The sequence below is a fragment of the Pseudomonas paracarnis genome, assembly GCF_904063055.1.
Lineage (GTDB): Bacteria > Pseudomonadota > Gammaproteobacteria > Pseudomonadales > Pseudomonadaceae > Aquipseudomonas > Aquipseudomonas paracarnis.
Genome location: NZ_CAJFCN010000013.1, coordinates 1 through 56,693 on the forward strand (window position 1 = coordinate 1; position 56,693 = coordinate 56,693).

The window sequence follows — 56,693 nt, forward strand, 5'->3', positions numbered from 1 at the left end:
AGGCGCGCATTCTACAGCAGCCTCATTTGCTGTCAAGTGGTTATTTTCAGAAGTTTTCGAAGATTTCTTCAACAACTTCAACCACTTGCGCTTGCGATCTCTCGTAAGCGGGAGGCGAATTCTACAGCGTTACACGCTGCTGTCAACACCTCTTTTTCAACTTCCTTTTGGCTTCGATGAACTGAAGCAACTTGCTGTCGAGAACTGCGTAACTCATTGTTTACCAAGGAGTTTTCCGTTTCGACTGCGCCGGAAGTGGGGCGAATTATAGACAGATATAATTCGCCGTCAACTCTTATTTTTGCTTTTCTATCAATAAGTTAGCTTCGGTTAAAAAACAGCCGGCATCCACTGCGCGTCTATATAGAAGGGAAGTTCAAATAACGCCCGCCTCCTTCAGTGCGGCCACATGAGCAGCTCCCAACCCCAGAACCCCCTGCAGCACCTCAAGCGTATGCTCCCCCAATAGAGGAGGCGCACTCCGGTACTCCACAGGCGTCTTGGATAAGCGTATCGGGCTCGCAACCTGGGGCACCGTCCCCGCCAATGCGTGAGGCAACTCAATCGCCAAACCCCGCGCCTGGACCTGAGGATCGGAGAACACCTGCGCCAGATCATTGATGGGCCCACACGGCACGCCCACTTGCTCCAGCTGCGACACCCACTCAGCGGTCGTCTTGAAGACCGTCGCCTGGCGAATCAAAGGAATCAGCTCCGCACGATTAGCTACCCGTGCGCGATTGGTGGCGAAACGCACGTCATCCGCCCATTGCGGTTGCCCAGCGACTTCAGCGAATTTACGGAACTGCCCGTCATTGCCTACGGTGAGGATGAAATCTCCATCGGCCGTAGGAAAATCCTGATAAGGCACGATATTAGGGTGAGCATTCCCCAGGCGCTTGGGCGGCGCCCCGGTTGTCAGGTAATTCATCGCCTGATTCGCCAGGCAAGCCACCTGCACATCCAGCAACGCCATGTCGATATGTTGCCCACCACCATCGTGGTCGCGATGAGCTAGCGCAGCCAGGATCGCGACGGTCGAATAAAGTCCGGTCAAGATGTCGGTCAAGGCTACGCCAACCTTTACCGGCCCGGCGCCTTCATCCCCTTCAGGCCGCCCGGTCAGGCTCATGAGCCCGCCCAGACCCTGGATCATGAAATCGTAGCCGGCACGCATCGCATAGGGGCCCGTCTGACCAAACCCCGTGATGGAACAGTAAATCAGCTCCGGGTTGACCTCTTTGAGGGATTCATAGTCCAGCCCATACGCTGCAAGGCCGCCCACCTTGAAGTTTTCGATCAGGATGTCCGACTTGGCGGCCAGATCACGCACCAGCTTCTGGCCTTCCGGCCGCGTAAAGTCGATGGTCACCGACTCTTTATTACGGTTGGCCGACAGGTAATACGCCGCCTCACTGGTATTTTCGCCATCCGCATCCTTAAGGAAGGGCGGCCCCCAAGCGCGCGTGTCATCGCCGCTGCTCGGCCTTTCGACCTTGATCACCTCAGCCCCAAGGTCTGCAAGAATCTGCCCGGACCAGGGGCCCGCGAGTACTCGCGACAAATCCAGCACTCGCAGATGCGAAAGCGCGCCCATGCCCATGCTCCTATTAATAGAACGCTTGAAGACCGGTTTGCGCGCGCCCCAGGATCAAGGCATGCACGTCATGGGTCCCTTCATAGGTGTTGACCACTTCCAGGTTGACCAAGTGGCGCGCCACTCCGAATTCGTCGGAGATACCGTTGCCGCCCAGCATGTCCCGGGCCATGCGCGCGATATCCAATGACTTGCCACACGAGTTACGCTTCATGATCGAAGTGATCTCAACCGCCGCCGTCCCCTCATCCTTCATCCGACCCAGGCGCAGGCAACCTTGCAGGGCCAAGGTAATCTCGGTCTGCATGTCTGCCAGCTTCTTCTGGATCAACTGAGTGGCAGCCAGTGGGCGACCAAACTGCTGGCGATCAAGTGTGTACTGGCGTGCGGTATGCCAGCAGAACTCAGCAGCCCCCAGCGCCCCCCAGGAAATCCCGTACCGTGCCGAATTAAGGCAGGTAAACGGCCCTTTCAAACCCCGTACATCCGGGAAGATATTTTCTTCGGGCACAAATACGTTATCCATCACGATTTCACCGGTGATGGAGGCCCGCAGCCCCACCTTGCCGTGGATAGCCGGAGCGCTCAGACCTTTCCAGCCTTTTTCCAGGACAAAGCCACGGATGTCCCCGGCATCATCTTTGCCCCACACCACAAACACATCCGCAATCGGACTGTTGGTGATCCACATCTTTGCGCCGGTCAGGCTGTAGCCGCCATCCACTTTGCGTGCACGAGTAATCATCGCACCTGGGTCGGAACCATGGTTGGGCTCGGTCAGCCCGAAGCAACCGATCCATTCACCAGAGGCCAGTTTGGGCAAGTACTTCTGTTTTTGCGCCTCGGTACCGAACTCATTGATCGGCACCATGACGAGGGAAGACTGCACACTCATCATCGAGCGATAGCCGGAGTCGACACGCTCCACCTCCCGAGCAATCAAACCGTAGCTGACATAGTTCAAGCCACTGCCACCGTACTGCTCAGGGATCATCGCCCCCAGCAAACCGGTCTCGCCCATCTCGCGGAAAATAGCAGGGTCTGTCTTTTCGTGGCGAAAGGCTTCGAGCACGCGGGGAGCCAGCTTGTCCTGAGCAAATTGCTCGGCGCTGTCACGCACCATGCGCTCTTCTTCGGTGAGCTGTTGATCCAGCAGCAGTGGATCGATCCAGTTGAAGCTTGCCTTGCCAGCCATGAATAAGTCCTCGCGGAAAAAATCAGAAGTCGTGGAACCAGACTAGGCGCGGTCAGCGCAGAGGGCAAACGAGGTTTTTGCATAGGCTTGTGCTAATTTCTCACTTCATAACACTAAAAAAGCCCAGAAATGCGCTTTATCTGTGAGGGCAACGTACATGCGCAGGAAAATCCCCAGTACCACCGCGCTCATCAGCTTTGAGGCAGCAGCCCGGCACGAGAGCTTCACCAAGGCAGCCTTGGAGCTTTCCATCACCCAAGGCGCGATTTGCCGACAGATCGCCAGCCTGGAGGAGTTTTTGAGTGTCGAGCTGTTTCGCCGCTCACGCCGTGGGGTGAAGCTGACGGAGGCGGGGCTGTCTTATAGCCGCAGGGTTGCAACGCAACTGGACGCCGTAGAGCGCGACACCTTGTCGGTGATGGGCCAGCAGGGCGCCAATGTGATCGAACTGGCGGTGGTACCTACCTTCGGCACGCAGTGGCTGATCCCACGCCTGAAAGACTTTCAACATCAGCACCCGGAAGTCACGGTGAACCTGACGAACCGCACACGCCCCTTCCTGTTCGCCGATACTGAGTTCGATGCGGCGATCTACTTCGGGGATGCCGATTGGTCGGGTACGCAATCCCACCGGTTAATGGGCGAAAACCCGGTACCGGTATGCAGCCCACGCTTACTCGGCGACCGCACGCATTTCACCCCTCAACAGATCGCCGAGCTGCCTCTGCTGCAGCAGACCACACGCCCCTATGCCTGGCGCCAATGGTTCAACGCCCAACAACTGAACATCCCTCGCGACATGACAGGCCCTCGATACGAGCTATTCTCGATGCTGTCTCAAGCGGCCATGCATGACATGGGCATCGCACTGATTCCTCCCTTCCTCATACAGCGGGAGCTGAAGGAGCAACAACTGGTAATCGCGAGCACCGAAGCACTGACCAGCGAAAAGGCTTATTACCTGATGATTCCTGACAAAAAGGTCGAATCCGCCTCACTGCATGCATTCAGGGACTGGCTGCTCGACCAGTCAAGACGCTACAACCCATGTAAATAAAGGACAAAGCGCAATTGCTGACTTTGTAGTCAAATAAATTAAGATCCTACAGATATACGTATATGTCGCATTTAAACAGACTGTACTTGTCAGCCAAAAATAAGGCTAAAAGCCATGTATCTCATGGCTCGTAGCGACTCTTACCGGCCAATGCACGACTATTCACACTGGCAATGGAAAAATGGAGCGAAAACGCCTGAACGCCTTTAATGACCTGTATTTAAAGAGGTTATTTCAGCTTGTTGCGACAATCAGTCACAGGGTGACTTGTAGTTAATTTTTCGTCACCCGTCATAATCCCTTGATGGCCGTAAAGTTCGCCTGCAAAATGCCGCGCCCCGCTGTCATTTCAGCGGGATCGTGCTGATCGGCCGCCCCAGTTGCGCCACTCGCGGTGCACTGGCCTTTTTACAAAAAGATCAAAAGCAAAAAGATCATGCAGGAGATTTGACGTGCACATTGGTGTTCCTCTCGAAACCCAGACCGGTGAAACGCGGGTGGCTGCCACCCCAGAAACCATCAAGAAGCTGATCGGCCAGGGCCATAAGGTCACTGTACAAAGCGGCGCAGGCATCAATGCCAGCATCGTCGACAGTGCCTATGAAACGGCAGGCGCCACCATTGGCAGTGCCAACGACGCGTTTGGCGCCGAGCTGATTCTCAAAGTGGTTGCCCCCAGCGACAGCGAACTTGCGCTGATCAAAAGTGGCACCGTGTTGGTGGGCATGCTCAACCCGTTCAGCAACGAAACCATCGCCAAGCTCGCCGAGCGCGGCATCACCGCCTTCGCCCTGGAAGCCGCGCCGCGCACTTCACGCGCTCAAAGCCTTGATGTGCTGTCTTCGCAAGCCAACATCGCCGGTTACAAGGCCGTGTTGCTCGCCGCTCATCACTACCCGCGTTTCATGCCGATGCTGATGACTGCTGCCGGCACCGTAAAAGCCGCGCGCGTACTGATCCTCGGCGCCGGTGTGGCGGGCCTGCAAGCCATCGCCACGGCCAAGCGCCTGGGCGCGGTGATCGAAGCGTCCGACGTACGCCCGGCGGTTAAGGAGCAGATCGAATCCCTGGGTGCCAAGTTTGTCGACGTACCGTACGAAACCGATGAAGAGCGTGAATGCGCCGTCGGTGTCGGTGGCTACGCGCGCCCGATGCCCAGCAGTTGGATGCAACGCCAGGCCCTGGCCGTGCACGAACGCGCCAAACAGGCCGATATCGTCATCACCACCGCCCTCATCCCGGGCCGCAAGGCGCCGACCCTGCTCAGCGCCGATACCGTGGCGCAGATGAAACCCGGCTCGGTGGTCATCGACCTCGCTGCAGCCCAAGGTGGCAACTGCCCGCTGACCGTGGCCGACCAGGTCGTGGTGGAAAACGGCGTGATCATCTGCGGCCCGACCAACCTGGCGGGCGCTGTCGCCGCCGATGCGTCGGCCTTGTATGCGCGCAACCTGCTGGACTTCCTGAAGCTGGTCTTCACCAAGGAAGGGCAGTTTGAAATCAACCTCGAAGACGACATCGTCGCCGCGTGCCTGATGTGCCGCGACGGCCAAGTCATCCGCAAAAACGCCTAAGCAGGGATTCAGACGATGGAAGAGCTTATCTCCCCCGGTATCTACAACCTGATCATCTTTGTGCTGGCGATTTATGTCGGTTATCACGTGGTCTGGAACGTAACACCTGCATTGCACACGCCGCTGATGGCCGTGACCAACGCCATTTCCGCGATTGTCATCGTCGGCGCCATGCTGGCTGCCGCGCTGACCGTCACCCCGTTGGGCAAGACTATGGGCACACTGGCCGTGGCCCTGGCGGCGGTAAATGTCTTCGGTGGCTTCCTGGTCACCCGCAGAATGCTTGAGATGTTCAAGAAGAAAGCCCCGAAAGTAAAAGAAGAGGCGCCCAAGTAATGAGCATGAATCTCGTGACGACGCTCTACCTGATCGCGTCGATCTGTTTCATCCAGGCCCTTAAAGGCCTCTCGCACCCGACCACTTCGCGGCGCGGCAACCTGTTCGGCATGCTCGGCATGGCGCTGGCGGTGCTCACCACCGTCGGCCTCATTTATAAGCTGGGGGCTGAACTGGCGACTGCCGGTATCGGCTACGTCATCGTTGGCCTATTGGTTGGCGGTACCGCCGGCTCGATCATGGCCAAGCGTGTTGAAATGACCAAGATGCCCGAGCTGGTCGCGTTCATGCACAGCATGATCGGCCTGGCCGCGGTGTTCATCGCCATTGCCGCCGTGGTCGAGCCGCAGTCCCTGGGCATCGTCAAGCACTTGGGCGATTCGATACCGGCCGGTAACCGCCTGGAACTGTTCCTCGGTGCCGCTATCGGTGCAATCACCTTCTCCGGCTCGGTGATCGCATTCGGCAAGCTGTCGGGCAAGTACAAGTTCCGCCTGTTCCAGGGCGCACCGGTACAGTTCGGCGGCCAACACAAACTGAACTTGGTACTCGGCCTGGCAACCCTGGGCCTGGGCCTGGCGTTCATGTTCACCGGCAATCTCAGCGCATTTGCACTGATGCTGGCCCTGGCCTTCGTGCTGGGTGTGCTGATCATCATCCCGATTGGCGGCGCCGACATGCCCGTGGTGGTGTCGATGCTCAATAGCTATTCCGGCTGGGCAGCGGCGGGCATCGGTTTCTCGCTGAACAACTCGATGCTGATCATCGCCGGCTCCCTGGTGGGCTCCAGCGGCGCGATCCTGTCGTACATCATGTGCAAGGCGATGAACCGCTCCTTCTTTAATGTGCTGTTGGGCGGTTTCGGCAACGCGCCGGATGCTGGCGCTGCGGCGGGCTCCAAAGAAGCACGCCCGGTGAAGTCCGGCTCCGCTGATGACGCCACCTTCCTGCTGACCAACGCCGACACCGTGATTATCGTCCCAGGCTACGGCCTTGCGGTCGCGCGGGCACAACACGCGCTCAAGGAGCTGACCGAGAAGCTGACCCACCACGGCGTCACCGTAAAGTACGCGATCCACCCGGTGGCGGGCCGTATGCCGGGGCACATGAACGTATTGCTGGCCGAGGCCGAAGTGCCTTACGACCAGGTGTTCGAGATGGAAGACATCAACTCCGAGTTCGGCCAGGCCGACGTGGTGCTGGTATTGGGCGCCAACGACGTGGTCAACCCGGCCGCCAAGAACGACCCGAACTCACCCATCGCCGGCATGCCGATTCTCGAGGCGTTCAAGGCCAAGACCATCATCGTCAACAAGCGCTCGATGGCCAGCGGCTACGCCGGCCTGGATAACGAGTTGTTCTACCTGGACAAGACCATGATGGTGTTCGGTGATGCCAAGAAGGTCATCGAAGACATGGTCAAGGCCGTCGAATAACACTGCGCCAGCGCAATACCTGAAACCCTGGCCTCACGTAGGCTGGGGTTTTTTTATGGTTCCCCCGCTCCGCGTGGGAACGCATCCAGGGATGCTCTGCGTCCCGCTTTGCACACACATGAAACCCGACCAAAGGCTCTAAATCGCGACCTGGCATTCGACCATGGTAGCGGGCCGAAACTTTTTGAAATCACTACACTGCCCACCTTGCTTTCCGTAGCCAGAGATAACAATTCATGTACCGTGATCGTATCCGCTTGCCTTCGTTGTTGAACAAGGTCATGAGCGCGGCAGACGCCGCTGCACTGATCGAGGACGGCATGACCGTCGGCATGAGCGGCTTCACCCGTGCCGGTGAAGCCAAGGCCGTCCCCCACGCCCTGGCCGAACGCGCCAAGACTTCGCCACTCAAAATCACGCTGATGACCGGCGCCAGCCTGGGCAATGACCTGGACAAGCAGTTGACCGAAGCCGGCGTACTGTCACGACGCATGCCCTTTCAAGTCGACAGCACTCTGCGCAAGGCGATCAATGCCGGCGAGGTGATGTTTATCGACCAGCACCTGTCGGAAACCGTCGAGCAACTGCGCAACAATCAGCTCAAATTGCCCGACATCGCCGTGATCGAAGCCGTCGCGATCACTGAGCAGGGCCATATCGTGCCCACTACTTCCGTAGGCAACTCGGCCAGCTTCGCGATCTTTGCCAAACAGGTGATCGTCGAGATCAACCTGGCGCACAACCCGAACCTGGAAGGGCTGCACGACATCTACATCCCGACCTACCGGCCGACGCGCACGCCGATCCCGCTGGTGAAAGTCGACGACCGTATCGGCAGCACCGCGATTCCGATCCCGCCCGAGAAAATCGTCGCCATCGTCATCACCAACCAGGCGGACTCCGCCTCCACGGTAACGCCGCCTGACAGCGACACCCAAGGCATCGCCAATCACCTGATCAACTTCCTCAAGCAAGAAGTCGATGCCGGGCGCATGACCAACAAGCTCGGCCCGCTGCAAGCCGGCATCGGCAATATTGCCAACGCGGTGATGTGCGGATTGATCGAGTCGCCGTTCGAAGACCTGACCATGTACTCGGAAGTGTTGCAGGATTCGACCTTCGACCTGATCGACGCCGGCAAGCTGAGCTTTGCCTCCGGCAGTTCGATTACCTTGTCGGAGCGACGCAATGCCGATGTGTTCGGCAACCTGGAGCACTACAAGGACAAATTGGTGCTGCGCCCGCAGGAAATTTCCAACCACCCTGAAGTGGTACGGCGCCTGGGCATCATCGGTATCAATACCGCGCTGGAGTTCGATATCTACGGCAACGTCAACTCCACCCACGTCTGCGGCACGCGGATGATGAACGGCATCGGCGGCTCCGGGGATTTCGCCCGCAATGCGCACCTGGCGATCTTCGTCACCAAGTCCATTGCCAAGGGCGGCGCAATTTCCAGCGTGGTACCGATGGTCAGCCATGTGGACCACACCGAGCATGACGTGGACATTCTCGTCACCGAAGTAGGCCTTGCCGACCTGCGGGGCCTGGCGCCACGGGAGCGCGCTCGGGTGATCATCGATAACTGCGTGCACCCAGCCTACCGCGATGCCCTCAACACTTACTTCGATGCCGCCTGCGCCATCGGTGGGCATACGCCGCACATCTTGCGCGAAGCACTGAGTTGGCACATTAACCTGGAAGAAACCGGGCACATGCTCAAGGCTTGATGAATACAGATCCGGGCTGATGCAAATACAGTTTCATCAGCTCGGTGAACCCACCCGCACTTATGGAAAAAACTGTACTGCTGTACTGGTCATTTCCTACCGAAATATCCCATACACCAACTCAAAAATGCCTATTTCGCACCTTTTAAGTGCGCACAGGTACAGTTGCCCCAATTTCGTACCGTACAGCCTCGCTAAACAGTTAACTGGCCTCTCACAATACAGGTGAACTGTATCTAGAGAGTCTTGCCTCGGAGGAGGATCATTGGCATCAGTTAAACCACTACCTAATCCCGCCACAAGCGGAAGGATGTCATCATGGAACGTACACTCAGTTCCGAACTGTTCTTTGAAGAAAAAGCTGTAAACACCCAGGCTTCACTGCCTTTGCGCGTTCTCGCCAACCTGATGTTGTGGCAGCGCCGCATCTCCAGCCGCCACCAGTTGGCTCGCCTGGATTCGCGTCTGCTGGCTGACGCCGGTATCAGCGAAGCTCAACGCTACGAAGAGCTGAGCAAGCCGTTCTGGCGCTAAGTGGCGCCCGCTGGCCCTGACCTGACGGGTCCACTGCCAGCACCCTGATTTGTCAAAGCAAAGCCCGCACCGGGTAACCGGAGGCGGGCTTTGTTGTATCTGCGATAGCGCATTGGATAGGCTCGATTCAAGCACACAGATACAGTTTCAAATTTATAAAATATGACAGGTACAGTTTAATTACAGGCTTCCGAATAGTCCTGCACACGCCTAATATCGGTTCACCACGTGGCGAACCCTGTAGAGCGTGCGTCTGATGCTCGACAGTCCCAGTCCGTTTCATTGTGGCCGTTTCGCGCCACCTTATTATTCGTCTACAGGAGTTACCCCATGTCCCGTCTTCGCCTGCTGTGCACTGCCGCTGTGCTGACTCTGGCTGCCAATGCCAACGCGAGCAGCCTGATCATGACGACTGACTCGATCGTCGGCGCTCTGAAGGCAACCTCCGATGCCACGTCTGATGCCACCTCATCCCTGCGCGACAACAAGGTCGTACAAGCGGCCCGTGACGACGCCGCCAGCTTTGTCGCCAGCCAAGGCGCCATCCGTGGCGTGAAACTGGAAAGCGCCCTGGCCCAGATCCGCCAACAAGCGCCGCAGTTGAATACCGCTACCGATACGCAGCTGGCACAGGCCATCCTGGCTATCTGACCCACGGCAACCAGACGGGAGCGCCTGCCGCTCCCGGATGGCTCGGCGCTGGCTCTCGCCCGGCCGTTGCGCTAGCCTTGGCGCTCGCTTTCAGTTGTCGAGTCCCATGGCTTTTTCATACCGTTTATTGAGTGTTCCTGTACTGTTTTGCGCCTGCTGGTCACCCATGGCTTCAGCGTTGGATGTGTCCACCCAGAGCACGGTTGTCAGCGTGTATGCCACCAGCAAAGTGACCTCTGCGCCGTTCGACAATAAGTTGGTCCTGGCCGCTCGGGATGATGCTGCCGCTTTCATTGCCACTGACGGCCAATGGCGGGGCGCACGCCTGGAGTCCGCGCTGGACTATCTGCGCCGCACCCAGCCAAAACTTCATGCAAGCGACCTTGAACTGGCGCAAGCAATTCTCGTCCAATAATCATCGTTGTATTTCTATCTTTGTCATTGGAGTCACCCCATGCGTAGCCCGCTGATCGTCGCCGCCCTCGGCCTGCTGTTTTTGGCCGATGTCGCCCAGGCGCAAACCTTGAAGGCCACCAGCAACATCGTCGTGCGTGCCTCGGCGCGCACCATTGATTTCACCTCGGACACCACCACCTCCATCCGCGACTCCAAGATCGTGCGCGAAGCCCACGATGACGCCGCCAGTTTCGTCGCCACCAATGGCGAGATCCGTGGCGCCCAGCTGGAAGCCGCGTTCGATACCCTTCGCACCCGCGTGCCAGAAGCCCGTGATGCCAGCGACCAGACCCTCGCAGAAGCTATCCTCGCTCTGTGAGGCGCCTCAAAACCTGGCTCCTGGCCGGGGCCGTGCTGCTGTGCGCGAGTACGGCCCAGGCCGGCCTGCAACTGCGGCTCAAGACCGAAGGCTTGAGCCCGGCCGAACAGCAGGCCAGCCAGGCATTGCTGGATGAAGCGCTGCGCTCCTTGCCGCCGCGCTTTGTCGAGCAATTGGACCGACGTATTGATGTCGGCTGGACCGACAAGATGCCTGACAACGCCTACGGCCAGGCGTCCCTGGTGTCCGAGTTGGACCTCAACCAGAACCTGCTCGCCAGCCTGACTGACGGCAGCGCCGCCACCCAGAAAACCAATCGCCCCCACGGTACTGTGCGCCGGGAAATGCTCGCCACGGTGCTGCATGAACTGACCCACATCTATGACCGTGCGCGCCTGTGGTCCCAGGACGAGCGCACGCTGATCCAGCGCTGCAGCCGTCAGAACAACATTACCGGCTTGATCGGCTTGCCCGACCAGTGCCGTGGCCAGAACGACCGCCGCTTTACCCTCAGTGACGACCCACGCCTGTTGGATCTTGCCGGCTGGCCACAATATGTGGGTCGGCGCGGAGAGCGTGAGCAGCACAACCATCAGGTGGTGCGCAGCCCGGACATCTACGAAACCACCAGCCCGCTGGAGTTCGTGGCGGTCAACATGGAGTATTTCCTCCTGGACCCCAGCTACGCCTGTCGCCGCCCCGCGCTGTTCCGTTATTACAAGGATCACTTCGGCTGGGCCCCGCCTGAACAGGACACCTGCGCCAGTACCTATGCCTTCCTGAACGCGGGCAACGATTTCGCCAAGACGCCCCTGGGCCAGATCGATCCGGAGCGCGTGTATGAAATCGACTATCTGCTGGCCGAAGCCAACCAGAACCTGGTGAGCCGTTGGGGCCATAGCATGTTGCGCCTGGTGATTTGTGCGCCGGGCCGCCCGCGTGGCCCGGATTGCCGGCTAGATCTGGACCGGCACCTGGTCTTGTCTTACCGCGCCTTCGTCGGGGATGTCCAGCTGTCGAGCTGGGATGGCCTGGTGGGCAAATACCCGTCGCGGCTGTTCGTACTGCCGCTGGCCCAGGTCATCGATGAGTACACCAAGACCGAACTGCGTGGCCTGGCGTCGGTGCCGCTGAAGCTCAGCCGCCAGGAAATCAACGACACCGTCGAACATGCGGCGCAGATGCACTGGAGCTATGACGGCAACTACTTCTTTATCTCCAACAATTGTGCGGTCGAAAGCCTGAAACTGTTGCGCAGCGGCAGCGCCAACCCGCAATTGACCGGCCTGGACAACATCACCCCCAACGGTTTGCTGGAAGTGCTCAGCGCCCGCGGCCTGGCCGATACCAGCGTATTGAATGACAAGCGCGAGGCACTGCGGCTGGGGTATCACTTCGACTCGTTCCGCGAGCGCTACCAGGCCATGTTCGATGTGCTGCGCAAGCAACTGCCGATCAAGCAGACCCAGGTCGAAGACTGGTTGTCCCTGGATGCGCAAGCGCGTCGCCAATGGTTCAGCCAGGCCGACCTGCGCACCAGCGCCGCGCTGTTGCTGCTGGAGCAGGCCAGCTATCGCAAACAACTGATGCTCGCCCAGGATGAGGTCAAACAACGCTACCTCAATGCCCGCGAGCTGAAATACGGCGGCATGGAGAAAGCCAACAACACGCTGCAGCAAATTCTCGCCAACAGCGGCTTCCTGAGTCGCCCGGCCGAGTTGCTGGACAGCGGGGGTTATGGCCTGCCGCAACCTTCGGAAGCCAAGCGCCTTGAATCAGAAAGCGCCGAACGCCAGAAACAGTTGCAGTCGTTGACCGGCGAGCTGGATAAGGAGGTGAGGGCGCTGCTCGACCCATCCCGCGCCGCCGAGATCGCCGCGTGTGAAGCCAACCTCAAGCAGGTGGGTGAGCATTTGCGAGCCTTGCACAAAGCCGCCGGCGGCCTGGAACTACCCTGATAGTCTGGCAGCGACCACTATCCAAATGTGGGAGCTGGCTTGCCTGCGATGGCGGTGTCACAGCCATAAGAGATGTTGGCTGATACACCGCCATCGCAGGCAAGCCAGCTCCCACGTTTTGTTCTGCACCAACCTGAAGAATGATGCCTGCCCTTCATCAGCTGTTTTCTCAGCGAAAGCTGGCTGAAAGCTTCCCCGTCTAGGATCGCCCTCACTGCCGGCAACAGACCGGCTGTTAACAACAACAATGGTGATTCCCGATGTCCGCTCGTACCCGCCTGTTCGCTCCGACTCCACCCGTACGCCTCGTGCCTTTCGTTCTGCGCTGACCGCCACTCGGTTCGCCATTCCCTAGCCGCGCTACGCCTGGAGTATTCCTATGCTGACTTTCCTTGGCTTTGCCATGGTCATCACGTTCATGTTCCTGATCATGACCAAGCGCCTGTCCGCGCTGATCGCCTTGATCATCGTGCCGATCCTGTTCGCGCTGTTCGGCGGTTTCGCACCGAAGATCGGCCCGATGATGCTCGAAGGCATCACCAAGCTTGCGCCGACCGGCGTGATGCTGATGTTCGCCATCCTCTATTTTGCCTTGATGATCGACTCCGGCCTGTTCGACCCGGCCGTGCGCAAGATCCTCAAGATGGTCAAGGGCGACCCGCTCAAGGTGTCGGTCGGCACCGCCGTACTGGCCCTGGTGGTATCTCTGGACGGTGACGGGGCTACCACCTACATGATCTGCGTCGCGGCCATGCTGCCGCTGTACCAGCGCATCGGCATGAGCCCAAGGATCATGGCCGGCCTGATCATTCTCGCCGGTGGCGTGATGAACATGACCCCCTGGGGCGGCCCGACGGCGCGCGCCGCCAGTGCGCTGCATGTAGACCCGTCGGACATCTTCGTACCGATGATCCCGGCCATGGCCGCCGGTGTCGTGGCGATCCTGGTGATTGCCTACATGTACGGCAAGCGCGAACGTGCGCGCCTGGGTGAATTGCACCTGCAGGGCGACGAGATCGACCACAGCGAAATCAGCGTGTCGCAATTCCCCGACGCCCGCCGTCCGAAATTGATCTGGTTCAACGGCGCCCTGACCCTGGCGTTGATGTGCACCCTGATTGCCGGCCTGTTGCCGCTGCCAGTGCTGTTCATGGTGGCGTTCAGTATCGCCATGATCGTCAACTACCCGTGCCTGCAGCAGCAGAAAGACCGCGTCGCGGCTCACGCCGGTAGCGTATTGGCGGTGGTGGGCTTGATCTTCGCCGCCGGTATCTTCACGGGCATCCTGTCGGGCACCGGCATGGTCGACGCCATGTCCAAGAGCCTGTTGGCAGTCATCCCCGAAGCCATGGGCCCTTACCTGGCGGTGATCACCGCGCTGGTGAGCATGCCGTTCACCTTCTTCATGTCCAACGATGCGTTCTACTACGGCGTACTGCCGGTACTGGCCGAAGCTGCCAGCCATTACGGCATCACCGCGGTGGAAATGGCGCGGGCGTCGATCGTCGGGCAGCCCGTGCATTTGCTCAGCCCACTGGTACCCTCGACGTACTTGCTGGTTGCCCTGGCGGGTATCGAATTCGGCGATCACCAGCGCTTCACGCTCAAGTGGGCAGTGCTGGTGTGCCTGTGCATAATGTTCGCCGCACTGCTGATGGGGATTTTTCCGCTGTTCAGCACTCTATAATCGTACCGACTCACTCACCGCGCGGCGCTACAGCTTGCGCGGTTAACACTTGCTCAAAGGAATACACATGGAATGGCTGACCAATCCGGAAATCTGGATTGCCTTCTTCACCCTGACGGCTCTCGAGATCGTCCTGGGCATCGATAACATCATCATGATTTCGATCCTGGTCAGCCGCATGCCCAAGCATATGCAGGCGCGCACCCGGATCTTCGGCCTGGCACTGGCCATGGTCACGCGCATCCTGTTGCTGCTGTCGATCACCTGGGTCATGCAACTGACCGCCGACCTGTTCGTCGTGTTTGGCCAAGGCATCTCCGGTCGTGACCTGATCCTGTTCTTCGGTGGCCTGTTCCTGCTGTGGAAAAGCTCCCAGGAGATGTACCACGCGCTGGAAGGTGAAGATGAAACCCACGACGAGCCCAAAGGCGCCGGTGGCAAGTTCATCTACACCATTATCCAGATCGCCATCATCGACATCGTGTTCTCCCTGGACTCGGTGATTACCGCCGTCGGCATGGTTTCCCACGTGCCGGTGATGGTTGCCGCCATCGTCGTTGCGGTATTGGTGATGATGCTGGCTGCCGGCACCATCAGCGAGTTCATCGACAAGCACCCGTCGCTGAAAATGCTGGCGCTGTCGTTCCTGCTGGTCGTGGGTACCGTACTGATCGCTGAATCCTTCGACGTACACGTGCCAAAAGGCTACGTCTACTTCGCCATGGCGTTCTCGCTGGCGGTGGAAGCGGTGAACATCAAGATGCGTACCGCCATCGCGAAAAAGAAGAAACAGCAGGACCCAGTGAAACTGCGCAAGGACATTCCGGGTCAGTAAATTTGACCCGCGAGTGATCGTTCCCACGCTCCGCGTGGGAATGCCCTCTCGGACGCTCCGCGTCCGCAAAGTGACGCAGAGCGTCACAGGATGCGTTCCCACGCCGAGCGTGGGGAACGATCTTCATGACAGTTTTGTTTCAATCCCAAGTTTAGCTATGCGATGCTGGCGCAGAGCCCATTCGCCAACTACAGCTTAGGTACAAGACGTAGAGCGGCACGCGGTAACTTTCCTTCGCTCCTGCTGGAGCGCACCCACACGGGGGGCCGAGCATGCTGACCTTGCTCAATCTGCTTTCCGCCGTGACCCTGCTTATCTGGGGCACGCATATCGTCCGAACCGGCATCCTGCGGGTCTACGGTTCCAATTTGCGCCAAGTCATCGGGCAGAACATGTCCAAGCGCTGGCTGGCATTTGTCGCCGGTATCCTGGTGACGGCCATGGTGCAAAGCAGTAACGCCACCGCGATGCTGGTGACTTCGTTCGTCGGCCAAGGGCTGATGAGCCTCACGCCGGCCTTGGCCACCATGCTTGGCGCCGACGTCGGTACGGCCTTGATGGCGCGGGTGCTGACGTTCGATTTGTCCTGGCTGTCGCCGCTGCTGATCTTCCTCGGGGTGATTTTCTTCCTGTCGCGCAAGCAGACGCGGGCAGGACAGTTAGGCCGGGTGGGGATCGGCCTGGGCCTGATCATCCTCGCGCTGCAATTGATCGTCGAAGCCGCCGGGCCCATTACCCATGCCCAGGGCGTGAAAGTCATCTTCGCTTCGCTGACCGGCGATATCTTGCTGGACGCCCTGGTGGGCGCGCTGTTCGCCATGATTTCCTACTCCAGCCTCGCTGCGGTGCTGCTCACGGCCACCCTGGCCGGTGCCGGCGTGATCGGCTTGCACGTGGCCATCGGCCTGGTAATCGGCGCCAACATCGGCAGCGGGGTGCTGGCGTTTCTCAGTACCAGCATGCAAAACACTGCCGGTCGCCAAGTGGCCCTGGGCAGCCTGTTGTACAAATTGATCGGTCTGTTGCTGATCATTCCGGTGCTTGACCCGCTCGTGGGCTGGATGGACGGCCTGGACTACAGCGTTCAGGGCATGGTCATCACCTTCCACCTGCTCTACAACGTCAGCCGTTGCCTGATCCTGTTGCCCACCATCGGGCCCATGGCACGCCTGTGCGAATGGCTGCTGCCGGAACGCCCCGAAACCAATGGCAAGGCCAAGCCACGCCATCTGGACCTGGCCTCATTGAATACCCCAAGCCTGGCCCTGGCGAACGCCGCCCGCGAAACCCTGCGCCTGGGTGACTTGATCGACAATATGCTCACTTCGATGCAGGAAGTGCTGCGCGGCAACCAAACCGCCGTTACCCAAGAAATGCGCAGCCTGAGCGATGACGTCGAAGCGCTCTACAGCGCGATCAAACTCTACCTGGCGCAAATGCCCCGTGAAGACCTGAGTGAACAGGACAACCGCCGCTGGGCCGAGATCATCGAGCTGTCGATCAACTTGAAATTGGCCGGTGACCTGATCGAACGCATGCTGCGCAAGGTCCAGCAACAGAAGACCTCGCAACGCCGGCAATTTTCCGAAGTGGGCCTGGAGGAACTCAGTGGCCTGCACAGCCAGTTGATCGCCAACCTGCGCCTGGGCCTGTCGGTGTTTCTCAGCGGCGACCCGGAAAGCGCCCGTCAATTACTGCGAGAAAAGCGCCGCTTCCGTGCCCAGGAACGCCGCCTGGCCCACGCCCATGTCAGCCGCTTGCAGCGCAAGATCGTGCAGAGCCTGGAAACCAGCTCCCTGCATCTGGAACTGATTGCCGACATGAAACGCTTGAACTCGTTGTTTTGCAGCAGTGCTTATGTAGTGTTGGAAACGTCCGACACCGGCGCGCTCTCTGCCGAAAGTATTGCCGACATCACCCATTCGCCCTGAACGTACGCCCGCGAGCGAAGTCAGTTAACAATGGACCTCATTCGCCAGGAAGCTTGTTATGCGTCGCCTGTTACTCGCCTGCCTGCTCTTGGGCTCGGTACACACCTTTGCCTTTGACCGCCTGCAAGTCGAGGGCTACACCTTGCCCAACGGCCTGCAACTGCTGCTCAAACCGGGTACCGAGCGTGGGCACGTGGCTATTCGCCTGGTGGTTGGGGTGGGCCTGGACGACTTCGGTTGCGAAGAAAAAGAACTGCCGCACTTGTTCGAGCACTTGCTGTTCAGCGGCATCGATGGCGGCGGCGAAGGCGACCTCGAAGACCGCATGCAAGCCCTGGGCGGCGAGTGGAACGCCTACACCAGCAACGCCGACACTACTTTCGTGATCGAGGCGCCCGCGCAGAACCAACGCAAAGTACTGGACCTGCTGCTGGCAATCCTCACGCGCACGCAACTGACCGACGCTCATATCAACGCCGCCAAACAGGTGGTGGAGCGAGAAGACGGCGGCCATTATTCACACTTGCAACGCCTGCTGGATCGCCAAGACCTCGGTCACAGCGCCAGTAACCAATTGGCCGTGGAGTTGGGCCTCAAGTGCGCCGAACGCGCCGAGGTCAGCCACCTCACCCGCGACCAGTTGGAGAAGCTGCGCAAAGAATGGTACGCGCCGAACAACATGACCCTGATCGTCGTCGGCGATCTCGACAAACTGCTGCCCGCCTACCTGGAACGCACCTATGGTCAACTCGACCCAGTGGAGCCGAGCGAACATCGCCCCCTCCCGGAAATCCAGCATACCGCCGCCAGCCACCGCGACCTGATCCGCGGCTGGGTGGGCGATGGCGCCAAGCTGCACTGGCTGTTCCCAGAGCCTGTGCTGGACGACCAGCATGATGAAACCTACAACCTGCTCAAGGACTACCTCGACTGGGCGCTGTACCGGCAACTGCGCCTCAAGCACGGTTTGTCCTACGGCCCGTGGGTAGAACGCGAAGTGCTCGGCGGCGTTGGGTTCCTCAGCCTGAATGCCGACCTTGAGCGAGAAAACCTCCCTGAAGCCGAGCAGGTCTTGCAAGACCTCAAGGCCCAACTGCTCAAGGATGGCCTCGACCCAACAGTATTCACACGCCTGCAACAAGCCGCCATTGCCCGCCAAGCCTGGGCAGTGCAGGGCAACAGCGCACTGGCCGACTATTACTGGAGTGCGGCCGGCGACTACTCCAATGGACGTTTCAGCGACCCGGTCAAACGCATCAAGGCCGTGAGCCTGGCGCAAACCAACCAGGCCATGCGCGAAGCGTTCCAGCAGCCGGGCTACTGGCGCATCGAAAAACCGCTGTTGAGTTATGACGCCTTGACCTGGATCGGTGCGGGCGTACTGGGCCTGATCATCCTTGGTTTGATCGGCCTGAGGCTTTATCGCAAACCTGTTGAGTAATGAGGCACAGAATATCGGGCCAAGGCGTTATTCTGTCTGAGATTTTTCCCACAACCAGTGAACCGCCCATGCCGAACTTGCCGCCCCTCATCCAGCGCGTTATAGAACTGATCAAGCGCTACCCAGGGGTGATTGCACTCGGCGGTTTCATCTCGGGGGTGGGCAGCTTCATCCTGGTAGACCGCCAGCAGGGCATGGCCAGCTGGATCGCGGTGATCATGCTGGTGAGCTGGTTGTGGCTGATGCTGGAGAACAGCTTTACGCAACTGTTCACCAAAGTCTTCAATCGCGAGATCCCTGAACCGCTGCTGCGCTACGCCACCCAGATGATCCACCAGGAAAGTCTGTTTTTCGTCCTGCCCTTCTTTTTCGTCACCACCGCCTGGAACAGCGGCCAATCGTTGTTCACTGGCCTGCTCGGCGCAGCGGCGCTGGTGTCGATCATCGACCCGCTGTATTACAAATGGCTGGCGCCCAAACGCTCGCTATTCCTGGCCCTGCACACCCTGACCCTATTCGCCGCGTTGCTGACCGCGCTGCCGATCATCATGCACCTGACCACCGCCCAGAGTTACAAACTGGCGTTGGGCGTGGCCATGGTCCTGTCGATCCCGAGCCTGGCCGTCAGCCTGCCGCTGCGTAGCCTCAAGGGCTGGGCGATGCTGCTGGGGGTAACGGCCGCCATCGGCTGCGCCGGCTGGTTCCTGCGCAGCTGGGTACCGCCCGCCACCCTGTGGATGACCGAAGTCGCCATCAGCACCCAACTGCAAGACCGCACGCCGGGCGACGACCTCAAGCAAGTCACCGCCGCCCAATTGCGCAGCGGTGGGCTGTATGCGTACACCGCCATCAACGCACCACGCGGGCTGGATGAGCGGATTTACCATGTGTGGAAATTCAACGGCCAGGAAGTCGACCGCATTGCCCTGGACATCCATGGTGGGCGCAAGGAAGGCTATCGCGCCTGGACCCACAAGCAGAACTTCCCGGGTGACGCCGTGGGGCGCTGGCAGGTGCAGGTGCTCACCGAAGACGGGCAAGTCATCGGCGTTCTGCGCTTCAAGGTGATAGACACAGCACAAGCGGACAACCCAAAGTAAGCCGGATCGTGCTATTACGTAGCAATTGTGGATAGCCAAACAAGCTCGGAGCTTATGACCACTCGCACTACGGCCGGCGCGGCCCATCTAGATACGTCCAGCACCCCGCCTTCGCTACGGATTACCGGCGACTGGACGCTGGCCCACTACGCCCACCTGAAGAAGCTGTCGGCCGCACTCGACGGCCAATACGACGCCGGCGCCCGCATTGACCTCAACGGCCTCGGCGCGCTGGATACCGCCGGCGCCTCGCTGCTGGTAGAGCTGCTGGGCCCTGCACGCATCGAACACTCTGCCGAACAGACCGATTGCACCCTGGCAGCCGCCGACCGTGCACTGCTCAAGACCGTCTACCGCTCCCTGAATGACTTTTGCGTACCGATCAAAGAGCCGGAAGAGGCCGCCGGCATTCAAGTGTTGGCTCGCATCGGCCGTGCAGTAGACACGGTCTGGCAAGACGCAATGAAGCTGTTGGGCTTTATCGGCCTGATCCTCGAAACCTTCGCCCGCGGCATTTGGCGGCCCAAACGCTGGCGCCTGACGCCCATGGTCGCCCACATCGAACAGACCGGCCTGGATGCGGCGCCTATCGTCGCTCTGCTGACCTTTCTGGTCGGCGCCGTCGTGGCCTTCCTCGGCGCCACTGTGCTCAAGAGCTTCGGCGCGACGATCTTTACCGTGGACCTGGTGGCGTTCTCCTTCCTGCGTGAATTCGGCGTATTGCTCACCGCAATCCTCATCGCCGGCCGTACCGCCAGTGCGTTCACCGCGCAAATCGGCTCCATGAAAGCCAACGAAGAAATCGACGCCATCCGCACATTGGGCCTGGACCCTATGGAACTGTTGGTATTGCCCCGCGTGCTGGCGCTGCTGGTGGCGTTGCCGATGCTGACCTTCCTGGCGATGCTCTCGGGGATCGTCGGCGGTGGTGTGGTGTGTGCGGTGGCCCTGGATATTTCGCCGGCGATGTTTCTTTCGCTGCTGCAATCGGACATTGGCGTGCAGCACTTTCTGGTGGGCATGGTGAAGGCGCCGATCTTTGCGTTTTTGATCGCGGCCATTGGTTGCCTGGAAGGTTTTAAAGTCAGCGGCAGTGCCGAGTCGGTCGGCGCGCACACCACGTCCAGCGTGGTGCAATCGATCTTTGTGGTGATCGTGCTGGATGCGGTCGCGGCGATGTTCTTCATGGAGATGGGCTGGTGAGTCGTCTACACCGTGCGCCCACTGAGGCGGTGATTGAAGTACGTGGCCTGTGCAACCGTTTCGGCAGCCAAAGCGTGCATGAGAACCTCGACCTGGATTTGTACAAGGGCGAGATCCTGGCGGTGGTGGGGGGCTCTGGCAGCGGTAAATCCGTGTTGTTGCGCAGCATCGTTGGCCTGCGGCGCCCCAGCGAGGGCGAAGTGCGGGTGTTCGGCAAAAACCTGCCGAGCCTGCCTGAACATGAACGCTCACTGGTAGAACGCCGCTTTGGCGTACTGTTCCAGAAGGGCGCGCTGTTTTCCTCGCTGACGGTGACCGAGAACGTGGCTCTGCCATTGATCGAGCACGCCGGCCTCAGCCGCGCCGATGCCGAGCACCTGGCGGCGGTCAAGCTGGCCCTGGCGGGGTTGCCGCTGTCGGCGGCCGACAAATACCCGGCCTCGTTATCCGGCGGCATGATCAAGCGCGCAGCTCTGGCCCGCGCACTGGCCTTGGACCCGGACATCCTGTTCCTGGACGAACCCACCGCCGGTCTCGACCCGATTGGCGCGGCGCAGTTCGACCAACTGATCCTCACCCTGCGCGATGCGCTGGGCTTGAGTGTGTTCCTGGTCACCCACGACCTCGACACGCTGTACACCATCACCGACCGTGTGGCGGTGCTGGCGCAGAAGAAAGTGCTGGTGGCCGACGCCATCGATGTCGTTTCGGAAACGGACGACGCCTGGATTCACGAATATTTCCACGGCCCCCGGGGCCGCGCGGCATTGGATGCCGCTCAATCGCTCAACGAGGTATGACATGGAAACCCGAGCCCATCATGTGATGATCGGACTGTTCAGCGTAATTGTGGTGGTCGGCGCGATGCTGTTTGGCCTGTGGCTGGCCAAGTCCAGCGTCGATACCGCCTTCCAGGATTACGAAGTGATCTTCAACGAAGCGGTCAGCGGCCTGTCCCAGGGCAGTGCGGTGCAGTACAGCGGCATCAAGGTGGGCGACGTGATCAGCCTGCGCCTGGACCCCAAAGACCCGCGCCGCGTCCTGGCGCGCATCCGCCTGGCCGGGCAAACGCCAATCAAGGAAGACACCCAGGCCAAACTGGCCCTGACCGGTATCACCGGCACCTCGATCATCCAGCTCAGTGGCGGCACCCCGCAGAGCCCGGAGCTCAAGGGCAAGGACGGCAACCTGCCGGAAATCATCGCGTCGCCATCGCCTATCGCACGCCTGCTCAATAACAGCAACGACCTGATGACCAGCGTCAACCTGCTGCTGCACAACGCCAACCACCTGTTCTCGCGGGAAAACGTCGAACGCCTGAGCAACACCCTGGACAACCTGCAACAAACCACCGGCGCCATTGCCGAGCAACGCGGCGACATCAAGGTGGTGATGCAGCAATTGATGCAAGTGAGCAAACAGGCGGGCGCGGCGCTGGAGCAAACCACCGTGCTGATGCGCAGCGCCAATGGTTTGCTCAGTGAACAAGGTAAGCAAGCCTTCGGCAGCGCCGAGCAGGCGATGAAATCCCTGGAGCAAAGCACCGCCACCATCAATACCTTGCTGACCAATAACCAGGACTCGGTGAACAGCGGCATGCAGGGCCTCAACGAACTGGCGCCAGCCGTGCGCGAGTTGCGTGAAACCCTCGGCTCGCTGCGCGCCATCTCCCGCCGTCTGGAAGCCAACCCCAGCGGTTACCTGCTGGGCAGCGACAAGAACAAGGAGTTCACGCCATGAAGCGTGCGTATCACATGATCGTCCCCATGGCCCTGGCACTGGTCAGCGCGTGCTCGATCCTACCCAAGCCGGACCCTTCGGACGTGTACCGCCTGGCGTCCACCCAGCCGGCCAGCCAAGGCACGCCGGTGAGTTGGTCGCTGCGCGTGACCAAGCCGCAGACCAGCGAGTTTCTCGATAGCCCGCGCATCGCCGTGGTGCCAGATGGCAACTTGATCAGCAACTACGCGAACTCGCGCTGGAGTGACCCGGCGCCGGTGCTGCTGCGTAATCGCCTGCTGGATGGCTTCCAGCGCGACGGGCGCGTGACATTGTTGAGCACTGACGAGACCAACCTGCAAGCCGACTATGAACTGGGCGGGCAGTTGCAGGCGTTTCAGAGCGAGTATCGGGGCAAGACGGTGGAGGTGGTGATTCGCCTCGACGCGCGATTGGTGCGTGGGCGTGATCAAAGGATTATCGCCAGCCGTCGGTTTGAAGTGAGGCAGCCGGTGAGTGACACCCAGGTGCCAGCGGTGGTGGCTGCTTTTAGCCAGGCTGGGGATCAGTTGAATAAGCAGGTGGTGGATTGGGTAGTCAGTCAGGGCAATACAGCACTGAAACCTTGAGGACCTCATCGCAGGCAAGCCAGCTCCCACAGTTTGATTTGTGAACACAGTCAAATGTGGGAGCTGGCTTGCCTGCGATAACGATTGTGGCCTTAACCAAAAAACCAGTAGCACACCGAAATAGCCGCGACCACACCAGCAAACTCCGCGAACAACGCACATCCCACCGCATGCCGAGCCCGCTGGATCCCCACCGAACCAAAGTACACCGCCAACACATAGAAAGTGGTTTCCGTACTGCCCTGAATCGTCGCCGCCACCAAGGCCGGGAAGCTGTCCACACCCTGGGTCTGCATGGTCTCGATCAGCATCGCCCGCGCCGCGCTGCCGGAGAACGGCTTGACCATCGCGGTCGGCAGCGCGTCGACAAAGCGCGTATCCAGGCCCGTCCAGGCCACCACATGGCGAATCCCTTCCAGGCCGAACTCCAAGGCGCCCGAGGCACGCAACACGCCAACCGCACACAGCATCGCCACCAGATAGGGCAACAGGTTCTTGGCCACGTCGAAGCCTTCCTTGGCGCCTTCGACAAAGGCCTCGTACACCTTGACCTTGCGCAACGCGCCGATCACCAGGAACAGCATGATCAAGCCAAACAGCGTGAGGTTGCCCAGGATCGACGACAAACCGGCCAGCGCTGTGGCAGACAGGGTCGCCAGCAGCGCCATGAAGCCGCCCAGTACCAGCGCGCCGGGGATCAGATAGGCCAGCACCACCGGGTCCCACAAACGCAGGCGCTGCATCACCGCCACCGACAGCAGGCCCACCAGCGTCGAGGCGCTGGTGGCCAGCAGGATCGGCAGGAACACCAGCGTCGGGTCCGCAGCGCCTTGCTGGGCGCGGTACATGAAGATGGTTACCGGCAACAGCGTCAGCGAGGACGCGTTGAGCACCAGGAACAGGATCTGAGCGTTGGTCGCCGTATTGGGGATGGGGTTGAGCTCTTGCAGCGCCTTCATGGCTTTCAGGCCGATGGGCGTGGCGGCGTTGTCCAGGCCCAGGCCGTTGGCGGCAAAGTTGAGGGTGATCAAACCGATCGCGGGGTGCCCGGCGGGCACTTCGGGCATCAGGCGGCGAAACAGCGGGCCGAGGGCCTTGGCCAGCCAATCGACGATCCCGGCTTTTTCGGCGATCCGCAGAAAGCCCAGCCATAACGTCAGGGTACCGAACAGCAGCACCATGACTTCCACCGATAATTTGGCCATGGCGAAAATGCTTTCGACCATCGCCGCGAAGATCCCGGCGTTACCGCCCACCAGCCATTGCGCCAGCGCTGACACCATTGCCACGACAAAGAAGCCAAGCCACAGGCCATTGAGCATCAGATAAATCCCCCGAAAGATGGGGCGAATGATAACGGGGCTGGCAGAAACGACAAACCCCGGAATTCTCCGGGGTTTGTTTTCGATCAATCTGCAATCAGCTACGGGTGGCTTGTGCCGTAGGCAGGGCTTCCTTGCTGCGCCAGTGCGGCAAGGAATTCCAATAGCGCTCGCCCTTGGCGTCGTCGTACATGCCTTCCCAACGGGAGATAACCAGTACGGCCAAGGCGTTGCCGATCACATTCAGGGCGGTACGCGCCATGTCCATCACACGGTCGACACCGGCGATAAACGCCAAGCCTTCCAGTGGGATGCCCACGCTGCCCAGCGTCGCCAGCAACACCACGAAGGACACGCCCGGCACGCCGGCGATGCCTTTGGAGGTCACCATCAGGGTCAGTACCAACATCAATTGCTGGCCGATCGACAGGTCGATGCCATACAGCTGGGCAATGAAGATTGCTGCGATGCTCTGGTACAGGGTCGAACCGTCGAGGTTGAACGAATAACCGGTCGGCACCACGAAGCTGCAGATCGCTTTCGGCGCGCCGTAGGCTTCCATCTTTTCGATCACACGCGGCAGCACGGTTTCGGAGCTGGCGGTGGAGTAAGCCAATACCAACTCATCTTTGAAGATGCGGATCAGCTTGAGGATCGAGAAGCCGAACAGGCGGGCGATCAAACCCAGGACCGCGAAGGCGAAGAACAGGATCGCGACGTAAACCAGGATCACCAGCTTGGCCAGCGGCAGCAGCGAGGCGAAGCCGAAGTTGGCGACCGTCACCGCGATCAGCGCGAATACACCGATAGGGGCGTACTTCATGATCATGTGGGTGACTTTGAACATGCTCTCGGACACGCCCTGGAACATGGTCACCAGCGGCTCGCGCAGCTCAGGCTTGAGGCTCGACAGCCCCAGGCCGAACAGCACCGAGAAGAAGATGATCGGCAGCATCTCGCCACGGGCAACAGCGGCGAAGATGTTCGAGGGGATCAGGTTGAGGATGGTTTCGATGAACGCATGTTCATGCTGCACTTCGGCGGCAGTCGCCTGGTACTTGGAGATATCCACGGTACCCAGGGTACTCATGTCGATGCCAGCGCCTGGGTGGAACAGGTTGGCGAGCAACAGGCCCACCACGATGGCGATGGTGGTGACGATTTCGAAGTAGAGGATGGTTTTGACGCCGATACGACCGAGCTTTTTCGCGTCGCCTACACCGGCGATACCGACGATCAGCGAAGAAATCACAATCGGGATCACGATCATCTTGATCAGGCGGATAAAGATATCGCCCGCCGGCTGCAACACATTGCTGATCCACCAGGCCTTTTCAGCACTGAAATGGTTGAGTACTGCACCGATTGCAATGCCCAGTACCAAACCGATGAGGATCTGCCAGGCGAGGCTTAGCTTTGCCTTCTTCATGTCATTACCCTTGCTTCAAGTGGACTTACGGCAAATGCGCCAGCTGCAACGCTCGAAAGCGAAAAAGTGTGTGCATCTGCCTCCATGGAAGGTCACCGCAGCGTGGCCGAAATGGCTTACTGGCAGGCGAAAAAAGGCGCAACTATTCCCATGCAAGGGAGCGACGTCTAATGCCGTAAACGCCTACCCCATGCCGAATCGGCATGGCTTTTTTTGAAATAATTTGTCCAAACGGTCAGTTCGTATCTGCCATTCCGGCGGGTGAATATGCCGTTGAGCGGCTAAATCAGGCTCGCGCAGAGATACTGGACGACTCGGATTGATTGGCAGAAATGTCTGAGAAATCCATCACCTAGCGCCAGAAAGATCCTATAGCGCCGATGAAAAATTCTCGATAGATGGTCACACCGACATACCCGGTAATGGTTGGCCAGAGGCAAAAAGCAAAACGGCGGCTATGAGCGGCATGAAACGCGGGGATGAGAGTCGTAAGCCCGCCGCAAGTTCAGCAAGCTTGAGGTCTTGTGAACTTGCGTCGCAGCTTTTCGCCTGACCCGGCCCTTGCGCAGGTACTCCCTGTACCCGTAGGTCACGCCGATCCTGATCGATCAGAGCAACCCGGCCCCCTGGTCATGCATCACTCAAGGAGCGATGCAAACAGAAAGAAGCACAAGGGCTTCCTTCTATGGACGCCAGCTCCGTCAGACGGAACCTAGTACCAATTCGGATCTTTCTTGAGCTGCTCCATCAGCAGCTTTTGCATACCCTCGTCCGGCTTACCGAGAAAACGGTAATCGGCGTGCCGTGTCGGCGACTTGTCCGCTGGCAAACCAGCCGGGACTTCCACCAACATGGCGTAGGCATCTTCCTTGTCGAGGCTGAAGGCGACGATCAGGCGCTTGTTCAGGCAGGCGTCTGCGGTTTCGCAGAGCGGCCCGACCAAATACTTGTCGCCATCTTCCTCAACGGCATTCATTTGCTCGGCCGTGCCCGACAGGTTCATCACCCATTCGGGCAGGCGTTCCTCTTTCTTCACCACGTCTTGCCAGGTTTCACGGTACTGCGGATCCGCGCTGAGCAATTCGTTAGCCCGGGATTGGCCGTCATTGGCGGCCAAGGCAAGGCCACTGCCGCCCAACAGCAGGGCAGCAGCAAGGGCTTTAAAAGGCAGGCTGACCATATTCAACCTCGGCCTTTGCGACCAAAGAAGAACGAAGCGATAAACATCACCAGGAAGACCACAAACAGGATCTTGGCGATGCCGGTGGCGGTGCCCGCGATACCACCGAAGCCCAGGACTGCGGCCACAATGGCGATGATCAGAAATGTGATTGCCCAACTCAACATGGTGATTCTCCTTATGCTTCTATAGGGGTAACAGCGGTGATGCCGTGCAGTCGCTCAACATAAGCGACGTTTTTTGCCTAGAACACCCAACGGTCATGGGCCGGCAGTTCGTCCAGAGTGGAACCCTGATCTACCAGGCTCAATTGCGGGGCAGTCACATCGGCGCTGGCGCTGCCAATGGAACGGAAATGGGTCTGGGTCATGACGGGACGTTCAAATTGCGGGGCTGGCTGCGCACGCTCCTGCCAATGCTGCAACTGCTGGCCGGCAATCAACGTGACCATCAACGCCAGGCTGGCGAACAGGCCCTGCTGCAAGCGCAGCGGCGATACACGCAATTGGCTGAAGCTTTGGCGAGTCATACAGCATTACTCCCGCATTCTGATTATTCGTTCATGACGCTCTTGGGGGAGATATTGCAGAGTGCATGCCAGCTTTATTGCAAAATAAAACCTAATAAAATCAATAGGTTATACTTGATCGATGGAATCATCGCCTAGCATCCTGCACGATGCCTCGGTATAGGCCGTGCGAAATGCACGATGCCCAGTAGACGGAACCAGACACTTGGCGCGCACATCGAAGGGTCGAAGAGCAATAAGGCCTTAAAATGTCCGCAAACCACGTCTGTAGGAAGGCGCGCAGATAGCTGCACGAAGAAGCCTTTTATGAATCAGAATAAACCATGCAACTTGCCCGATTATTCCGGGACTAAACACCATCACATTTATAGTTAAGGAGTGCGGGACAGATGGATTCAGCCAAGGAACTTCAAGGCCGCATTCTTTTAGTGGATGACGAATCCGCGATCCTGCGCACCTTCCGCTATTGCCTGGAAGATGAGGGCTACACCGTCGCCACCGCGAACAGCGCCGCGCAGGCCGATGCCCTGATGCAGCGTCAGGTGTTCGACCTGTGCTTCCTCGACCTGCGGCTGGGCGAGGACAATGGCCTGGACGTGCTGGCCCAGATGCGCGTGCAGGCTCCGTGGATGCGCGTGGTGATTGTGACCGCCCATTCGGCTGTGGATACCGCCGTGGACGCCATCCAGGCTGGCGCCGCCGACTACCTGGTCAAACCTTGCAGCCCAGACCAACTGCGCCTGGCTACCGCCAAGCAACTGGAAGTGCGTCAGCTCTCAGCGCGGTTGGAAGCACTGGAAGGCGAAGTGCGCCAGCCCAAAGACGGCCTCGACTCCCATAGTCCGGCCATGATGGTGGTGTTGGAAACCGCGCGGCAGGTGGCCGGAACGGACGCCAACATCTTGATCCTCGGCGAGTCCGGCACCGGTAAAGGTGAGTTGGCCCGGGCGATACACGGCTGGAGCAAACGCTCGAAGAAGTCCTGCGTGACCATCAACTGCCCCTCACTGACCGCCGAACTAATGGAAAGCGAACTGTTCGGCCACAGCCGCGGCGCGTTCACCGGCGCCAGTGAAAGCACCTTGGGCCGAGTGAATCAGGCGGACGGCGGCACGCTTTTTCTCGACGAGATCGGCGATTTCCCCCTCACGTTGCAACCCAAGTTGCTGCGGTTTATCCAGGACAAAGAGTATGAGCGCGTGGGCGACCCGGTCACTCGCCGCGCCGACGTGCGCATCCTCGCAGCCACCAACCTGAACCTGGAAGACATGGTGCGCGATGGCCGGTTCCGTGAAGACTTGCTCTACCGCCTGAATGTCATCACCTTGCACTTACCGCCGCTGCGCGAACGCAGTGAAGACATCCTGACCCTGGCTGACCGCTTCCTTGCCCGCTTCGTCAAGGAATACGCACGCCCGGCACGCGGCTTCAGTGATAATGCCCGCGAAGCGCTACTCAACTATCGCTGGCCCGGCAACATCCGCGAACTGCGTAACGTGGTGGAACGCGCCAGCATCATCTGCCCTCAGGAAAAGGTGGAGATCAGCCACCTGGGGATGGCCGAGCAACCGGCCAACAATGCACCGCGTATCGGAGCGGCTTTGAGCCTGGACGAGCTGGAAAAAGCTCATATCGGCGCCGTACTTGCGACCAGCGACACGCTGGACCAAGCGGCCCGCACACTCGGCATCGATGCGTCGACGCTGTACCGCAAACGCAAGCAGTACAACCTTTGAACAGGACTTTATGAAGCTCGCGATGAAACTGCGCACCCGGTTATTCCTGAGCATCTCAGCGTTGATTACCGTGGCTTTGCTGGGGTTGATCCTGGGCTTGGTCAGCGTCATGCAAATGGCCAAGACCCAGGAATCGTTGATCCGCAGTAATTTCATCACCCTGGACCTGGGGCTCAAGTTGCGTCAGAGCCTGGGCGACCAGTTGATCATGATGCTGGAGAAGCGTCCCGACCCAGACGCCCTGCAAGCCTCAAAGCAGCATTATTTCGATCTGTTGGACCAGGGCATCGCCCATGAACAGGTCGACGGCAAAAACCATGGTTTCAGCCAGGCACGCTCGGATTACCAGAATCTGCTCAATGCGTTTGACCAATCCCAACAGGCATCACCGCCTGCGGGCAGCAAGGAAAAGCTCACCGAAACCTTCAACATACTGCGCAACGGCTTGATTGCCGAACACAAGCGGGCGCTGGAAAATATCAGTACCAGTGAGCATAAATCCCGTGAGCGCGCGTTGTTGATAGCGGGCCTGCTCGGGCTGGTGGGGCTCGCGGTGCTGATCATCGGTTTCGTCACGGCCCATGGCATCGCCCGGCGTTTCGGTGGTCCCATCGAGGCCCTGGCCAAGGCCGCCGACAAGATCGGGCAGGGCGACTTTGAAGTCACGCTGCCGATCTCCTCCGCAGCGGAAATGAACCTGCTGACCCGCCGCTTCGGCATCATGGCCGAAGCGTTGCGCCAACATCAGGCCACTAACATCGATGAGCTGCTGGCCGGCCAACAGCGCCTGCAAGCGGTGCTCGACAGTATCGATGACGGCCTGTTGATGATTGATCGCCAAGGCTGCCTGGAGCACCTCAACCCTGTGGCGCAGCGCCAATTGGGCTGGGATGAGGAGCGGCTGGGTCAAGGGCTTGGCGAAGCCATGGGTCGCGCGGAAATGGATGAACAGCTGCAACTGGTGCTACGCGGCGGCAACCTGGAGCGGGCCCCGGATGATCTGGAGGTGGAAGTCGAGGGTGAGTTACGCCTGCTGACCTACAGCCTGACCCCGGTTAGCCATACACAGGGTCACATTCTCGGGGCCGTGATGGTGCTGCATGATGTGACAGAACAGCGCGCCTTCGAACGGGTGCGCAGCGAGTTCGTGTTGCGCGCCTCCCATGAGCTGCGCACCCCGGTTACCGGCATGCACATGGCCTTCGGCTTGTTCCGTGAGCGGGCCAAGTTCCCACCGGACTCCCGCGAGGCGGACCTGCTGGATACGGTCAATGAAGAGATGCAGCGCCTGATGCAGTTGATCAATGACCTGCTCAACTTCTCGCGTTACCAGAACGGCCTGCAAAAACTCACCCTGGGGACGTGCGATGTCACCGACTTGCTGGAGCACGCACGGGCCCGATTTGCTGAGCCTGCGAACGCCCAGCACATTGAGTTGCTGGTAGAAGCTCAACCTGAATTGCCACGGCTGTATGCCGACCAAGTGCAACTGGAGCGGGTGCTCGACAACCTGCTGGGCAATGCCCTGCGCCACACCGCCGAAGGCGGGCAGATTCGTCTGCAGGCACGACGGCATGGTGAGCGGGTGATTATCAGCGTCGAGGATAACGGCGAAGGCATTGCCTACGGCCAGCAAGGGCGGATCTTCGAACCCTTTGTACAGGTGGGCCGCAAGAAGGGCGGTGCGGGCCTGGGCTTGGCACTGTGCAAGGAAATCGTGCAATTGCACGGCGGCCGCATGGGTGTGTACTCGCGGCCGGGGCAGGGTACGCAGTTCTATATGGCATTACCCCTGTAGGAGAGAGCTTGCTCGCTCCTACCTGTACACCATCAGCGGTGATTCAAGGCCCGCAGGATTGCGGCACTTTCAGCATCCGGAGTGCCATCAAACAGCGATGGCCGGAAGCGCATCTGGAACGCGGCGATGACGTGCCGCGTGGCCACATCCAACTCGCCAGTCTGCGGCGTCTGGTAGCCCAGGCGCGCCAGCTCTTCCTGGAACCAGGTAATGCTTGGTAACTGCGCGGCGTACTGCACCTGGAACCGGGCCACTGCCTGGGCATCCGGCCACACGGCCAGACCTTCTGCCGCCAAGCGTTTCCAAGGGAACAACGGGCCTGGGTCCAGCTTGCGCAGTGGGGCGATGTCGCTGTGCCCGATGATGTTCTTGGGGTCGATGCCATTGCGCTTGCTGATGTCCTTGAGCAGCACGATCAGCGACTGCACCTGCGCTTCGGAATACGGGTACCACACACGCCCCGTGGGAGTATCACTGAACCCTGGGTTGACGATCTCGATGCCGATGGAGCTGGAATTGAGCCAGGTGCGCCCCATCCACTCGCTTTCCCCCGCGTGCCAGGCGCGCTGGCTTTCATCCACCAGCTTGTAGATGGTGCCGGAGGCGTCGTCGCCGATCAGGTAATGGCTGCTGACCTGGCCATGGGTCAACAGCGCCAGGGAACGTTCAAGGTTGGTCGAGGTGTAATGCACCACAACGAACTGCACGCGGTTGTCGTGGTTAACCGAAGGATGGCTGGTGTTCAGGCGCGGGCCACTGGCGCAGCCGGCGAGCAGAAGAAACGCTAAAGCGATATACAAGGATTTCATGGCGAGAGGCATTACACTGAAAGACGATAATGCAACAGTGTAACGTACGGCTCACGGCCAAGCGGTCAAATTACAAAATGGAACATCTTTTATGCCGCCTGCACCTGATTACGTCCCGCAGCTTTTGCCCTGTAGAGCGCTTCATCGGCACGCTTGAGCGCCAGGTCACTGCGCTCGCCGGGTTGAAACTGCGCCACGCCCATGGACACCGTGATCGTTACCGGCTCACCCTTGAAGTGGAACGGGCACGCTGCAATAGCCTCACGCAATACTTCACCTACGGCCAAGGCATCCGCCAAGGCCGAGTCGGGCATTAGCAGCACAAACTCTTCACCCCCGAAACGCGCGATGAAGTCCGTCGGCCGCAGGCGCTTGCTCAGCACATTGGCGATGATCTTCAAGACTTTGTCCCCTGCCAGGTGACCGTAGCCGTCGTTGATGCGTTTGAAGTGGTCCAGGTCGAGCATGGCCAGCGACAGGCTGTTACCGCGCTGATGCCAGGCGTTGACTTCGTAATCGAGGCGTTCGCTCCACGCCGCACGGTTGGGCAACCCGGTGAGCGGATCGAGCAAGGCCTTCTGGCGTTGTACCTCCAGGTGCTCGCGGTAGCCCTGGGCCTCCTGCTCCATATGGGCCACGCGTTCAGCCAGACCTTTGAGGCGTGCGGCCACTTCCTGTTCGCGCAGGTCACGCTGTTGCTGGTGTTCATCCATGGTGCCGAGCAAGCCTTCAAGATGGCTTTCGAGCACCTGCTTGAGGCTGTCCAGGTCGGCAGCGTCCTGCACGCTGCTTTGCAGGCCGTCGACCTGCTCGCGAATCTGCGTGTCCAACTCCCGCGCGGCCAGGCTGCTGTCGGCGTGGCCCTCGCTGGCGACCTGCAGATGACCCTGGAATGCCTCGAGACGCTCGTTGAGCTGCTTGAGATAAGCCTCGAACTCATGCTGGCCACTGTCGGTGACCGCCAGCATCAGCACGGCCAGGTCATCCAGGATCGGGAGCAGTTCGTACCAATTCAAACCATGGGCGAGACGTTCACGCATCGCCTCGGCCTGGGGCTGGTGACGTTCAGGCAGGGAAAGGTCTTCCAGCAGGCCGAGCAAAGTGCCTTCAATGTGCTTGGCCACCGAACTATAGGACGGTTCAGGCGAATCAGGCAGGGCGTAGGTGCCGTCCGGTTGCAGTTCGTCGGGCTCGGGACCTTCCAGCACAGGGGGCAGCGACAGGCTGCCGATGGTGGTTTCATCCGGCGTTTCGACTGGAACCGGCGGCGGTTCGATAAAGGCGGCGAGTGCGCTTTCTTGAGCAGGCTCCGCAACCGGAGGCGCCTGCACGTCGGGTTCAGATAATTGCGCAGGCGCCGCAATCGACGGCAGCTCTGGAGCGTCGAATAACGGCGTGTCGCTGGCGACCTCTTGCCCTCCGGCCGCTGCAACAGGCGCAGGCTTCAAGGCCACGGGCGTAGGTGACAGCGGTGCAAAGGCACGCAAGGCTTGGGTCAATTCTTCCGATTGCGCAGGTTCTTCCGGTTCGGGCGCGGGTGTGGGCGCTGCAGGCTTTGGCGGTGCCAATTGCGCTGCCGGCAGTGGCTCCGCGTCAACCGGGAGCGCTTCACTGGCGGCCTCTTTACTACCGAACAGGCGTTGCAACAGACCCGGGCCTGGGCGTGCGGGTTCGCCTTCAGGCTCCAGATTATTCAGCGCCTGCCCCTGCAGGCTGCTCAGCTCACTGAGCAGCAGCGGTATCTCCCGCGCTTGCGCCACGCGACCATCGAGTTGCTTGGCGAAGGTTTTCAGCGGACGAGCCACCTCGCGGGGCAGCGGCAGCTTTTGCAACTGGGTGACCAAGGCGGTGAGCGCGGCGCTGATCTGGTCGACGCGGGTTTCGCGGCGCTGCTCCGAATCCAGCACGGCCTTTTCCAGGCGTGGCAGTAAAGCGGCGAGGGCAGCATCCATGTCGTCCGTGCGCACGACATCGCGCATTTCCTTCATGCATTGGTCGACAGCTCGGTCGGTGCCTTCGGCGGCCAGCGTGCTGCGCACCAGCCCGCGGCGCAGCAAATCGAGGCGGGCAGCCCAGCGGCGTTCGAGTTTGTCTTGTTGCTCGATGCTCTGGAGGTATTTCTCTTTCCAGCGCTGGGCGTCGTCGCTCATGCAAGGGGTCCGCGAGGGCCTGGGCTCAACGCGGGTAATGCATCAGCCGTGAGCGAAACCGGCAGACGAATCTCTACCGCGACCGGCAGGTGATCGGAAATGGGCTGCGCCAGCACTTGCACACTTTCCAGTGTGAGGCTTGGGCTGAGCAGGATATGGTCAAGACAGCGCTGCGGGCGCCAGCTGGGAAACGTGGCTTCGACTTGCGGCGCCAGTAACCCCAGGTCGCGCAGCGGAGAATTCTGCAGCAGGTCGTTGGCATGGGTGTTCATGTCACCCATGAGCACCTGGTGCTTGTAGTTGCCAATCAATTCACGCACGTAGGCCAGTTGCAGGTTGCGCGTACGCCCCCCTAGGGCCAGGTGCATCATCACCACCACCAAGGCTTCCGGGCCTTCGCCAAAACGCACAAGGATCGCCCCGCGCCCTTTGGGGCCTGGCAAGGGGTGATCTTCAATAGCCGTGGGTTTGAGGCGGCTGAGTACGCCATTGCTGTGCTGCGCCAGGCGCCCCAGGTTGCGGTTGAGTTGCTGATACCAGTACGGGAAGGCGCCCAGCTGAGCCAGGTGTTCCACCTGGTTGATATAGCCGGAGCGCAGGCTGCCGCCGTCGGCTTCCTGCAGCGCGACCAAGTCGAAGTCGCTGAGCAGGTCGCCGATTTTCTGCAGGTTACCGGTACGCCCCTTGTGGGGCAGCAGGTGCTGCCAGCCACGCGTGAGGTAATGCCGATACTTCTCGGTACTGTTGCCCACCTGGATATTGAAACTGAGCAGGCGCAAGCGGCTATCTGCCGGCAGGCCTGTGGACTCCAGGTGATGCTCGTTGACCTGCGGTTCATGCAGGCCAACGACACGCTCGGTACCCCAGCGGCGCATGGCGAGCCCCTTACTTGGCAGCGCGTTCTTTGGCAATCAGTTGGTCAGCAACGTTGAGGGTCGCTTCAGGACCACCGGTGCTGCCCAGGTCGAAACGGTATTTGCCGTTGACGATCAGCGTGGGAACGCCTTGCACGCCGTACTTCTGCGCGAGTTCCTTGGCCTGTTTGATCTGGCCCTGGATAGCGAAAGAGTTGAAGGTCGCCAGGAACTTGTCCTTGTCGACACCTTGAGTAGCAACGAAGTCAGCCATTTCGTCCGGTTTGGTCAGGCGCTTGCCCTGTTTCTGGATCGCTTCGAAGACGGCGTTGTGGACCTTGTGCTCAACACCCATGGCTTCCAGGGTCAGGAACAGTTGGCCGTGGGCGTCCCATGGGCCACCGAACATGGCGGGAATGCGACGAAAGTTAACGTCCTTGGGCAGCTTTTCAGCCCATGGGTTGATAGTCGGCTCGAACGCGTAGCAATGCGGGCAACCGTACCAGAACAGCTCCACCACCTCGATCTTGCCGGGTACCGCAACCGGAACCGGATTAGACAGCTCAACATAGGTTTTACCGGCTTCAAGCGGCACATCGGCAGCTTGTGCGGTCATGCCGAAGAGGCTGGCAGTGACGAGAGCGGCGCTGAGGATCAGATTACGCATGCTTTACTCCTGGACAAATAAAGTCGCCTCACGCGACCTTTGTTGTGACAGGTCTACGCGGACATGAGTTCGTTAGTGTAACGGCAGCGGCCACAAAAAAGGGCGGCCTGAGCCACCCTTTTTATGCTTGCATCGCGGGATTAATCGAGCGTTAACGCCCAGCCCCGTCAGTGCAGGCCCTGGATATAACTGGAGAGGGCTGCGATGTCTTCGTCGCTCAGCTTGCGAGCGATGGTGCGCATAGTCATGGCGTCCCCATCGTTGGCCCGGCCGGCTTCTTCTTTGCGGAAGTCGGTCAACTGCTTGGCGATGTAGGTGGCGTGCTGGCCGCTCAGGTGCGGGAAGCCTGCGGCAGCGTTGCCTGCGCCATTGGGCGAGTGGCAACCGGTGCAGGCAGGCAAGCCTTTTTCCAGGTTACCGCCACGGAACAACTGCTCTCCGCGGGCGACCAGTTTAGGATCGGCAGCTCCCACGCTGCCCTTCTGGCTGGCAAAATACGCCGCGAGGTCCGCCAGGTCCTGATCGTTGAGATTGGTCAGCAGGCCGGTCATTTCCAGCACCGTGCGCTTGCCGTCCTTGATGTCGTGCATCTGCTTGCTCAGGTAACGTTCACCCTGGCCGGCCAGTTTGGGGAAGTTCGGCGCCGGGCTGTTACCATCCGGCCCGTGGCAGGCACCACACACGGCGGCCTTCGCTTGACCGGCAGTGGCATCACCTTTGACGGGGCCCTCTGCAGCGACGGCAGCGCCTGTGATGCCCAAGGTCAACAGCAGACTCACGATCAGTTTGTTCATCAGCTAATCCAACTACGGCTAAGGGTTTAAGAGTTATCTACCGGGTTTACTCACCACCAAATCAATGACGGCCTGGTAATCCTCAGTACTGCAGTCCATGCACAAACCACGCGGCGGCATTGCCTTGAAACCCTGGGTCACGCACTGCGTCAGCCTGACCATGCAAACTCGGTTGATCCTGTGTAGCCTGAGCGCCGTAAAGCGGAATCAGGGCAGCAGAAGCGAGCAACCGTCGGTCCATACATCGACCTATTCAGGGTTTGAGAGCGTTTTGCGTTCTAATGCGCAATAAAGGTCTTTCGCTCCCGTGAACCTCATCCTTCGCTGGGACAAAGCACACACAAAATCTGCGGCATTATATACTGGCGCTACTGAAACGGAAACGACACCGCTTGCCGCACCCTTTCTCGGCACCGCCCACATCGGAAATCTCATGCAACTCAAGAACCCCATCCTCGGCCTGTGCCAACAGTCCACCTTCATGCTCAGCGCCGCCAAAGTGGACCAATGCCCCGATGACGAGGGCTTTGAAGTCGCCTTTGCCGGCCGTTCCAACGCCGGTAAATCCAGCGCACTGAACACCCTGACTCACGCCAGCCTGGCGCGCACCTCGAAAACCCCGGGCCGCACGCAACTACTCAATTTCTTCAAGCTAGACGATGATCGGCGTCTGGTCGACCTGCCGGGCTACGGTTATGCAAAAGTACCTATCCCGCTGAAGCTGCACTGGCAGCGTCACCTTGAGGCTTACCTGGGTGGTCGCGAGAGTTTGAAGGGTTTGATTCTGATGATGGATATCCGTCATCCAATGACCGACTTCGACTTGCTGATGCTCGACTGGGCTGTCGCCAGCGGCATGCCGATGCACATTTTGCTGACCAAGGCCGACAAGCTCACCTACGGCGCAGCCAAGAACACCCTGCTCAAAGTGCAGTCCGAAATCCGTAAGGGCTGGGGCGATACCATCACGATTCAACTGTTCTCCGCCCCCAAGCGCATGGGCCTGGAAGAAGCCTACACCGTACTGGCCGGCTGGATGGAATTGGCGGACAAGGGCGCAGAAATCGCCGAATAACTTTTCTGCGGGCAAAAAAAACCCCGGACTTCTTTTGGGGAGGGGAAGTTCGGGGTTCAAGTTCCGGACCGCTAGGGCGGGGTCCGGAATTATCTGCCAACACTTAACACAACATAGGAGCATTGAAGGGCTTCACCACCCATTCAGTAACTCTGAGTGGCAGTTCACAGGTTAAGTTCCGACAGGCTCAAAAAACTATTGGAAATAACTGACCCCCGTTTGCGCTCTAAACCGCTTCGCCACCACTCGCGATGATGGCAAAGCCGCAGAATCAGTGCGCCTCGTCCCAGTTATCGCCTACGCCTACGTCCACCACCAAAGGCACGTCCAACTGCGCCGCCGCGCTCATATGCTCGCGAATCTTCTCGCTGACCTGCGCGACCAAGTCTTCACGCACCTCCAGCACCAATTCGTCGTGCACTTGAAGGATAACCTTGGCATCCAGGCCCGACTCGGTCAGCCAGTTATCCACCTGCACCATGGCTTTCTTGATGATGTCCGCTGCCGTGCCCTGCATCGGCGCGTTGATCGCCGTGCGCTCGGCCGCCGCGCGCTCTTGGGGCTTGTTGGAGTTGATATCCGGCAAGTACAGCCGTCGTCCGAAGAACGTTTCGACATACCCCTGATCCGCCGCCTGGGCGCGGGTGCGCTCCATGTATTCGCGCACCCCTGGGTAGCGGGCGAAGTACACATCGATGTAAGCCTTGGCGGTCTTGGTATCGACGCCGATGTCCTTACCCAGCTTCTGGGCGCCCATGCCGTAAATCAGGCCGAAGTTGATCGCCTTGGCGCTGCGGCGCTGGTTGGACGTGACCTCATTCAACTCGACCTTGAACACTTCGGCCGCCGTGGCCGTATGCACGTCCAGGTCATTGCGGAAGGCGTTCATCAAGCCTTCGTCCTTGGACAAATGCGCCATGATCCGCAGCTCGATCTGCGAATAGTCCGCCGCTAGTAGCTTGTAACCCTTGGGCGCGACAAACGCCTGGCGAATGCGCCGTCCCTCGGCGGTGCGCACCGGGATGTTCTGCAGGTTCGGATCGCTGGAGGACAAGCGCCCGGTCGCCGCGACGGCCTGATGGTAGGACGTATGAATACGCCCGGTACGCGGGTTGATCTGTTCCGGCAGGCGGTCGGTATAGGTACTTTTGAGCTTGCTCATGCTGCGGTACTGCATGAGTACCTTGGGCAGCGGGAAATCATCCTCGGCCAGTTTGGCCAGTACTTCCTCAGCCGTGGATGCCTGGCCCTTGCCGGTTTTCTTCAGCACCGGCATGCCGAGCTTCTCGTACAGGATCGCCCCGAGCTGCTTGGGCGAACCCAGGTTGAATTCTTCACCGGCGATCTCGTACGCCTGGCGCTCCAGCTCGACCATCTTGTTACCCAGCTCGATGCTCTGGATGCCGAGCAGGTCCTTGTCTACCAGTGCGCCCTGGCGCTCGATGCGTGCCAGCACCGGCACCAGCGGGATCTCGATGTCCGTCAGCACACTGGCCAGGGTCGGGATCGCGGCCAGTTGCGCGTACAAGTGTTGATGCAGGCGCAAGGTCACGTCGGCATCTTCGGCCGCGTAGGGGCCGGCTTGCTCAAGGGCGATCTGGTCGAACGTGAGTTGCTTTGCACCTTTGCCGGCGATGTCCTGGAAGCTGACCGTGTCGTGGTCCAGGTACTTCTTCGCCAGACTGTCCATATCGTGCCGCGTCGCGGTGGAATTGAGCACGTAGGATTCAAGCATGGTGTCGAAGGCGATGCCGCGCACGGTAATGCCCTGGGCAGGGTCGCCGCCAATGGCGCAGTTGGCCAGGATGTTCATATCGAACTTGGCGTGCTGGCCCACCTTGAGTTTGGTCGGGTCTTCCAGCAGCGGTTTCAGGGCCAGCAGCACGGTGTCGCGGTCCAATTGATCCGGCGCGCCGATATAGGAATGGGTCAGCGGGATGTAGGCGGCTTCATGGGGCTGCACAGCAAACGAGACCCCGACCAATTGCGCCTGCTGGGCGTCGATGCCGGTGGTTTCGGTGTCGAAAGCAAACAACGGCGCATCGTGGAGTTTTTTCAGCCACACGTCGAAGGTGGCTTGGTCCAGAATGGTGGTGTAAACCGCCTCTACCGGTACCGATATAACAGCCTCGACCGGCATTTCGGCGGCAGGCGCAACTTCGCTCGCCGATTTGAGCTCGACACGCTTGGCATCGCGCTGGATCTCGTCGTACCAGCTTTTGAACTCAAGCAGCGTGTACAGCTCCAGCAGCTTTTCGCGATCCGGTTCGATCAGGTGCAAATCATCCAACCCGATATCCAGCGGCACATCGATCTTGATCGTCGCCAACTGATAAGACAGGAATGCCATCTCCTTATGCTCTTCCAGCTTGGCCGGCAGGGTCTTGGCCCCACGGATAGGCAGGGTCGGCACAATATCCAGCTGCTCATAAAGCTCTTTGAGGCCGCCATTGACCCCTACCAGCAAGCCGGAGGCGGTCTTGGGGCCAATGCCCGGAACGCCGGGAATGTTGTCGGACGAATCCCCCATCAACGCCAGATAGTCGATGATCTGCTCCGGAGCGACACCGAATTTCTCCTTAACGCCCTCGATGTCCATCGAGCTACCGGTCATGGTGTTGACCAAGGTAATGTGGCCGTCCACCAACTGCGCCATGTCTTTGTCACCGGTCGAGATCACCACCGGGCGGCTGGCGGCCGCGCTGCTGCGGGCCAGAGTGCCGATCACGTCATCGGCCTCAACGCCCTCGACGCACAGCAACGGGAAGCCAAGAGCGATCACGCTTTGATGCAGCGGCTCGATCTGCAGGCGCATGTCATCGGGCATGCTCGGGCGGTTGGCTTTGTATTCGGCGTACATCTCATCGCGAAACGTCCCACCCTTGGCGTCGAAAACCACGGCAAATGGGCTGTCCGGGTACTGCTTGCGCAGGCTTTTGAGCATGTTCAACACGCCCTTGACCGCACCGGTGGGCAGGCCTTTGGAGGTGGTCAGCGGTGGCAGCGCGTGGAAGGCGCGGTACAGATAAGAAGAACCGTCCACCAGGACGAGGGGCGCTTGGCTCATGAGCAGGATCAACCTTTTCGGCGGGTCAGGCGCTAGAATAGCCGGACCAATGAAAACAAAGGGACAAGGTTATCATGCGTACATTCAATCGCCTGCTGTTGACCGGTTTGATTGCACTCGCTCCGATGGCTGCCACGGCGGCAGACAGTGCCCCTGGAGGTGATCCGGAAGTTACCATTCGCACGGAAGGCGACAAAACCATCCAGGAATACCGCCAAAACGGCTTTCTGTACGCAATCAAAGTCACCCCGAAGGGCGCACCACCGTACTTTCTGGTACGTGCGGACGGCACCGACGCGAACTTCATCCGCTCTGACCAGCCGGATATGCTGATCCCGTCATGGAAGATCTTCGAATGGAAATGATTTCTTATTTTTAACCGGCGCTGCCCACCGCAGCGCCCGTAACGGCAGTTTTAACCATGTCTGTGTTCACCCCCCTGGCTCGGCCCGAGCTGGAAACCTTTCTCGCCCCTTACGGGCTCGGCCGCCTGCTTGATTTCCAGGGGATTGCCGCCGGCAGCGAAAACACCAATTTCTTTATCAGCCTGGAACAGGGTGAATTCGTCCTGACCCTGGTTGAGCGTGGCCCGGTGGCAGAAATGCCGTTCTTCATCGAACTGCTTGACGTGCTCCACGACGCCGACCTGCCTGTGCCGTACGCCCTGCGTACCACCGACGGCATCGCTTTGCGCGAACTCAAGGGCAAACCGGCCTTGCTGCAACCGCGCCTGGCGGGCAAGCACATCAAGGAGGCCAATGCGCAGCATTGCGCCCAGGTTGGCGAACTGCTCGGCCACCTGCACTTGGCCACCCAGGGCGAAAAGGTACTTGAACGCAAGACCGACCGCGGCCTGGCGTGGATGCTCAGCGAGGGCGCGCAGCTTATTTCGCACCTCAACGAGGCCCAGCAACGCCTGTTGCGCGATGCGCTGGCCGAGATCGACGCTCACAAGGCTGACATCCTTGGCCTGCCACGAGCGAATGTGCACGCCGATCTGTTTCGCGATAACGCAATGTTTGAAGGCACGCACCTGACGGGCCTGATCGACTTCTACAACGCCTGTTCGGGGCCGATGCTCTACGACGTGGCAATCGCCTTGAATGACTGGTGCTCGGATGTCGATGGCGTGATTGACGGTCACCGTGCCCGGGCGCTGCTGGGCGCTTACGCGGGGCTACGAGCGTTTACCGCGAAGGAAGCCGAGCTATGGCCGACCATGCTGCGCGTGGCGTGCGTACGGTTCTGGCTGTCCCGGCTGATCGCGGCCGAGTCATTTGCCGGGCAGGATGTGTTGATTCACGACCCGGCTGAGTTCGAGCATCGCCTGGCGCAGCGTCAGCAGGTCACGCTCCACCTACCGTTCGCGCTTTAAAAGACCGACTCGGTCAATGTGGGAGCTGGCTTGCTGCGATAGCGGTATCGACTGACACACCGCTATCGCGGGCAAGCCCGCTCCCACAGGAGTTTTGTGTTACCTGTTAGAGCGACTCCAGGCAACCGGCCAGATCATTGCCGAGTTTTTCCAGCACCTGCTCATAACCCTGCGCGGTAGCCGGCGTATAGCCACCCAACGCATCCAATTCCGCCAACTTCACCGGCAACCCGGCCACCAGGGTTTCGGCCAAGCGAGGTCGCAACGGCGGCTCGCTAAACACGCAAGTCTTGCCCACTTCCTGCAAACGCGCGCGCATCGCCGCTACGTGCTGCGCGCCCGGCTGCACTTCGGCGGCCACGCTGAACACGCCAGCATGCTTCAAACCGTACGCCTCTTCGAAGTAATCAAAGGCTTCGTGGAACACGAAGTATGGTTTGCCATCAACGCCCGCCAAACGCTGCTTCAGGCGCGCATCCAGCGCGTTCAGGCGTTCTTCGAAGGCCTTCGCATTGCTCTGATAACGCTCGGCATTGGCTGGGTCGGCAGCGCTCAGATCGGCCGCCATCCGAGCGGCGATCACACGTGCATTGACCGTGGACAGCCACAGGTGCGCATCCACACTGCCTGGGCGGTGATCATGGTCATGTTCGTCGGCTTCATCGGCATGTGAATGGCTATCTTCGCCGAAGATGCGCAGTTTCATGCCTGGCAGGTCCTGCACGGCCACCGTTGGCGCCGTACGGCCTTTGAGCACACGCGGCAAAAACGTTTCCATGTCCGGCCCGATCCAGTACAGCAGGTCCACCGACTGCACACGCCGTACGTCGGATGGGCGTAAAGCGAAGTTGTGCGGCGACGCCCCCGGCGGCAGCAATACCTCTGGAACAGCCACGCCGTCCTGCACGGCAGCGGCAATCAGTTGCAACGGCTTGATGCTCGTCAGTACCTTGACCTCGGCCTGAGCGGCACCCGCAACGAACAAACTGGTGACAAATACGACAAAAACGGGAAAAAGTCGGGACACGATGACCACTCGATGGCGTAGGAACGGGTAACATAATAACGTCTCTATCAAATATCTGTCGCCGCTCATGCCTAAAACACCGCTTGCCAGCCGTCCCCACGACCACTCTCACTGCGTGCACACCGCATTGTCAGAGGCCGACACCCTGTGCGCAAAGAAAGGCTTGCGCCTGACTGCCTTGCGTCGCCGGGTGCTGGAGCTGGTGTGGCAGAGCCACAAGCCTTTGGGCGCGTACGACATTCTGGGCGTCCTCAGCGAGCAGGACGGCCGCCGCGCCGCGCCGCCCACCGTTTACCGTGCGTTGGATTTCCTGCTGGAAAACGGCCTGGTGCACCGTATCGCCTCGCTTAACGCCTTTGTCGGTTGCAACCACCCGGAGCACGCGCATCAGGGCCAGTTCTTGATCTGCCGCGAGTGCCACGCCGCCATTGAGCTTGAACAAAAAAGCATCAGCGACGCCATTATCAAAAGCTCTGCCGACGTCGGCTTCAAGGTCGAAGGGCAAACGGTCGAAGTGGTCGGCCTGTGCGCAGGCTGCCAGGGGGTTTGATGAGCAATGCGTTAATCCGCCTGGAGCAGGTCGGGGTCACGTTCGCCGGGCAAAACGTGCTGGAGAACATCGCACTGAGCGTGGAACCGGGGCAAATCGTCACCCTGATCGGCCCCAACGGCGCCGGCAAAACCACCTTGGTGCGCGCCGTGCTCGGGCTGCTCAAGCCCCACAGCGGCACGGTTTGGCGCAAGCCCAAGCTGCGCGTGGGCTATATGCCGCAAAAGCTGCACGTGGACCCGACATTGCCGCTCTCCGTATTGCGCTTCCTGCGCCTGGTGCCTGGCGTAGACCGCGCCCGCGCCCAGGCTGCGCTTAAGGAAGTCGGCGCCGAACACGTCATCGACAACCCGGTGCAAAGCATCTCCGGTGGCGAAATGCAGCGCGTGCTGCTGGCCCGCGCCCTGCTGCGCGAGCCCGAGCTGCTGGTACTCGATGAACCCGTGCAAGGTGTCGATGTCGCCGGCCAGGCCGAGCTGTACAGCCTGATCACCCGCCTGCGCGACCGCCATGGTTGCGGCGTACTGATGGTCTCCCACGACTTGCACCTGGTCATGAGCACCACCGACCAAGTGGTCTGCCTCAACCGCCACGTGTGCTGCTCCGGCCACCCGGAACAGGTCAGTGGCGACCCGGCGTTCGTGGAGCTGTTCGGCAAGAACGCCCAGAGCCTGGCGATCTACCATCACCACCATGACCACGCCCATGACCTGCATGGCGCCGTCGTCGATACCCCCCACGTTCATGGAGATAGCTGCAAGCATGGCTGATTTTCTGCTCTACGCCCTGCTGGCAGGCTTGGCTTTGGCACTGGTGGCGGGCCCATTGGGCTCGTTCGTGGTGTGGCGACGCATGGCCTATTTCGGCGACACCTTGTCCCATGCTGCCTTGCTGGGCGTGGCCATGGGCTTTCTGCTGGATGTAAGCCCGGCCATCGCCGTGACCGTCGGCTGCCTGCTGCTAGCCGTGCTGCTGGTGACCCTGCAGCAACGCCAGCCACTGGCTTCCGACACACTGCTGGGCATCCTTGCGCCCAGTACCTTGTCTCTGGGCCTGGTGGTGCTGAGCTTCATGCATGAAGTGCGCATCGACCTGATGGCCTACCTGTTCGGCGACCTGCTGGCGATCAGCCCGACCGACCTGGCCTGGATCCTCGGCGGCAGCGCTGCGGTGCTGGCGTTGCTGGTGGCCCTGTGGCGCCCGTTGCTGGCGATCACCGTGCATGAGGAACTGGCCAAGGTAGAAGGCTTGCCCGTCGCAGGCCTGCGTATGGCCTTGATGTTGCTCATCGCCGTGGTGATTGCTGTCGCGATGAAGATTGTCGGCGTATTGTTGATCACGTCGCTGCTGATCATTCCAGCCGCCGCCGCCCAGCGCCACGCTCGCTCTCCGGAGCAGATGGCGATTGGCGCCAGCCTCCTGGGGATGCTTGCAGTGTGTGGTGGCCTGGCGCTGTCCTGGTTCAAGGACACACCGGCCGGGCCGTCGATTGTGGTTACGGCGGCCGCCCTGTTTCTGCTGAGTTTTGTCCTGCCCCGTCGAGGGGTGTAGACTTGCTCGCTTTTTGCGCAAATAGAGAGTCGCAGGAATGAAGCCGTTCACCTCCCGTTATCTGCTCCTTGCCGCATTTTCACTGCTGCTGGGCGCCTGCCAAAGTACGCCGCCCGCTGCCCCCCAGGCTCCGGATCCGCGGGCTGCGGCCATCGCGCAGCTGGAACAAAACCTGGCCAGCAGCGAATTGGCCACCGCCGAAGACCAGCTGGCTGCATTGCAGGCCCAATCGCCCAATGACCCGGCACTTGAGGCCTACCAGCGTCAATTGGCCGAAGCCTACCTGCAACGCAGCCAGATCGTGTTGCAAAAAGGCGACGTCAACGCTGCCGCCACGGCCCTGAGCCGCGCCCGCGCCTTGATGCCCAAGGCCCCTGCGCTGACCGGTGGCGTCAACAGCGCCATCAGCCATGCGCGCAAAGCCGAATTGGACCAGGCAGAAGCTGCGTTGAAAGCCGCTGAGGCCAAGCCTGCCGCCAAGGTCATCGACCCGGCAGCGCCGAGCACCACCGTGGCGCTGAACCTTGCGGATGTTGAAGACATGCGCCATCAGTTGGACGCCATCGCCACCGATGTGGTGAATTACCAGTGCGACGTCAGCATTCAGGTGCCACGCACCCAGGATTACCCGTGGCTGGCCACGTTGCTGACCAAACGGGTAAAGCGGATTGATTCGGGGTATGACCTGAAAATTCACCGGCAGATTCTGAAACACATTCCGGCACAGGTTGTGCTGATTCCGCGCAAGGCGGACTAAAAGCATCGCAGGCAAGCCAGCTCCCACGTTTGAACAGTGTGGGAGCTGGCTTGCCTGCGATGACGACCTAACAAACAACCGATAAGTTAAGCCGGAATCGCCTTGGATTTCGGCTCACGCTCCCACACTCGATGGTGGGCAATCGCCGCAAAGAAGGCCTTGAACGCCTTGGCATCCGCGCCCACGATCAACCCCGCATCCTCCTCCAGTTTCAGCAGGTCCAGCAATGGCTTCACATCGCTGGCTACCGCAATCGCCTTCAGGTGTTTGTAGGCTTCCAGTACGTAATGCAACGCCACGCCATCACCGCTCAGCGCCTTCACGGACTCTTTGCCACCCGGGATAAACACTGCGTCGAAGGCAATGGACGGCATGCCTTCCATGGAGGCGTCGACCGGCAGCGTCTTGCCCTGCGCGGTGGTTACCGGCGCCGAAGTAGGCCCCAGCAACTTGGCATGGGCGCCTTCAGCTTCAAGCGCGGCTTTTAACGCGTCAATGGCCGCACCATCAACGCCGTTGGCTGCCAGAATCGCCACTTTGCGCGTTTTGATATCACCCGATAGCAAATTCACCTGGCTCAAGGCTGGCGATTCTTTCAACGACGTTTCACGTGCAGGCACGGTGCCCTTGGTCGGCGCCGGCAAGCCGAGGTTCTGCGCAACGCGCTTGGCCAGCTCCAGGTCGATATTGGCCAGGATCTCGTTGACCTGGCGCGCACGGATGAACTCGCGCTCCACCTTGCCCAGCTCAAAACTGTAGGCCGCGATAATGTGCTCTTTCTCGTGGTGGCTCATGCTGTTGTAGAACAGCGTCGCCTGGGAGAAATGGTCACCGAAGGATTCGCTGCGCTCACGTACTTTGTTGGCATCGACGCGCTCGTAGTAGGACTCAAAGCCACCATCGGTAGGACCAGCAGGGGTTTCTTTCGGCCAACCACCATCAATAGAGTTTGGCTCGTAGGACGCACGACCCTTATCAATCACGGTGCGATGCTGAGCGTCGCGCTGGCCGTTATGGAAAGGCACGACAGGCCGGTTGATTGGAATCTCATGAAAGTTCGGCCCGCCCAGTCGGCTGATCTGGGTATCGGTGTAGGAAAACAGACGGCCCTGCAGCAATGGGTCGTTGGTGAAGTCGATGCCCGGCACGATGTGGCCCGGGCAGAACGCAACCTGCTCGACTTCAGCGAAGAAGTTGTCCGGGTTACGGTTGAGCACCATTTTGCCCAGCGGCGTGATCGGTACCAGTTCTTCTGGAATGATCTTGGTCGGGTCGAGCAAGTCGAAATCAAACTTGTGCTCGTCTTCTTCGGCCACGATCTGTACGCCCAGCTCCCACTCGGGGTAATCGCCGCTTTCAATCGCTTCCCACAGGTCACGACGGTGGTAGTCCGTATCTTTACCGGCCAGCTTTTGCGCCTCATCCCATACCAGCGAGCAGGTGCCGACTTTTGGACGCCAGTGGAACTTCACGAAGCTGGACTTACCTTCGGTATTGATCAAACGGAAGGTGTGTACCCCAAAGCCCTGCATGGCGCGCAGGCTTTTTGGAATGGCGCGGTCGGACATGGCCCAGATCACCATGTGCGCGGATTCCGGTTGCAGCGAAACAAAGTCCCAGAACGTATCGTGGGCCGAACCGCCGGTAGGAATCTCGTTATGAGGCTCGGGTTTCACCGCGTGGACGAAGTCAGGAAATTTGATCGCATCCTGGATGAAGAACACCGGCATGTTGTTGCCCACCAGGTCGAAGTTGCCTTCGTCGGTGAAGAACTTCACGGCAAAACCGCGAACGTCACGCACGGTGTCGCCGGAGCCACGCGGGCCCTGCACCGTGGAAAAACGCGCGAACACCGGGGTTTTATGCTCAGGCGTGCGCAGGAAACCTGCCTTGGTCAGCGCCGAATGGTCGCCGTAACTCTGGAAATAGCCATGGGCCCCCGTACCACGGGCATGCACGATGCGCTCCGGGATGCGCTCATGGTCAAAGTGCGTGATCTTTTCACGCATGATGAAGTCTTCCAGCAGCGAAGGGCCGCGGGCGCCGACTTTCAGGCTGTTCTGGTTGTCGGAAATCTTCACGCCCTGGTTGGTGCGCAGGGCCTGGCCGGTTGCATCGGAACGGAATTCTTCCAACGCCTGCAGCTTGGCGTTGGTGTTGCCACGGTCCAGGGTATCAGTGCCCGCGAGTTCACTCTTCGGCGGGGTGGCTGGCTTCTTGGTACTCATCAGTCAAAACTCCTTATTCAAAGTGGCCAGAGCGGTCCCCGGCTCGTTTGAGCAAAACCCCAGGCACGGCACCTGGGAAATCGAGTTGCTTAAGTAGTGACTGACGGGGTTTTGCACCGTTCCTTTTTTATGACCTTTGATCGCGTTATTGCCAAATGACTGGATGAATACGAAATAAATGCTAAGAAACGCTATACGGACAGGCTAAAATGCGCGCCCGGCTAACCGCTGATCCCTTTTCAATGCGCCCCACAAGGTTCGCTACGTGATCGAGTTTCAAAACGTCCATAAAACCTACCGCGTCGCCGGTAAGGATATCCCCGCCCTGCACCCCACCAGCCTGCGCGTCGCCAACGGCCAGGTGTTCGGCCTGATTGGCCACTCGGGTGCGGGTAAAAGCACACTGCTGCGCCTGATCAACCGCCTGGAAGAACCCAGCGGCGGGCAGATCACGGTCGACGGTGAAGAAGTCACCGCCCTGGATGCCAACGGCCTGCGCCGCTTCCGTCAGCAGGTCGGGATGATCTTCCAGCACTTCAACTTGCTGGCGTCCAAGACCGTGGCCGACAACGTCGCGCTGCCGCTGACGCTCGCCGGTGAACTGTCGCGCAAGGAAATCGACCAACGTGTGGCTGAGCTGCTCGCCCGCGTCGGCTTGTCGGACCACGCCAAGAAGTACCCGGCGCAGTTGTCCGGCGGCCAGAAACAGCGCGTCGGCATCGCCCGGGCCCTGGCGACCAAGCCAAAAATCCTGCTGTGCGACGAAGCCACCAGCGCCCTCGACCCGCAAACCACGGCATCGGTCCTGCAACTGCTGGCCGAGATCAACCGCGAGCTGAACCTGACCATCGTGTTGATCACCCATGAAATGGACGTGATCCGCCGCGTATGCGACCAGGTCGCCGTGATGGACGCCGGGGTGATCGTCGAGCAAGGCTCGGTGGCCGACGTGTTCCTGCACCCCAAGCATCCGACCACCAAACGCTTCGTACAAGAAGCCGAACAGGTGGACGAAGGCGAGCAGCGCGACGACTTTGCCCATGTGCCAGGCCGTATCGTGCGCCTGACGTTCCAAGGGGACGCGACCTACGCGCCACTGCTGGGTACCGTCGCACGGGAAACCGGTGTGGACTACAGCATTCTTGCCGGTCGTATCGACCGCATCAAAGACATCCCTTACGGGCAACTGACCCTCGCCGTCACCGGCGGTGACATGGAAGCTGCGTTTGCACGCTTCACCGCCGCAGACGTTCACATGGAGGTGCTGCGCTGATGGACGTGTTCCTGAGTTTCTTCGCCAATATCGACTGGTCTGAAATCTGGCTCGCCACCGGCGACACTATGACCATGCTGTTCGGCTCGCTGTTCTTCACCGTGCTGCTGGGCCTGCCTCTGGGCGTGCTGTTGTTCCTGACCAGCCCGCGCCAGCTGTTCGAACAAAAAGGCCTGTACGCGCTGTTGTCGCTGATCGTGAATATCTTGCGCTCGCTGCCGTTCATCATTCTGTTGATCGTGATGATTCCGTTCACGGTACTGATCACCGGCACGTCGCTGGGTGTTGCCGGTGCGATCCCACCGTTGGTCGTCGGCGCTACGCCATTCTTTGCGCGCCTGGTGGAAACCGCACTGCGCGAAGTGGACCGTGGCATCATCGAAGCCACCCAGGCCATGGGCGCCACCACCCGCCAGATCATCACCAATGCCCTATTGCCCGAGGCCCGCCCTGGCATCTTCGCGGCGATTACGGTGACGGCTATTACACTGGTTTCCTACACCGCGATGGCTGGTGTGGTCGGTGCTGGCGGCCTGGGCGACCTGGCAATCCGTTTTGGCTACCAGCGCTTCCAGACCGATGTGATGGTGGTCACTGTGGTGATGCTGTTGATTCTGGTGCAAATTCTGCAAACCGTCGGCGACCGGCTGGTGGTGCACTTTTCTCGTAAATAACGGCCATTGCCGGCGCGCAGCCGGCAGATGCCCGAACAAGGAGCTTGCTGGATGAAAAAACTACTGGTTGCCTTCGCCGCCGTGGCTGCGTTTTCCGCCCACGCCGAGACCATTACGGTCGCTGCTTCGCCGGTGCCTCACGCCGAAATCCTCGAATTCGTGAAGCCTGCCCTGGCCAAAGAAGGCGTGGACCTGAAGGTCAAAGTCTTCACCGACTACGTGCAGCCGAACGTACAGGTGGCTGAAAAGCGCCTGGATGCCAACTTCTTCCAGCACCAGCCGTACCTGGATGAATTCAACAAAGCCAAAGGCACTCACCTGGTGAGCGTCGGCGCTGTGCACCTGGAACCTCTGGGCGCTTACTCCAGCAAGTACAAAAAACTGGCCGACCTGCCTGACGGCGCCAACGTGGTGATCCCGAACGACGCCACCAACGGCGGCCGTGCGCTGTTGCTGCTGGCCAAGAACGGCCTGATCACCCTGAAGGACCCGACCAACATCCTGTCGACCATCAAGGACATCACCGGCAACGATAAAAACCTGAAATTCCGTGAACTGGAAGCCGCTACCTTGCCGCGCGTGCTGACCCAGGTCGATCTGGCGCTGATCAACACCAACTACGCCCTGGAAGCCAAGCTGGACCCATCCAAGGATGCCCTGGTGATCGAAGGCAACGACTCGCCTTACGTGAACATCCTGGTAACCCGCGAAGACAACAAGGATGCAGACGCGGTGAAGAAGCTGGTTGCAGCCTTGCACACGCCTGAAGTGAAGAAATTCATCGAAGAGAAGTACAAAGGCGCGATCAAGCCAGCGTTCTGATCTCTCCTGATCTGATCGTTCCCACGCTCCGCGTGGGAACGCCTCTTGTGACGCTCTGCGTCCCTAACTGCATTCCCACGCAGAGCGTTGGAACGATCATCAGGTGCTCACTTGCGCTGTAGCAACCCCGGCAACTGCGCCACCAGCTTCTGGTTGTTCAATGGCGCACGAATAAACCCACGCTGAGTACCATCCGGGCCGATCAGTGCCAGGTTACCGCTGTGGTCGACGGTGTAGTTCGGCTTGCTGGTATCCGCCGGAATGAAGGGAATGCTCACCGCATTCGAAACCTTCTGTACATCCTCCACATTCGCGCCAGTCAGGCCTTGGAACTGTGGGTCGAAGTAACCCAGGTACTGCTTGAGCTGCGCCGGGGTATCGCGGTTCGGATCGACGCTCACCAGGATCACCTGCAACTTATCCACAGCCTCTTTGGGCAGTTCGCTCTTGATCTGGCGAAGCTGGGCGAGGGTGGTCGGGCAGATATCCGGGCAGAAGGTGTAACCGAAAAACAGCAGGCTCCACTTGCCCTTCAACTCATTGACCACCACCGGCTGACCTTCCTGGTCAGTCATGGTCACCGCTGGCAACTGGCGGCTTTGCGGCAGCAGAATGATGCCGGCGTCGATCAGCGCAGTGGGGTCGCCCTGGCCTTTGCCCGAGAGCACTTTGTTGACGGTCAGGCCCATGATCAACGCCACCAGGGCCACGAGGATGAAGACGGTTTTTTGAGTTCGAGTCATAGGTTCAACAATAAGTAGTGGTCTACGAGCAGGGCGATAAACAGCAGCAGCAAGTACCAGATAGAGTACTTGAACGTGTTGATCGCCGCGTGCGGCTGGCTGCCACGGTACAACACCCAGGCCCATTGCAGAAAGCGCGCCCCCAATACCAGCGCAAAGCCCAAGTAGAGCAGCCCGCTCATGTGGATAACGTAGGGCATCAGGCTCACCGCCAGCAGGGCGAAGGTGTACAGCAGGATATGCACCTTGGTGTAGTGCTCGCCATGGGTGACCGGCAGCATCGGGATGTCGGCCTTGGCGTATTCCTCTTTGCGGTGAATAGCCAGGGCCCAGAAGTGTGGCGGAGTCCAGGCGAAGATGATCAGCACCAGCAGCAAGGGTTCGGCACTCACATGCCCAGTGACAGCCACCCAACCCAGCAGCGGCGGCGCCGCACCGGCCAGACCGCCGATGACAATATTCTGCGGCGTCGCTCGCTTGAGAAAGCCGGTGTAGATCACCGCATAACCCAGCAGCGAAGCCAAGGTCAGCCAGGCCGCCAGCGGGTTGGTGAACACCAGCAGCAGGGCCAATCCTGCAATAGCCAGGAACAACGCAAACGCTAACGCAGCCATCGGCGAGACACGCCCCTCAGCCATCGGCCGCTTGTGAGTGCGCGCCATCACGGCATCAATCCGTCGATCCACTACATGATTGACCGCCGCCGCGCCGCCGGCACACAGGGCAATGCCGAGGTTGCCGAACACCAGCACTGTCCAGGGCACACCGGCGCGGGTGGCAAGGAACATGCCCACCAGCGAAGTGATCAGCATCAGCACCACCACTTTGGGCTTGGTCAGCTCCAAATAGTCACGCCAGATCGCCCGGTCGCGACGTGCGCCGATCACGGCCGCCATGGCAGTTCTCCTTTAAGGGTGATCAGGCCTGACACCTGTTTGCGCGGGATAAAACGCCAGCCGAACAGGCGCGGGTGACGCACCCGAACCAGGCTGGTGCGCGCGTGATAATTGACCAGCACCAGCGTCATCAACAACGTTGCCCCGCCAGCGTTGTGCGCGACCGCCACCGGCAGCGGCAGGCCGAACGCCACATTGCTCACCCCCAGGCAGATCTGCGCGGCCAGGGCGATCAACAACAAGCCGGCCAGGCGCGTCATCCCCACTGCCCGCAGTTGCCAGGCCAAACCGAGCAGCACCAGCGTGACCAGCACGGCGCCGATGCGATGCGTCAGGTGGATGGCGGTGCGCGCTTCGCTGTCGAGCTGGCCCCCCAGGTAATTGGGGCCGATGTGCTGGGTCAGGTGAAAACCATTGGCGAAGTCCGCTGCTGGCCACCATTGGCCATGGCAGGTGGGCAAATCGACACAGGCCACCGCCGCGTAGTTGGAACTGACCCAGCCGCCCAGGGCGATCTGCCCGATCACCAGCACCAGCCCCGCCGTCGCCCAATATTGCAGGCGCTTGGGCACGACCAGCGCCGGTAGTACGCCGGACAGCCGCAGGCTCAGCAGAAACAGCAGGCTCAAGGTCGCAAAGCCGCCCAACAGGTGCCCTGTGACCACTTGCGGCCAGAGCTTCAAGGTCACGGTCCACATGCCAAACGCCGCTTGGGCGAACACCACCGCCAGCAGGAACAGCGGCAGCTTCACCGGCTGGCCCGGATCGCGTCGATGACGCCACGAACGCGCCGCCAGCAGCGCGATCAACAGGCCCAGGCTGCCCGCGAAGTAGCGATGGGTCATCTCGGCCCAACCTTTGTCGGCCTCCACTGGCGTGCCGGGAAAGTGCAACTCGGCATGGGCCAGTTGGGCTTCGCTTTGCGGCACGCTGATAAAGCCATAGCAGCCGGGCCAGTCCGGGCAGCCGAGACCGGCGTGAGTCAGGCGGGTATAGGCGCCGAGCAGCACGACAAACAACACCAGAAGCGTGGCAAACAGCGCGAGGCGAAATCCAGGCTTGGCCATGAGGGTGCCCTTATCCGATGTTCGACAGTTTCAGCAGCAAGCGCAGATCGTTGAGCAAGTCCTTGCCCTTGACCTTGGCGTCGTAGCGCAGCACCAGATTGCCGTGGGGGTCGACGATCCACAATTGCGCATCGCCAGGCGCGGCAGCGTTCCTGGTAAAGGTCGACACATCCAGCGGGTAGCGCTGCAGTTGTGGATATTCGGCTTTGAGCTTGGCCTCGTATTCGCTGCTCAGCGGTTGCGCGCCGGCCAGGGCATGGCTGGCACGGGATGCATCACGGCCAAGGCTGATCTGCAGCTGGCGCGCCAGGTAGACCAGTTGCTGGCAATTGGCAGCACAGGCGGTGGGGGCGGTGACCAGCAGTTGCCAGCGCTGTTCATCGGCCTGCACGCCGATGTCGGCGCGGGTCTGGCCGTTGCCAATCAGTTCGCCGTGATAGCTGCGGCTGTCCGGCACCCAGAACTGCAATTTGTACATGAAGGTGGCCAGCACCATCGGGCCGATCACCATCATCAGGATCAAAATCAGCTGCCAGCGCCCCTTGCGCCGATCAGGCGTGTCAGACGTGCTGGGTGGATTCATGACCGCTCCCATGGGGCTTCTCCTTTTTGTTATGCCATCCGAGGTAGAGGTAAAGCGCCAGCAACGCCATGGCCATGGCGAACCATTGCACAGCGTAGGCCAGGTGTTTTTCCGGGCCCATGGCGACCACAGGCCAGCTGGTTTCGTAGGTACCGGGGCCCGCTTCGGCACGCAGCTCATAGGCAAAGCCACTGCGCCCCAGTTCGCCCCACAGGGCGGCAGGGTGCAGCGCGGTCAACAGGCGCGGCCATTGCGTGCTGGCCGGGTCGGCATGCAGTTGGAAGGTCTCGCCGGGGGCGACGTACACCCAGGCGTCGAGGTTCAGCGTCTGTTCAGGGGTTGTAAAGGCGGGCGCGATACGCCGGTCCGGCCAGGGCAGCCAGCCGCGATTGAGCAACAGCCACAGGCCGCTGGCCTGGTCATGAAAGGGTTGCAGCAACTCGACACCGGCCTTGCCGTCACGCATGCGGTTATCCAGCAATACGCTGTGTGCACCATCCAGTTGCCCGCGAAGGTGAACGCGACGGAAGGCTGGATCAGCCATGTCATTGAGCTGAGCACTGCTGACCGGCTCGGCGGCGCGGCGCTCGGCATAACGGTCTACCAACAGTTGCTTTTCGTGCCCGCGGGACAATTGCCAAAACCCCAGGCCCACCATCAACGGCAGCAACACCAGTACCACCAGCGTCGGCGCGATGCCCGGGCGAAAGCGTTGCATGGCACTGGCTATACTCGATCTCATCGCCCCTCCCCAATTAGCCCGGAGCCAGACCATGCTCAAAGCCGCCATTGCCCTGATGCTGATCGCGACCGTCGTGAGCCTGTTCAGTGGCTTGTTCTTCCTGGTCAAGGACGAGGGCAACTCCAACCGCCTCGTCACTGCCTTGACCGTGCGTGTCACCCTGGCCGTGATCACCGTGGGCTTGATCGCCTGGGGCTTTTTCAGCGGCCAATTGGTCTCTCATGCGCCGTGGTAAGCGGCGTCACAGCACATAGACAAAGAAAAACAGCCCGATCCACACCACGTCCACAAAGTGCCAATACCAACTGGCCGCCTCGAAACCGAACTGGTGCTCGGCATTGAAATGCCCGCGCAGGATGCGCATCAGCATCACAAACAGAATGATGGTGCCGATGGTCACGTGGGCGCCGTGAAAGCCCGTGAGCATGAAGAACGTCGCGCCGTACACCCCCGAACCCAAGGTAAGGCCCAACTCTTTGTAGGCGTGGATGTATTCCTCGGCCTGGAACCCGAGAAAGGCCAAGCCCAGCAGCACGGTGATCGCCAGCCAGAGTTTCAGCGCACCACGATGGCCTTTGCGCAGGGCATGGTGGGCAATGGTGATGGTCACGCTGGAACTCACCAGCAGGATGGTGTTCACCAATGGCAGGCCCCAGGGGCTGATGGTGCCTTTGGGCGCAGGGTAGAGCTTAGGGTCGGGGTTGTTCAGCAGGGGCCAGGCAAACTCAAAGTTCGGCCACAGCATGTGCGCAATGCCCTTGGGCCCCTCGCCCGCCAACCAAGGCCCAGCCCAGACGCGCACGTAGAACAGCGCACCAAAAAAGGCAATGAAGAACATCACCTCCGAAAAGATGAACCAGGTCATGCCCCAGCGGAACGAGCGGTCCATCTGCGCGCTGTACAGCCCGGCGCGACTTTCCTTGATCACCGCGCCAAACCAGCCAAACAGCATATAGGCCAGCAACAAACCGCCGACGAAAAAGATCCACGGCCCGTGGGATTCGGGCCGCGCGGCCTTCAAGTCGTTGAACCACACGGCCAGGCCATACACGGTGACCAGCAGGCCAATCGTGGCAATTATTGGCCATTTGCTTTGCGCTGGTACGTAGTACGTATCATGAGTCGACATGTATTCGCTCTCCTGATTGAGGGGGCAAACAGTAGCTAGCCCCCGGTCCTGACGGCCACGGGCGGCTGGCGCGCAGTGATATCGAACAGCGTGTACGCCAGGGTCAAATGCTTCACATCCTTGGGCATCGCGCGGTCGACGATGAAACGTACGGGCATCTCAATGCGCTCACCGGGCTGCAACACTTGCTGGGTGAAGCAGAAGCATTCGGTCTTGTGGAAGTACATCGCCGCTTCGGCCGGGGAAATGCTGGGTATCGCCTGGGCTGTCATCGGCTTATCGGTGGGGTTGTAGGCCACGAACAGCATCTCGTTGACTGCACCGGGGTTGACCACAATCTCATCGGCCTTGGAGTGGAATTCCCAGACCATGTCGATGGCGTTGGTGGACAGAAACTGCACCCGCACCTGGCGCGAGGGGTCAACCATTTGCTCACCCTCGTACTGCCCGGCGGTCTTGCCGTTGATGCCGAACGCCT

General features: G+C 60.1%; 55 protein-coding genes and 1 pseudogene (1 of these 56 running past the window's edge). 33 read left to right on the forward strand and 23 right to left on the reverse strand.

All coding sequences use genetic code 11. The features are described 5' to 3' along the window. The coding region (locus JMV15_RS28460; protein ID WP_222936341.1) for a hypothetical protein at positions 1-271 on the forward strand (271 nt) is incomplete at its 5' end. Between the two features lie 105 nt (positions 272-376). Here the strand turns inward: JMV15_RS28460 and JMV15_RS22650 are convergent. Continuing rightward, positions 377-1,597 carry a CaiB/BaiF CoA transferase family protein gene (locus tag JMV15_RS22650; RefSeq protein WP_014716358.1) on the reverse strand — a complete coding sequence of 407 codons (1,221 nt, stop codon included), beginning with the start codon at positions 1,595-1,597 and terminating at the stop codon, positions 377-379. A gap of 13 nt (positions 1,598-1,610) precedes the next feature. After that, positions 1,611-2,792 carry an acyl-CoA dehydrogenase gene (locus tag JMV15_RS22655; protein ID WP_003187423.1) on the reverse strand — a complete coding sequence of 394 codons (1,182 nt, stop codon included), beginning with the start codon at positions 2,790-2,792 and terminating at the stop codon, positions 1,611-1,613. Positions 2,793-2,949: 157 nt separating this feature from the next. On the opposite strand from JMV15_RS22655, the gene JMV15_RS22660 reads away from it, so the two are divergent. The 19 genes from JMV15_RS22660 (at position 2,950) to JMV15_RS22750 (ending at position 23,388) form a co-directional block, all read left to right on the forward strand. Continuing rightward, complete coding sequence (locus JMV15_RS22660; protein WP_003187421.1) at positions 2,950-3,849, forward strand: LysR family transcriptional regulator; 900 nt, start codon at positions 2,950-2,952, stop codon at positions 3,847-3,849. Between the two features lie 452 nt (positions 3,850-4,301). Then, positions 4,302-5,423, forward strand: coding sequence for a Re/Si-specific NAD(P)(+) transhydrogenase subunit alpha (locus JMV15_RS22665; RefSeq protein WP_003187419.1), 1,122 nt, complete (start codon positions 4,302-4,304; stop codon positions 5,421-5,423). Positions 5,424-5,438: 15 nt separating this feature from the next. After that, the gene (locus JMV15_RS22670; RefSeq protein WP_003187417.1) at positions 5,439-5,759 is read left to right on the forward strand and encodes an NAD(P) transhydrogenase subunit alpha; all 321 of its coding nucleotides are present in this window, start codon (positions 5,439-5,441) and stop codon (positions 5,757-5,759) included. After that, entirely contained in the window at positions 5,759-7,195 is a 1,437-nt protein-coding gene (locus JMV15_RS22675; RefSeq protein ID WP_014716357.1) for an NAD(P)(+) transhydrogenase (Re/Si-specific) subunit beta, read from the forward strand. Before JMV15_RS22670 ends, JMV15_RS22675 begins: the two co-directional genes overlap by 1 nt. Positions 7,196-7,431: 236 nt before the next feature. Next, positions 7,432-8,925 (forward strand): acetyl-CoA hydrolase/transferase family protein, encoded by a 1,494-nt coding sequence (locus JMV15_RS22680; RefSeq protein WP_003187414.1) that lies wholly within the window; start codon positions 7,432-7,434, stop codon positions 8,923-8,925. Positions 8,926-9,243: 318 nt separating this feature from the next. Further along, positions 9,244-9,459 carry a DUF1127 domain-containing protein gene (locus tag JMV15_RS22685; RefSeq protein WP_003187413.1) on the forward strand — a complete coding sequence of 72 codons (216 nt, stop codon included), beginning with the start codon at positions 9,244-9,246 and terminating at the stop codon, positions 9,457-9,459. 330 nt (positions 9,460-9,789) lie between these two features. Further along, positions 9,790-10,110, forward strand: coding sequence for a DUF2388 domain-containing protein (locus JMV15_RS22690; RefSeq protein ID WP_020301396.1), 321 nt, complete (start codon positions 9,790-9,792; stop codon positions 10,108-10,110). A gap of 106 nt (positions 10,111-10,216) precedes the next feature. Then, positions 10,217-10,525 carry a DUF2388 domain-containing protein gene (locus tag JMV15_RS22695; protein ID WP_032894275.1) on the forward strand — a complete coding sequence of 103 codons (309 nt, stop codon included), beginning with the start codon at positions 10,217-10,219 and terminating at the stop codon, positions 10,523-10,525. 39 nt (positions 10,526-10,564) lie between these two features. Continuing rightward, on the forward strand, positions 10,565-10,885 hold the full coding sequence (locus JMV15_RS22700) for a DUF2388 domain-containing protein (protein WP_003187408.1): 321 nt from the start codon (positions 10,565-10,567) through the stop codon (positions 10,883-10,885). Then, positions 10,882-12,843: a DUF7844 domain-containing protein gene (locus JMV15_RS22705; RefSeq protein ID WP_019816933.1), complete on the forward strand. Its 1,962-nt coding sequence runs from the start codon at positions 10,882-10,884 to the stop codon at positions 12,841-12,843. The genes JMV15_RS22700 and JMV15_RS22705 overlap by 4 nt, the downstream gene beginning before the upstream one ends. Positions 12,844-13,222: 379 nt before the next feature. Continuing rightward, positions 13,223-14,530 carry a CitMHS family transporter gene (locus JMV15_RS22710; protein WP_003187405.1) on the forward strand — a complete coding sequence of 436 codons (1,308 nt, stop codon included), beginning with the start codon at positions 13,223-13,225 and terminating at the stop codon, positions 14,528-14,530. A gap of 67 nt (positions 14,531-14,597) precedes the next feature. Continuing rightward, positions 14,598-15,365, forward strand: a complete 768-nt coding sequence (locus JMV15_RS22715; RefSeq protein WP_014716354.1) for a TerC family protein — start codon at positions 14,598-14,600, stop codon at positions 15,363-15,365. A gap of 272 nt (positions 15,366-15,637) precedes the next feature. Further along, positions 15,638-17,296: a Na/Pi cotransporter family protein gene (locus tag JMV15_RS22720; RefSeq protein ID WP_003187402.1), complete on the forward strand. Its 1,659-nt coding sequence runs from the start codon at positions 15,638-15,640 to the stop codon at positions 17,294-17,296. A gap of 58 nt (positions 17,297-17,354) precedes the next feature. Beyond that, a complete protein-coding gene (locus JMV15_RS22725) occupies positions 17,355-18,737 on the forward strand; it encodes a M16 family metallopeptidase (protein WP_020301397.1) in 1,383 nt (460 codons plus the stop codon). A 68-nt stretch (positions 18,738-18,805) separates the two neighbouring features. Then, complete coding sequence (locus JMV15_RS22730; protein ID WP_003187399.1) at positions 18,806-19,837, forward strand: DUF5924 family protein; 1,032 nt, start codon at positions 18,806-18,808, stop codon at positions 19,835-19,837. Positions 19,838-19,891: 54 nt separating this feature from the next. Next, positions 19,892-21,040, forward strand: a complete 1,149-nt coding sequence (locus JMV15_RS22735) for an ABC transporter permease (protein WP_019816930.1) — start codon at positions 19,892-19,894, stop codon at positions 21,038-21,040. Continuing rightward, positions 21,037-21,840 carry an ABC transporter ATP-binding protein gene (locus JMV15_RS22740; RefSeq protein WP_014716351.1) on the forward strand — a complete coding sequence of 268 codons (804 nt, stop codon included), beginning with the start codon at positions 21,037-21,039 and terminating at the stop codon, positions 21,838-21,840. The genes JMV15_RS22735 and JMV15_RS22740 overlap by 4 nt, the downstream gene beginning before the upstream one ends. A gap of 1 nt (position 21,841) precedes the next feature. Beyond that, positions 21,842-22,780: an MlaD family protein gene (locus JMV15_RS22745; RefSeq protein ID WP_003187394.1), complete on the forward strand. Its 939-nt coding sequence runs from the start codon at positions 21,842-21,844 to the stop codon at positions 22,778-22,780. Then, complete coding sequence (locus JMV15_RS22750) at positions 22,777-23,388, forward strand: ABC-type transport auxiliary lipoprotein family protein (protein WP_102665870.1); 612 nt, start codon at positions 22,777-22,779, stop codon at positions 23,386-23,388. Before JMV15_RS22745 ends, JMV15_RS22750 begins: the two co-directional genes overlap by 4 nt. A gap of 92 nt (positions 23,389-23,480) precedes the next feature. Here JMV15_RS22750 and JMV15_RS22755 read toward each other — a convergent pair whose 3' ends face one another. The 5 genes from JMV15_RS22755 to JMV15_RS22775 all read right to left on the reverse strand — a co-directional run bounded on the left by JMV15_RS22755 (position 23,481) and on the right by JMV15_RS22775 (position 27,848). Further along, positions 23,481-24,710, reverse strand: a complete 1,230-nt coding sequence (locus JMV15_RS22755) for a nucleoside recognition domain-containing protein (protein ID WP_014716349.1) — start codon at positions 24,708-24,710, stop codon at positions 23,481-23,483. Positions 24,711-24,807: 97 nt separating this feature from the next. Then, positions 24,808-26,139 (reverse strand): glutamate/aspartate:proton symporter GltP, encoded by a 1,332-nt coding sequence (gene gltP / locus JMV15_RS22760; RefSeq protein ID WP_003187390.1) that lies wholly within the window; start codon positions 26,137-26,139, stop codon positions 24,808-24,810. 712 nt (positions 26,140-26,851) lie between these two features. Beyond that, complete coding sequence (locus JMV15_RS22765) at positions 26,852-27,319, reverse strand: inhibitor of vertebrate lysozyme family protein (RefSeq protein WP_201491923.1); 468 nt, start codon at positions 27,317-27,319, stop codon at positions 26,852-26,854. Between the two features lie 2 nt (positions 27,320-27,321). Next, a complete protein-coding gene (locus JMV15_RS22770) occupies positions 27,322-27,486 on the reverse strand; it encodes a DUF1328 domain-containing protein (protein WP_003187386.1) in 165 nt (54 codons plus the stop codon). A gap of 77 nt (positions 27,487-27,563) precedes the next feature. Then, positions 27,564-27,848 carry a hypothetical protein gene (locus JMV15_RS22775; protein ID WP_014716347.1) on the reverse strand — a complete coding sequence of 95 codons (285 nt, stop codon included), beginning with the start codon at positions 27,846-27,848 and terminating at the stop codon, positions 27,564-27,566. Between the two features lie 389 nt (positions 27,849-28,237). Between JMV15_RS22775 and algB the strand changes: the two genes are divergently transcribed. Next, on the forward strand, positions 28,238-29,584 hold the full coding sequence (gene algB / locus JMV15_RS22780; RefSeq protein WP_014716346.1) for a sigma-54-dependent response regulator transcription factor AlgB: 1,347 nt from the start codon (positions 28,238-28,240) through the stop codon (positions 29,582-29,584). Between the two features lie 10 nt (positions 29,585-29,594). Beyond that, on the forward strand, positions 29,595-31,382 hold the full coding sequence (locus tag JMV15_RS22785; protein ID WP_201491924.1) for a KinB sensor domain-containing domain: 1,788 nt from the start codon (positions 29,595-29,597) through the stop codon (positions 31,380-31,382). A gap of 32 nt (positions 31,383-31,414) precedes the next feature. On the opposite strand, the gene JMV15_RS22790 is transcribed toward JMV15_RS22785, so the two are convergent. The 6 genes and pseudogenes from JMV15_RS22790 to JMV15_RS28465 form a co-directional block, all read right to left on the reverse strand. Continuing rightward, positions 31,415-32,191 carry an N-acetylmuramoyl-L-alanine amidase gene (locus tag JMV15_RS22790; protein WP_014716344.1) on the reverse strand — a complete coding sequence of 259 codons (777 nt, stop codon included), beginning with the start codon at positions 32,189-32,191 and terminating at the stop codon, positions 31,415-31,417. 89 nt (positions 32,192-32,280) lie between these two features. Next, positions 32,281-34,341, reverse strand: coding sequence for a GGDEF domain-containing protein (locus JMV15_RS22795; RefSeq protein WP_014716343.1), 2,061 nt, complete (start codon positions 34,339-34,341; stop codon positions 32,281-32,283). Then, a complete protein-coding gene (locus JMV15_RS22800; RefSeq protein ID WP_201491925.1) occupies positions 34,338-35,216 on the reverse strand; it encodes an endonuclease/exonuclease/phosphatase family protein in 879 nt (292 codons plus the stop codon). The genes JMV15_RS22795 and JMV15_RS22800 overlap by 4 nt, the downstream gene beginning before the upstream one ends. Positions 35,217-35,226: 10 nt before the next feature. After that, complete coding sequence (dsbA, locus tag JMV15_RS22805; RefSeq protein ID WP_014716341.1) at positions 35,227-35,862, reverse strand: thiol:disulfide interchange protein DsbA; 636 nt, start codon at positions 35,860-35,862, stop codon at positions 35,227-35,229. A 167-nt stretch (positions 35,863-36,029) separates the two neighbouring features. Beyond that, positions 36,030-36,656: a c-type cytochrome gene (locus tag JMV15_RS22810; protein WP_014716340.1), complete on the reverse strand. Its 627-nt coding sequence runs from the start codon at positions 36,654-36,656 to the stop codon at positions 36,030-36,032. Between the two features lie 33 nt (positions 36,657-36,689). After that, positions 36,690-36,897: pseudogene (locus JMV15_RS28465) on the reverse strand (cytochrome). A 192-nt stretch (positions 36,898-37,089) separates the two neighbouring features. Between JMV15_RS28465 and yihA the strand changes: the two are divergent. After that, a complete protein-coding gene (gene yihA, locus JMV15_RS22815; protein WP_003187369.1) occupies positions 37,090-37,731 on the forward strand; it encodes a ribosome biogenesis GTP-binding protein YihA/YsxC in 642 nt (213 codons plus the stop codon). A gap of 271 nt (positions 37,732-38,002) precedes the next feature. On the opposite strand, the gene polA is transcribed toward yihA, so the two are convergent. Then, complete coding sequence (gene polA / locus JMV15_RS22820; RefSeq protein ID WP_014716339.1) at positions 38,003-40,798, reverse strand: DNA polymerase I; 2,796 nt, start codon at positions 40,796-40,798, stop codon at positions 38,003-38,005. 74 nt (positions 40,799-40,872) lie between these two features. Between polA and JMV15_RS22825 the strand changes: the two genes are divergently transcribed. Then, positions 40,873-41,163 (forward strand): DUF2782 domain-containing protein, encoded by a 291-nt coding sequence (locus JMV15_RS22825; RefSeq protein WP_014716338.1) that lies wholly within the window; start codon positions 40,873-40,875, stop codon positions 41,161-41,163. A gap of 56 nt (positions 41,164-41,219) precedes the next feature. Further along, complete coding sequence (locus JMV15_RS22830) at positions 41,220-42,173, forward strand: homoserine kinase (protein WP_130174816.1); 954 nt, start codon at positions 41,220-41,222, stop codon at positions 42,171-42,173. Between the two features lie 106 nt (positions 42,174-42,279). Here JMV15_RS22830 and JMV15_RS22835 read toward each other — a convergent pair whose 3' ends face one another. After that, a complete protein-coding gene (locus tag JMV15_RS22835) occupies positions 42,280-43,209 on the reverse strand; it encodes a zinc ABC transporter substrate-binding protein (RefSeq protein ID WP_003187364.1) in 930 nt (309 codons plus the stop codon). A 58-nt stretch (positions 43,210-43,267) separates the two neighbouring features. On the opposite strand from JMV15_RS22835, the gene zur reads away from it, so the two are divergent. The 4 genes from zur to JMV15_RS22855 are packed head-to-tail and all read left to right on the forward strand — an operon-like array spanning position 43,268 to position 46,058. Then, entirely contained in the window at positions 43,268-43,750 is a 483-nt protein-coding gene (gene zur, locus JMV15_RS22840) for a zinc uptake transcriptional repressor Zur (RefSeq protein WP_014716336.1), read from the forward strand. Then, positions 43,750-44,520: a zinc ABC transporter ATP-binding protein ZnuC gene (gene znuC / locus JMV15_RS22845; RefSeq protein ID WP_003187361.1), complete on the forward strand. Its 771-nt coding sequence runs from the start codon at positions 43,750-43,752 to the stop codon at positions 44,518-44,520. The genes zur and znuC overlap by 1 nt, the downstream gene beginning before the upstream one ends. Further along, complete coding sequence (gene znuB / locus JMV15_RS22850) at positions 44,513-45,301, forward strand: zinc ABC transporter permease subunit ZnuB (protein WP_014716335.1); 789 nt, start codon at positions 44,513-44,515, stop codon at positions 45,299-45,301. Before znuC ends, znuB begins: the two co-directional genes overlap by 8 nt. A 37-nt stretch (positions 45,302-45,338) precedes the next feature. Beyond that, positions 45,339-46,058 carry a PA5502 family lipoprotein gene (locus JMV15_RS22855; RefSeq protein WP_014716334.1) on the forward strand — a complete coding sequence of 240 codons (720 nt, stop codon included), beginning with the start codon at positions 45,339-45,341 and terminating at the stop codon, positions 46,056-46,058. A gap of 86 nt (positions 46,059-46,144) precedes the next feature. On the opposite strand, the gene katE is transcribed toward JMV15_RS22855, so the two are convergent. Further along, complete coding sequence (gene katE, locus JMV15_RS22860) at positions 46,145-48,286, reverse strand: catalase HPII (RefSeq protein WP_201491926.1); 2,142 nt, start codon at positions 48,284-48,286, stop codon at positions 46,145-46,147. 265 nt (positions 48,287-48,551) lie between these two features. Between katE and JMV15_RS22865 the strand changes: the two genes are divergently transcribed. From JMV15_RS22865 to JMV15_RS22875, 3 genes are read left to right on the forward strand one after another with little or no spacing between them, the layout of a single operon-like run. Then, on the forward strand, positions 48,552-49,559 hold the full coding sequence (locus JMV15_RS22865) for a methionine ABC transporter ATP-binding protein (RefSeq protein WP_014716332.1): 1,008 nt from the start codon (positions 48,552-48,554) through the stop codon (positions 49,557-49,559). Next, positions 49,559-50,233: a methionine ABC transporter permease gene (locus JMV15_RS22870; RefSeq protein ID WP_003187354.1), complete on the forward strand. Its 675-nt coding sequence runs from the start codon at positions 49,559-49,561 to the stop codon at positions 50,231-50,233. Before JMV15_RS22865 ends, JMV15_RS22870 begins: the two co-directional genes overlap by 1 nt. 51 nt (positions 50,234-50,284) lie before the next feature. After that, positions 50,285-51,055 carry a MetQ/NlpA family ABC transporter substrate-binding protein gene (locus tag JMV15_RS22875; protein WP_014716331.1) on the forward strand — a complete coding sequence of 257 codons (771 nt, stop codon included), beginning with the start codon at positions 50,285-50,287 and terminating at the stop codon, positions 51,053-51,055. 107 nt (positions 51,056-51,162) lie between these two features. Here JMV15_RS22875 and JMV15_RS22880 read toward each other — a convergent pair whose 3' ends face one another. The 5 genes from JMV15_RS22880 to JMV15_RS22900 are packed head-to-tail and all read right to left on the reverse strand — an operon-like array spanning position 51,163 to position 55,086. Further along, positions 51,163-51,798 (reverse strand): SCO family protein, encoded by a 636-nt coding sequence (locus tag JMV15_RS22880; RefSeq protein ID WP_014716330.1) that lies wholly within the window; start codon positions 51,796-51,798, stop codon positions 51,163-51,165. Continuing rightward, positions 51,795-52,694, reverse strand: coding sequence for a heme o synthase (cyoE, locus tag JMV15_RS22885; RefSeq protein WP_038448365.1), 900 nt, complete (start codon positions 52,692-52,694; stop codon positions 51,795-51,797). The genes JMV15_RS22880 and cyoE overlap by 4 nt, the downstream gene beginning before the upstream one ends. After that, the gene (locus tag JMV15_RS22890; protein WP_201491927.1) at positions 52,682-53,761 is read right to left on the reverse strand and encodes a COX15/CtaA family protein; all 1,080 of its coding nucleotides are present in this window, start codon (positions 53,759-53,761) and stop codon (positions 52,682-52,684) included. Before JMV15_RS22890 ends, cyoE begins: the two co-directional genes overlap by 13 nt. 10 nt (positions 53,762-53,771) lie before the next feature. Then, the gene (locus JMV15_RS22895) at positions 53,772-54,356 is read right to left on the reverse strand and encodes a hypothetical protein (RefSeq protein ID WP_038448362.1); all 585 of its coding nucleotides are present in this window, start codon (positions 54,354-54,356) and stop codon (positions 53,772-53,774) included. Then, complete coding sequence (locus JMV15_RS22900) at positions 54,322-55,086, reverse strand: SURF1 family protein (protein ID WP_014716326.1); 765 nt, start codon at positions 55,084-55,086, stop codon at positions 54,322-54,324. Before JMV15_RS22900 ends, JMV15_RS22895 begins: the two co-directional genes overlap by 35 nt. A 31-nt stretch (positions 55,087-55,117) precedes the next feature. Here JMV15_RS22900 and JMV15_RS22905 point away from each other — a divergent pair, with 31 nt between their 5' ends. Further along, a complete protein-coding gene (locus JMV15_RS22905) occupies positions 55,118-55,321 on the forward strand; it encodes a twin transmembrane helix small protein (protein ID WP_003187345.1) in 204 nt (67 codons plus the stop codon). Between the two features lie 6 nt (positions 55,322-55,327). Here JMV15_RS22905 and JMV15_RS22910 read toward each other — a convergent pair whose 3' ends face one another. Both JMV15_RS22910 and JMV15_RS22915 read right to left on the reverse strand, forming a co-directional pair. Then, positions 55,328-56,215: a cytochrome c oxidase subunit 3 gene (locus JMV15_RS22910; RefSeq protein WP_003187344.1), complete on the reverse strand. Its 888-nt coding sequence runs from the start codon at positions 56,213-56,215 to the stop codon at positions 55,328-55,330. Positions 56,216-56,250: 35 nt separating this feature from the next. After that, positions 56,251-56,693, reverse strand: partial view of a cytochrome c oxidase assembly protein gene (locus JMV15_RS22915; RefSeq protein ID WP_003187340.1) — the 3' portion only. It continues 109 nt past the right edge of the window; 443 of the gene's 552 nt are visible here — the last part of the coding sequence; its start codon lies off the right edge, out of view; its stop codon occupies positions 56,251-56,253.

Bases quoted from the DNA above. Each gene is read 5' to 3' on its own strand.
- JMV15_RS22720 (WP_003187402.1), top strand. From the start codon at position 15,638: ATGCTGACCTTGCTCAATCTGCTTTCCGCCGTGACCCTGCTTATCTGG.
- JMV15_RS22660 (WP_003187421.1), top strand. From the start codon at position 2,950: ATGCGCAGGAAAATCCCCAGTACCACCGCGCTCATCAGCTTTGAGGCA.
- JMV15_RS22765 (WP_201491923.1), bottom strand. From the start codon at position 27,319: ATGGTCAGCCTGCCTTTTAAAGCCCTTGCTGCTGCCCTGCTGTTGGGC.
- JMV15_RS22710 (WP_003187405.1), top strand. From the start codon at position 13,223: ATGCTGACTTTCCTTGGCTTTGCCATGGTCATCACGTTCATGTTCCTG.
- JMV15_RS22750 (WP_102665870.1), top strand. From the start codon at position 22,777: ATGAAGCGTGCGTATCACATGATCGTCCCCATGGCCCTGGCACTGGTC.
- zur (WP_014716336.1), top strand. From the start codon at position 43,268: ATGCCTAAAACACCGCTTGCCAGCCGTCCCCACGACCACTCTCACTGC.
- algB (WP_014716346.1), top strand. From the start codon at position 28,238: ATGGATTCAGCCAAGGAACTTCAAGGCCGCATTCTTTTAGTGGATGAC.
- JMV15_RS22770 (WP_003187386.1), bottom strand. From the start codon at position 27,486: ATGTTGAGTTGGGCAATCACATTTCTGATCATCGCCATTGTGGCCGCA.
- JMV15_RS22875 (WP_014716331.1), top strand. From the start codon at position 50,285: ATGAAAAAACTACTGGTTGCCTTCGCCGCCGTGGCTGCGTTTTCCGCC.
- JMV15_RS22825 (WP_014716338.1), top strand. From the start codon at position 40,873: ATGCGTACATTCAATCGCCTGCTGTTGACCGGTTTGATTGCACTCGCT.
- JMV15_RS22725 (WP_020301397.1), top strand. From the start codon at position 17,355: ATGCGTCGCCTGTTACTCGCCTGCCTGCTCTTGGGCTCGGTACACACC.
- znuC (WP_003187361.1), top strand. From the start codon at position 43,750: ATGAGCAATGCGTTAATCCGCCTGGAGCAGGTCGGGGTCACGTTCGCC.
- JMV15_RS22670 (WP_003187417.1), top strand. From the start codon at position 5,439: ATGGAAGAGCTTATCTCCCCCGGTATCTACAACCTGATCATCTTTGTG.
- JMV15_RS22730 (WP_003187399.1), top strand. From the start codon at position 18,806: ATGCCGAACTTGCCGCCCCTCATCCAGCGCGTTATAGAACTGATCAAG.
- katE (WP_201491926.1), bottom strand. From the start codon at position 48,286: ATGAGTACCAAGAAGCCAGCCACCCCGCCGAAGAGTGAACTCGCGGGC.
- JMV15_RS22715 (WP_014716354.1), top strand. From the start codon at position 14,598: ATGGAATGGCTGACCAATCCGGAAATCTGGATTGCCTTCTTCACCCTG.
- JMV15_RS22910 (WP_003187344.1), bottom strand. From the start codon at position 56,215: ATGTCGACTCATGATACGTACTACGTACCAGCGCAAAGCAAATGGCCA.
- JMV15_RS22790 (WP_014716344.1), bottom strand. From the start codon at position 32,191: ATGAAATCCTTGTATATCGCTTTAGCGTTTCTTCTGCTCGCCGGCTGC.
- dsbA (WP_014716341.1), bottom strand. From the start codon at position 35,862: ATGCGTAATCTGATCCTCAGCGCCGCTCTCGTCACTGCCAGCCTCTTC.
- JMV15_RS22810 (WP_014716340.1), bottom strand. From the start codon at position 36,656: ATGAACAAACTGATCGTGAGTCTGCTGTTGACCTTGGGCATCACAGGC.
- JMV15_RS22855 (WP_014716334.1), top strand. From the start codon at position 45,339: ATGAAGCCGTTCACCTCCCGTTATCTGCTCCTTGCCGCATTTTCACTG.
- JMV15_RS22690 (WP_020301396.1), top strand. From the start codon at position 9,790: ATGTCCCGTCTTCGCCTGCTGTGCACTGCCGCTGTGCTGACTCTGGCT.
- JMV15_RS22700 (WP_003187408.1), top strand. From the start codon at position 10,565: ATGCGTAGCCCGCTGATCGTCGCCGCCCTCGGCCTGCTGTTTTTGGCC.
- JMV15_RS22890 (WP_201491927.1), bottom strand. From the start codon at position 53,761: ATGGCCAAGCCTGGATTTCGCCTCGCGCTGTTTGCCACGCTTCTGGTG.
- JMV15_RS22755 (WP_014716349.1), bottom strand. From the start codon at position 24,710: ATGCTCAATGGCCTGTGGCTTGGCTTCTTTGTCGTGGCAATGGTGTCA.
- JMV15_RS22895 (WP_038448362.1), bottom strand. From the start codon at position 54,356: ATGGGAGCGGTCATGAATCCACCCAGCACGTCTGACACGCCTGATCGG.
- JMV15_RS22735 (WP_019816930.1), top strand. From the start codon at position 19,892: ATGACCACTCGCACTACGGCCGGCGCGGCCCATCTAGATACGTCCAGC.
- JMV15_RS22775 (WP_014716347.1), bottom strand. From the start codon at position 27,848: ATGACTCGCCAAAGCTTCAGCCAATTGCGTGTATCGCCGCTGCGCTTG.
- JMV15_RS22905 (WP_003187345.1), top strand. From the start codon at position 55,118: ATGCTCAAAGCCGCCATTGCCCTGATGCTGATCGCGACCGTCGTGAGC.
- JMV15_RS22650 (WP_014716358.1), bottom strand. From the start codon at position 1,597: ATGGGCGCGCTTTCGCATCTGCGAGTGCTGGATTTGTCGCGAGTACTC.
- polA (WP_014716339.1), bottom strand. From the start codon at position 40,798: ATGAGCCAAGCGCCCCTCGTCCTGGTGGACGGTTCTTCTTATCTGTAC.
- JMV15_RS22675 (WP_014716357.1), top strand. From the start codon at position 5,759: ATGAGCATGAATCTCGTGACGACGCTCTACCTGATCGCGTCGATCTGT.
- JMV15_RS22795 (WP_014716343.1), bottom strand. From the start codon at position 34,341: ATGAGCGACGACGCCCAGCGCTGGAAAGAGAAATACCTCCAGAGCATC.
- cyoE (WP_038448365.1), bottom strand. From the start codon at position 52,694: ATGGCGGCCGTGATCGGCGCACGTCGCGACCGGGCGATCTGGCGTGAC.
- JMV15_RS22880 (WP_014716330.1), bottom strand. From the start codon at position 51,798: ATGACTCGAACTCAAAAAACCGTCTTCATCCTCGTGGCCCTGGTGGCG.
- JMV15_RS22830 (WP_130174816.1), top strand. From the start codon at position 41,220: ATGTCTGTGTTCACCCCCCTGGCTCGGCCCGAGCTGGAAACCTTTCTC.
- JMV15_RS22900 (WP_014716326.1), bottom strand. From the start codon at position 55,086: ATGAGATCGAGTATAGCCAGTGCCATGCAACGCTTTCGCCCGGGCATC.
- gltP (WP_003187390.1), bottom strand. From the start codon at position 26,139: ATGAAGAAGGCAAAGCTAAGCCTCGCCTGGCAGATCCTCATCGGTTTG.
- yihA (WP_003187369.1), top strand. From the start codon at position 37,090: ATGCAACTCAAGAACCCCATCCTCGGCCTGTGCCAACAGTCCACCTTC.
- JMV15_RS22680 (WP_003187414.1), top strand. From the start codon at position 7,432: ATGTACCGTGATCGTATCCGCTTGCCTTCGTTGTTGAACAAGGTCATG.
- JMV15_RS22785 (WP_201491924.1), top strand. From the start codon at position 29,595: ATGAAGCTCGCGATGAAACTGCGCACCCGGTTATTCCTGAGCATCTCA.
- znuB (WP_014716335.1), top strand. From the start codon at position 44,513: ATGGCTGATTTTCTGCTCTACGCCCTGCTGGCAGGCTTGGCTTTGGCA.
- JMV15_RS22870 (WP_003187354.1), top strand. From the start codon at position 49,559: ATGGACGTGTTCCTGAGTTTCTTCGCCAATATCGACTGGTCTGAAATC.
- JMV15_RS22800 (WP_201491925.1), bottom strand. From the start codon at position 35,216: ATGCGCCGCTGGGGTACCGAGCGTGTCGTTGGCCTGCATGAACCGCAG.
- JMV15_RS22685 (WP_003187413.1), top strand. From the start codon at position 9,244: ATGGAACGTACACTCAGTTCCGAACTGTTCTTTGAAGAAAAAGCTGTA.
- JMV15_RS22745 (WP_003187394.1), top strand. From the start codon at position 21,842: ATGGAAACCCGAGCCCATCATGTGATGATCGGACTGTTCAGCGTAATT.
- JMV15_RS22695 (WP_032894275.1), top strand. From the start codon at position 10,217: ATGGCTTTTTCATACCGTTTATTGAGTGTTCCTGTACTGTTTTGCGCC.
- JMV15_RS22655 (WP_003187423.1), bottom strand. From the start codon at position 2,792: ATGGCTGGCAAGGCAAGCTTCAACTGGATCGATCCACTGCTGCTGGAT.